Origin of the sequence: Micromonospora chalcea (assembly GCF_002926165.1) — a bacterium.
Classification (GTDB): Bacteria; Actinomycetota; Actinomycetes; order Mycobacteriales; family Micromonosporaceae; genus Micromonospora; species Micromonospora chalcea.
The window spans coordinates 1-46,229 of record NZ_MAGP01000134.1; the positions used below are offsets into that span (position 1 = coordinate 1).

Consider the following 46,229-nt stretch of genomic DNA (forward strand, 5'->3'; position numbering starts at 1 on the left):
ACCCCCAGGCCGACCTCGACGACCCCGAGGCCGACCACGCCCACGCCGGACCCGACGACCTCCAGCCCGACGCCCAGCACACCGCCCAGCCCGCCCGACGAGCCGACGCCGACGCCGAGCGAGAGCAAGAGCGCCGCGCCGAGCACCAGCGCCGCCCCGAGCAGCAGCAGCGTCGCCCCGTCGCGCAGCACGTCCGCCAGCGCTTCCGCCAGCGCGAGCGGCAGCGCCGACTGACCCAACCCGCACTCCGGCTGTGCGCCCGGGCCGGAATATGGCACGGTGAGATCCAGGCACTTTCGGCCGGCGCCACGGTCGGGGGCGAGCGTAGGTGCGGAGGGGCGAGATGGGCGAGCACGAGGTTCCGGCGGAGAAGGTCCACCCCGGACCGACGCCCGACGCCGCCGACCCTGCCGACGACAGCCCGGCAGCGGCCCGCCCCGGGCCGGTGGCCGTCGCGCGGGCACGGGTGACCGTCGCCGGGGCGGCCGTACCGCCTCCCGCCGGCGACGAGCCGCCGGCGGCGCCGTCGAGCCCCACCACGTACCGCGCGGGCACCCCGGCGGACGCCCCGCCGCTGGACCGGCGTCAGCCCGGCGCGACAGTTCCCCCGTCGACCTGGTCCGCCTTCGCCGTGGCCGAACGCCCGGCGACACCCGAGGCCCCCATCAGCACACCCGCTGCGGGTACGCCCTCCCCGGCCACGCCGGACGGCCCGGCGGCCGGTATCCCGGCTCCCCGTGTCTCCGGTTCCGCCCGGGTGCCCGTGCCCACTCCGACGGCCCTCACCGACTCGGCTGCCCCGGCCGTTCCGCCTGCCGTGTCCGCTCCCGCCGTGTCCGCTCCCGCCGACTCGTCCACACCGGCCGCTCCGGCGGGCGTGTCGACTTCGGCGGGCGGCGAGACGCCGGGTGAGGACGCCGCCGGCGCGGATGCGGTCGCGACCGACGATCGACCGGACCGCGACGCCGCGCCGGGCGGGCCGGAGAACGCGGCCGGAAGCACCGCCACCGATCCCCGGGACGGCGCCCCGGCAGCCGGGTCCGCCGACTCCGGCACCGCGTCCCCCGCCCTCGCCGAGCAACCGGCCGGGCCGGGTGCGGCGCCCTCCGCGAAGCCCGCCGACCTCGATGCGGCGCCGTCCGCGAAGCCCGCCGGGCTCAATGCCGCGCTGTCCACGAAGCCGGCCGGGCAAGGCGGGACGGCGCACGCCCGGGCCAGCGCCGCGGTACCCGGCCTGAGCCGGGTGTCCGCCGACGAGATCGCCGCCTCCGTGGTGACCGCTCCCGCCGCCGCGACCGTCTACCGGGCGGGTCCGGTGAACCCGGAGCCGCCCGAGCCCGCCCAGCCGCCGGAGCCCGCGCAGCCCCCGGCCCCGCACGGTCCGGAGCCCGAGCCGGCGCCGACCCCGGTACCGGGTCCGACCCCGCCGTCGCCCGCGCCGCTGTTCCCCGCGCCACCGGCCACCGCAGGCCCGTCGTTCGGCACGCCGTCGGCCACCCCAGGCGCGCCGTCGTTCGTCACGCCACCGGTCACCGCGGGCCCGCCGTCGTTCGCCACGCCGTCGGCCGGCTCGGCGGTGCCGCCCGCGCCGGCCACCACGCCCTTCCCGTCCGCGCCGCCGGCCACGACCGGCACTCCGGCGTCCTCCGCCGAGTCGCCTCCGGCGTGGGCCGCCGCGCCCGTCTCCGCCCCGCCGCCGCCCGCGGTCCCGGCACCGGCGCTGCCGACCTGGCCGCCGCCGGCCACGCCGGCCCGCGACGCCGACGCGACCCGTCCGGTACGTCAACAGTCCGGCAGCACGGACCTCGCCGGCGCCGTCTACGGCGGCGGGACGGACGGACCCGGTTTCGCCACCGTGTCGTTCCCGCAGGGCAATCCGCTGGAGAACTCCGGCTCGCTGACCGGGCACATCCTGGCCCAGGGCTGGTCCGAGGAGAGCCCGGCGGCCCGGGGCGGCAACACCAAGGTGATCATCGTGCTGGCGGTCGCGCTCACCATGCTCATCGCGATCAGTCTGCTCGTGGTCTTCCTGGCCAACGACGCGCTCAGCGGCCTGACCGGAGCCATGCCGATCGAGTGACGGGGGTGAGCCCGCCCACTACCGCCTCGCGCTGCCGTGGCGGAGTGGGCGAAGCGCCGTACACTTGTCTCCGATTACTGACCTGGCGCGCCCCGATTGCGCGCTCATGGGCGATCTTGCGGGCGATTCGGCGGCGTGACAGGCCGCGGCGGGCCATCGCGAAGATGCGCCCCGCTCGAGAGGCATTTCTTGACCACGTTCGCTGAATCCAGCACGTCCCCGTCCGTCGACCCGAACTCCGACGCCGTCGACTTCGCGTCGCTCGGCCTGCCCCGGCAGCTCGTCGAGGCGCTCGCCCACCAGGGCATCACCACCCCGTTCGAGATCCAGCGGGCCACCCTGCCCGACTCGCTCGCGGGCCGCGACGTACTCGGCCGGGGCCAGACCGGCTCGGGCAAGACGCTCGCCTTCGGCCTGCCGGTGATCGCCCGGATCGCCGACCGCAACCGGGCCCGGCCGCTGCACCCCCGCGCGCTCGTCCTGGTCCCCACCCGCGAACTCGCCATGCAGGTGAACGACGCCCTCGTGCCGCTCGGCAAGTCGGTGGGCGTCTTCCTGAAGACCGCTGTCGGCGGCGTGCCGTACGACCGGCAGATCGACGCGCTGCGCCGCGGCGTGGAGATCGTCGTGGCCACCCCGGGCCGGCTCGGCGACCTCATCGAGCGCGGCGTCTGCCGGCTCGACGACGTCGAGATCACCGTGCTGGACGAGGCCGACCAGATGGCCGACATGGGCTTCCTGCCCGAGGTCACCCAGCTTCTGGCGAAGACCCCGGCGGACGCGCAGCGGCTGCTGTTCTCGGCCACTCTGGACAACGACGTCGACACGCTCGTCAAGCGGTTCATGACCGACCCGGTCACCCACTCGACCGCACCGGCCACCGCCGCCGTGTCCACCATGGATCACCACCTGCTGCTGATCCCGCCGCACGACAAGTTCGCGGTCGCCGCGTCCATCGCCGCCCGCGAGGGCCGCACCATGCTGTTCGCCCGTACGCAGCTCGGCGTGGACCGGCTGGTCGAGCAGCTCGCGGCCGTCGGCGTGCGGGCCGGTGGGCTGCACGGCGGCAAGACCCAGCGGATGCGTACCAAGACGCTCGCCGAGTTCCGCGAGGGCCGCACGCCCGTGCTGGTCGCTACCGATGTGGCGGCCCGCGGCATCCACGTCGACGGCGTCTCGCTGGTGCTGCACGTGGACCCGCCGAAGGACCCGAAGGACTACCTGCACCGGGCCGGCCGTACGGCCCGGGCCGGCGAGTCGGGCGCGGTGGCGACGCTCGTGCTGCCCAAGCAGCGCCGCACCACTCTGGCGATGATGGAGAAGGCGGGCGTCGAGCCGGCCGAGACCCGGGTCCGGGCGGGCGACGAGGCGCTGGCCGAGCTGACCGGCGCGCGCGAGCCCAGCGGCGTACCGGTGCGGGACGAGCCGGAGCCGCGGCGCGGCGGCCCGCGCCGCTTCGGCGACCGGGACGGCCGGGGCTTCGACCGGGGTGGCCGGGGCGGCTTCTCCGACCGTGGCGAGCGCCGGTTCGGCGACCGCGACGGCCGGGGCGAGCGCCGCTACGGCGACCGGCCCACGGGCGAGCGGTCCGGCGACCGGTTCGCGGACCGTGGCGGTGACCGCCGGTTCGGCGACCGTCCGGCGGGCGAGCGCTACTCGGGCGAGCGGGCCGGTGGCGGCGAGCGCCGCTTCGGGCGGCCGGAGCGTCGCGACGACCGGAGCTTCGGCGACCGGCGGTCCGACGGCCGGAGCTTCGGCGAGCAGCGGTCCGACGACCGTGGCCAGCGCAGCGACCGCTTCGGCGGCCAGCGCGACGACAGGCGTTTCGGCGAGCGCGCCGACCGCCCGTTCGGGGACCGGCACCGGCCGGCGGCCGGGCGCGGGTACGACCGCGACGAGCGGCGGTACGACGACCGGCCGGGTGGCTTCGGTGACCGTCGCCAGGAGGACCGCCCGCACGCCGAGCGGCGTTTCGGTGACCGGGGCGACGCGCGTCCGGCCGAGCGCCGGAGCGGCGGTTTCCGGGCCGAGGGGCGGGGCCGGGACGACCGGCGCGGCTTCGGCGGGCGACCGCCGGCGCGTACCCACTGATCTGAGCGCACCCACGACGCCGCCGCCGAGCACCCGCTCGGCGGCGGCGTTCGCGCATCCGCTGCCGCCGACGGCCGGGTCGCGTAACGTCCGGACCATGCCGAAGTCGCTCTTCTGGGCCCGGACCGACACCGCCGGCTGCGAGCACGTCGTGCTCGACGGCGGGCAGGGGCTGACCGCGCAGGGCGTGGCACTCGCCGTGGACCCGATCCCGTACACCTGCCGTTACCGCCTGGCGCTCGCGCCCGACTGGTCGACCGACCAGCTGGAGGTCGAGGCAGAGGGCGCGGGCTGGTCGCGGAGCGTACGCCTGGAACGGGGCCGGGACGGGTGGCGCGTGCGTACCGGCGAGGAGGGTGACCTGGACGCGGCGCTGAGCGCGGCGGGCCACCCACCGGCGGGGTTGCCGGGCACCGACGACCCGGGCCGGCTGGACGACGCGCTCGACGTCGACCTGGGCGGGTCCCCGCTGACGAACACGCTGCCGATCCGCCGGATCGGGTTGGGGCGGCTGCCCGCCGACATGGCGACGGCGGTGACGGTGGCCTGGGTGCTGCTGCCCGGCCTGGCCGTGATCCCGGCCGAGCAGGTCTACACCTCGCTCGGCCCGGGCCGGGTCCGGTACGCCAGCGGCACGTTCACGGCCGACCTGGAGGTCGACCCGGAGGGTTTCGTGGTGCGCTATCCGGGGCTGGCCGAGCGGGTCGACCCGCGCTGACAGTCCGGGGGCCGGCTCAGGCCGCCGGCCACGCGCCGTCGGTGAGGAACCGGTCGATGGTGGCCAGGTGCGGGGCGAGGTCGAGGCCCTGCCCGGCCACCCACTCGTCGGAGTAGTAGGTGTCGCCGTACCGGTCGCCCGGGTCGCAGATGAGCGTGACCACCGAGCCGGTACGTCCGTCCGCCAGCATCTGGGCGATCAGCCCGAACGCGCCCCACAGGTTGGTGCCGGTGGAGCCGCCCACGCGGCGGCCGAGCACCGCCGAGCCGGCCCGCATGGCGGCGAGCGACGCGGCGTCCGGCACCTGCACCATCCGGTCCACCACGCTGGGCAGGAAGGACGCCTCGACGGTGGGCCGCCCGATGCCTTCGATCCGGGAGCCTCGGCCGGTGCACACCGACCAGTCGCCGGCCTGCCAGGCGGGGTAGAACGCGGAGTTCTCCGGGTCCACCACGCAGAGCTTGGTGGGCAGCCGCCGGTAGCGGGCGTAGCGGCCGATGGTGGCGCTGGTGCCGCCGGTGCCGGCGCCGACGACGATCCAGGCGGGCACCGGGTGCCGTTCCAGCGCGAGCTGGGCGTAGATCGACTCGGCGATGTTGTTGTTGCCCCGCCAGTCGGTGGCCCGCTCGGCGTACGTGAACTGGTCCATGAACCGGCCGCCGCTGTCCTCGGCGAGCCAGCGCGCCTCCACCACCACCTTCGCCGGGTCCTGGACGAGGTGGCAGCGCCCGCCCTGGAACTCGATCTGGGCGATCTTCTCCGGCGAGGTGGAGGCGGGCATGACCGCGATGAACGGCAGCCCGAGCATCCGCGCGAAGTACGCCTCGGAGACCGCCGTCGAGCCGGACGACGCCTCGACGATCGTGGTGTCCGGGCCGATCCAGCCGTTGCAGAGCCCGTAGAGGAACAGCGAGCGGGCGAGCCGGTGCTTGAGCGAGCCAGTGGGGTGCACCGACTCGTCCTTGAGGTAGAGGTCGATCCCCCACTCGCGGGGCAGCGGGAACGGCAGCAGGTGGGTGTCGGCGGAGCGGTTGGCGTCCGCCTCGACAGCGGCGATCGCCTCGGTCACCCAGCGCCGGCTGGCCTCGTCGCACCGGTCGAGATGAGTCACGTCGGCAACGTTACAAGCGAGGTGGGCTCGGGTTTCCCCGGACCCGGCGGGCCTGCCGCCGTTGACCGGCCCGGCCGGTGGCCCGGATCACCGGCGTGAGCGCCAGGGCGAGCCGGGGGAAGGCGTCGAGCAGCCGTACCTGGGCGCCGCGCCAGCGCGGCAGGCTGACCACCGGCCGGGGCCGCCGGGCCAGCCGGACGGCCCGCGCGGCCACCCGCTCCGGCGTCAGCAGCGAACCGGTGAAGGATGCCAGCGCGCCCGGGTCGTCCAGCTTGTCGTGCAGCATCGGCGTCCAGATCCCGTCCGGGCACAGGCACGACACGTGTACGCCCCGGACGCCGGCCATCCGCAGGTCGCTCAACGTGCCGAGGCTGAACGCGAGCAGGGCGTGCTTGCTGGCCGCGTACACCGTCTCGCCGGGCGCGGCGATCAGCCCGGCCAGCGAGACGACGTTCAGTACGTGGCCGCGGCCCTGCTCGCGCATCACCGCGACGGCGGCGAGCGTGCCGTTCATCGCGCCGAGCGCGTTCACCTCCACCACCGCGCGCCGGGTCGGGGCGTCGTGCGCCCAGGACGGGCCGGTGACCAGGATGCCCGCGTTGTTCACCCAGAGCCCGAGGCCGCCGGGTGCGGCCGCCGCCTCGGCGGCCACGTCCGCGCAGGCGGATTCGTCGCGTACGTCGAGCGGGCGCGACCAGCCACCCAGCGGCGCGGCGGCGGTCGCCACGGCATCGGCGTCGACGTCGGTGAGCAGCACGTTCCAGCCGTCGGCGTGCAGCGCGACGGCGATGGCCCGGCCCAGCCCGCCGACCGCACCGGTGACCACTGCGGCGCCGAGTCCCGAGATCGTCATCGGCGCACGGTAACCGCAATCCCCGCGCCGGGGCCAGAGTGATCAGGCGGTGGGCGGTTCCAGCGGCTGCGGGCGGTTCTCCCACTTGGTCGACAGGGCGATGCTGGTACGGGTGGATGCCACGCCGGCCGTCCGGTTCAGCCGGACGATCAGCTGCTCCAGCTCGGCGATCGTGCCGACCCGCGCCTTGAGCAGGAAGGACTCGACGCCGGCCATGAAGTAGCAGGACTCGATCTCGGGGATGCGCCGGAACGACTCCAGCACGTCGTCGGTGTCCGCGTCGGAGTCCTCGATGATGCCGATGAGCGCGGTGACGCCGAGCCCGATCGACTCCGGCTCGACCTCGGCCCGGTACGCCCGGATCACGCCGCTGGACTCCAGCTTGCCGACCCGCTCGTGCACGGCCGGGGCGGAGAGGCCGACCTGACGGGCCAGCTCGGCGTACGACAGACGGGCGTTGCCTCGCAACAGCTCCACAAGGCTCAGGTCGATCGTGTCCACGGAGAGTGACCCTATCTCGATCGGGGCCCGGCACTGCGGCCACCGGGCGACGATGAGGTCGGGCCGCGCCTATCACAAACGTGCGCTCACGGGGGTTCTCCGCCGGTACCATTTCCTAACTTCCCAGTGTGTGCGTTTTTCGCGTTTGGCGGACACGTCCGGTAGCCGGTGCTGTAATTGCCATACGTCCCTCATGACGGCTCTGGGCTCGCACCGGCCGGGGGCAGTGTGTTCAGCCGGGGGCTTCGTCGACGCGAGGAGGGGGCTGTGGACACTGGAGATCGCCTGCTGACACCGGGTGAGGTCGCTGCGCTGTTTCGGGTTGACCCGAAAACCGTGACCAGATGGGCAGCGGCCGGCCGGATCGGCAGTATCCGGACTCCAGGAGGGCACCGCCGGTTTCGGGAATCCGAGGTGCGGGCCCTGCTCGAGGGGGAGGGCATGCTGGACGAGGCGGAGGACATGGGCAAGGCCCGCAACATGGGCCCGACCGCTTCCACCGGCCCCGGCCCGGCGAACGCCGGCATGTACTGAACGTGCGGGGCGCGGTCCGATCGAGGCCGCGCCCCGCTCGTCGTACGCCGGGTCCGGTCAGGCCGGGCCGGGTTCCCGGCGACCGGAGGCCAGCTCGCCGGCCCACCGGCGGAACAGCGTGTGCGGGACGCCCAGCGCGTCCAGCACCTTGCCGGCCACGAAGTCCACGAGCTGCCCGGCGGAGGCCGCCGCCCCGGCGCCGTAGAAGCCCGGGCTGGCCGGCAGCACCACGGCGCCCGCGTCGTGCAGCGCGATGAGGTGCTCCAGGTGGCTGCGGGTCACCGGGGTCTCCCGGGGCACCACCACTACCGGGCGGCGCTCCTTGAGGTTCACCTCGGCGGCACGCTGGAGCAGATCCTTGGAGAGCCCGATGGCGATGCCGGCGCACGCGGCGGTGCTGGCCGGCACCACCGCCATCCCGCGTACCCGATAGGAGCCGCTGCTCGGGCCGGCGGCCAGGTCACCGGCGGGCCAGTGCCGGATGTCCGCGCCGGTGAGGTCGCGGTCGAGCCAGGCGGCCAGGTCCTCGGCCCAGTGCCCGTCCCGGAAGGGCCGGCCGGTCTCGTCCAGCACCGTCAGCCGGGCCGCCCGGGACACGATCAGGTCCACCGCCTGGCCCGCGTCGAGCAGTGCCCGGACGACCGCCGCCGCGTACGGCGTGCCCGAGGCGCCGGAGACACCCACCACCCATGGTTCGCGCATGCCCTCAAGCGTGCCTGGTCGCCGCGGGCGGCGGACCACGACCCCCGTTCGGGCGGCCCGCCCGGGATGTCCAGAGGGTTCACGGGAGTTCCCTCGGCGTGAAATTCTTCGATCGGCAAATCCACTTCCGTGGGAAGGGCCGGTGATGACTGCGGCGGTGCTGCGGGCGCTGCGCTCCGACTGCCCCATCACGCCCCGCCTCTCCCCGTACGCGGACGACGTGCAGGGCTGGCTGGTGGAACTGGTCGACCGGCTCGGCCTGCCGCCCGACCCGGCCACCCGGCGGCGGCTGGCGCGGGCCGGGTTCGCCCGGTACGCCGGCCGCCTCTACCCGGACGCCACCGAGGCGGACCTGCGGGTGCTGACCGCGCTGTTCACCTGGTTCTTCCTGGTCGACGACGCCTGCGACGGGCGGGACGGGCTGACGCCGGGGCAGATCCGCGCGTTGCGCGACGGCGCGCTCGCGTTGCTGCGCGAGGGTCCGCGAGCCCGCCATCCGGGCTTCTCCGGCCCGCTGCGGCGCCTGCTGGTGCAGGCGTGGCGGGAGCCCCGCCGCCGGATGCCGGCCCGCTGGCGGCTACGTTTCGCCGACGCGGTCGCCGACCACCTCGACGGCGTCCACCGGGAGGCCACCGCCACCGGGTCGGGCCGTCCGCCGGGCGTCGCCGAGTACGTGCGGCTGCGCCGGGCCACCTCGGCGGCGTACGTGTCGTACCCGCTCATCGAGTTCGCGTCCGGACGCCCGCTGCCCGACGCGGTCTACCACCACCCGGCACTGCGGCGGCTCGCGGACCTCGCGAACGACCTGCTGTCCTGGTTCAACGACATCGCCTCGCTGGAGCGCGACCACGCCACCGGCGGCGGGCACAACCTGGTCCTGGCGGTGGCCGCCGAGCGGGGCGTGCCGCTGCCGGCGGCGGTCGACCTGGTGGCCGGGCACTGGCGGGCCGAGATGGCCCGGTTCGCGGCGCCGCGCGCGGCGGCGCCGTCGTTCGGCCCGGCGCTCGACGACGCCGTCGCCATCCACCTCGACGGCCTGGCCGCCGCCGTGCGCGGCACCGTGGACTGGACGCTGGAGAGCGCCCGCTATCCGGTCACCCCGGCGTCCTGACCGCGTTCCGGCGTTGCCGTTACGGCCGCAGGCCGAGCCGGATCACCAGGTCGAGCAGCGCGAGGACGAACAACGCGATGCCGACGAAGCCGTTCGCGGTGAAGAACGCCCGGTTGACCTTGCTCAGGTCGGTCGGGCTGACCACCAGGTGCTGGTAGGCGAAGGCGACAGCGGTCAGCGCCAGCCCGATCCACCACAGCCAGCCGAAACCGACCCAGGCGCCGAACCAGATGAACAGCGCGAACGTCACCACGTGCGCGACGGTGGAGGCGTGCAGCGCGAAGCGCCGGCCGTACCGGGCGGGGACGCTGTGCACGCCGATCTCCCGGTCGATCTCCGAGTCCTGGCAGGCGTAGATCAGGTCGAAACCGCCGATCCAGAGGCCGACCGCCGCGCCGAGCAGCCAGGCCGGGCCGGAGCCGTCGAGCGTGCCGGTGACCGCCAGCCAGGCGCCGACCGGGCCGACCGCCTGCGCCACCGCGAGGATGGCGTGCGGCCAGTTGGTGAACCGCTTGCCGTACGGGTAGACGATCAGCGGCACCACGGCCAGCGGCGCGAGCACCAGGCAGAGCGGGTTGAGCAGGGCGGCGGCGGCCAGGAACACCACGAGCGCGACGGCCGCGCCGGTCCAGGCCGTCCGCACGCTCACCGCGCCGGTGACCAGTTCCCGGTTCGCCGTACGCGGGTTCCGCGCGTCGATCCGCCGGTCGAGGATGCGGTTCGCGGCCATGGCGAACGTCCGCGCGCCGACCATCGCCACGGTGATCAGCAGCAGGTCGCCCCAGCGCACCCGGCCGCCGTTGAGCTGCATGGCGGTCAGCGCCGAAAGGTACGCGAACGGCAGCGCGAAGACCGAGTGCTCGATGGCGACGAGCTTGAGGAAGGACGCGACCCGGCCGGGCCGTTCCTGTACCGCCGCCGTCATCAGATCCCGTATTCCTTCCAGCGCTTGTCCACCAGTGAGACCACCTCGGGCGACATCCGCATCTCCTCCGGCCAGCCCCGGGTGTAGCCCTCCTCGGGCAGCTTGCGGGTCGCGTCGATGCCCGCCTTGCCGCCCCAGAACTGCTGGTACGAGGCGTGGTCGAGGTGGTCCACCGGGCCCTCGGTGAGCAGCAGGTCACGGGCGTAGTCGACGTTGCCGAAGGCGCGGAACGCGACCTCGTTGTAGTCGTGGACATCGCAGTCCTCGTCCACGATCACGATCAGCTTGGTCAGCGACATCATGTGCGCGCCCCAGATCGCGTTCATCACCTTCTGCGCGTGCTTCGGGTAGCGCTTGCGGATCGACACGATCGCGCAGTTGTGGAAGACACCGGCGGCGGGCAGGTCGTAGTCGACGATGTCCGGGATCAGGAAGCGCAGCAGCGGCGCGAAGATCCGCTCGGTGGCCTTGCCGAGACCGTGGTCCTCCTGCGGCGGCTGGGACGTGACGATCGAGTGGTAGACCGGGTCGCGCTGCATGGTCATGCACTCGATGTGCATCACCGGGAACGGCTCGACCGGCGTGTAGAAGCCGGTGTGGTCGCCGAACGGGCCCTCGGGCAGCCGCTCGCCCGGCTCGATGTAGCCCTCCAGCACGATCTGCGCGTGCGCCGGCACCTGGAGCGGGACGGTCAGGCAGTCGACCATCTCGACCCGCTCACCGGCGAGGAACCCGGCGAACAGGTACTCGTCGATGTCGGCGGGCAGCGGCGCGCTGGCCGAGTACGCCACCACCGGGTCCGCGCCGATGGCGATCGCCACCGGCAGCCGCTCGCCGAGGCGCTCCGCGACCGCGTGGTGCGCGGTGGAGTTCTTGTGGATCTGCCAGTGCATGCCGATCGTGTTGTGGCTGTGCTGCTGGAGCCGGTAGAGCCCGAGGTTGCGCTTGCCGGTCTCCGGATGCTTGGTGTGGGTCAGCCCGAAGTTGTGGAAGATCCCACCGTCACCGGGCCACACCTGCAACCCGGGCAGCCGGTTCAGGTCGACGTCGTCGCCCCGGTAGACGACCTGCTGGCAGGGGGCGGTCTTGACCTTCTTCGGCGGCATCGACTTGAGCTGCATGACCTTGCCGAGGCCACCCATCATCCCGGAGAAGCCCTGCGGCAGCTCCGGCTTGAGCATGTCGCCGATCCGCGCGCCGATCTCGTCGAGGTCTTCCACCCCGAGCGCCATCGCCATCCGCTTCTCGGTGCCGAACAGGTTGATCGCCACCGGCATCTCACCCCGGGTGGGGCGCTCGAACAGCAGCGCCGGCCCGCCGGCCCGGACGGTGCGGGTGACGATCTCGCTGATCTCCAGCGTGGGGTCGACCGGCGCGCTCACCCGCCGCAGCTCGCCCGCGCGCTCCAGCGCCGCGAGGAAGTCCTTGAGATCGGTGTACGGGAAGCCACGAGCCGCCATGCCGCCATCCTCCCGCACGTTCCTGGGAGGTAAGGAAGGGCCCCCTGTTAACGCCTCCGGTAGAGGAGGGGCCCCTTCTTAACACCCCGCAGCTCAGGCCGCAGGCGTCCAGGCGTACGCGGCCAGCGGCGCGTCGAGCGGCGCCTCGGTGAGCCGGTTGGCGAACGTGGAGATGGTGTACGTGCCGACGCCGAGCACCACGTCCAGCGCGTGCCGGCGCTGCCACCCGGCGGCGAGCAGCGCGTCGAGGTCGGCGTCGGGGACCGCGTCCCGGTGGTCGAGGACGGCGACGGTGAACCGGCGCAGCGCCTCCAGCCGAGGGTCGGGCAGCGTCGCGCCGGTCCGCAGCGCCTCGATCAGCTCCGGCGCGGCGGCGTGCCGGACGAGCGTAGCGGTGTGCATGGCCACGCAGAGGTGGCAGCCGTTGCGGGTGGCGACGATGAGCACGACCACCTCCCGGGCGACCGGGTCGAGGTCGGTCGCCTCGAACGCGGCGTTGGCGGCGAGGAAGCCCTTGAGCAGCTCGGGTGAGCCGGCCATCAGGCCGACGGCGGCGGGCAGGTGGCCCAGCGAGCGGCGTACCCCGGCCATGACCGGGCGGGCGGCGGCGGGTGCGGTGTCCGGCTCGTACGTGATGAAGCGGGACATGACTGTGCCCCTCTCGTAAGATGGTCAACGTGGTTGACGAAATAGTAAACGTGGTTGTCGAACGTGGCAACGCCTGACCGCCCCGGCTTCGCGCTGCCGCTGCTCCTGCTCGCCGGCTTCCGTACGCTCGTCGACGACCTGCACGCCGAGCTGGCCCGCCAGGGGCACCCCGAGCTGCGCCCGGCCCACGGGTTCGTCCTCCAGGCCGTCGGCCCGGACGGCACCACCGCCTCCGACCTCGGCCAGCGCCTCGGCGTCTCCAAGCAGGCCGCCGGCAAGACGGTGGACCGGCTGGTCGCGCTCGGCTACCTGGAACGCGTGGACGACCCCGCCGACGCCCGACGCAAGCTGGTCCGGACGACCGCGACGGGCCGCGACGGGCTGCACCGCTCGGCGGCGGTCTTCGACGAGCTACGCGACCGCTGGGTGGCCACGCTCGGCGCGGACCGGGTCGCCGCCATCGAGGACGACCTGCGCCGGATGGTTCCCGCCGACGTGTTCCGCCTCGACGTCCCCGGCTGGTTCGGCGGCTGAGGACCGCTCAGCCGCGGTAGAGCCGAGCCGGATCGACAAGTACCACGTCCGGCCGGCCGTCGGCGGTGTCGACGAGTTCGTCATCGAAGCCGTGGCCGCTCGCCAGCAGCAGCCGCGCCCCGGCCGCGTCGAAGCCGGGTCGCCGTACCAGCACGGCGCGGATCCGCTCCAGCCGCTGGAGGTCGGCTCGGCCCAGCCGGCGACCCCACTTCACCTCACCGATCGCCAACAGCGGGCGGGGCCCGTCGCCCGAGGGCGGCTCTCCCATCGCGACCAGGTCGAGTTCGTGACGCGTCCGGGTGTCCGGATCGGTCAGCGTCGCCGCGCTCACCTCGGCGACGTGCCCACCGAGCAACTCCGGTTCGGCGAAGCGCAGCGACCACTGCCGCACGATCTCCTCGAACCGGGGCCCGAGCACCGCGCTGGCGTAGCGACGCTGTGAACGACGCCAGACGTCGGCCCCGCGCCGCTGCTCCAGAGCCGTCCACGCCGGGCGCATCACCGCCTGGTAGAAGGTGATCAACGGCTCGGTGATCCGGTAGCTGCTGCGACCGCTGCGCAGCGGATCGGGCTCCCGCAGCAGCAGCCCGGCGTCCTCCAGCACGGTCAGCGGGTGCTGGAGGTCGGTGGCCTTCCGCCCGATGTAGCCGGCGATGCCGCCACGACTGGCGTTCCCCTCCGCCACGGCGGCCAGCACCGAGTAATACAGCGCCGTGTCCCGCAGGTCCGGATCCTCGGCCAGCAGGTACCGGGCCTCGCGGAACAGCGGCCGGGCCGGGTTCAGGACGGTACGGACGATCCACGCGTCGAAGTCGTCCGGCCCGGCCGGGGCGTCGTCCTGGACGTACTCCCGGCGGTAGGCCGGCGTGCCGCCGACGACGGAGAAGACGCGCACCGCGAGCAGCGGGTCGTCGATCTGCCAGAAGGCCGCCGCGGCGCGGAAGTCCAGTGGTTGCACCGGCAGCTCCAGCCCGGCGCGCCCGCGCAGCGGCGCCGACCCGGCGAGCAGCCCTCCCATGAAGGACAGCGCCGAGCCGCACAACAACAACCGCGCCCGGGACCCGGTCCGCTCCGGACGCCCCGGTGTCAGCGCATGCTGGATGATCGACGGCAGGTCACGCGCCGCCCGCACCAGGTACGGAAACTCGTCGAGGACGACAGTGACGGGACGCTCCCGTCCCAGCGCGAGCAACGCGTCGACCGCCGCACCCCAGTCCGGCAGGTGGACGGGTCCGGGCCCCCCGGAGTACGCGCCGAGCGCCTCGCCCAGCCGGCGCAGCGATTCCGTCGACGTCGCCTCGGTCGCGCCGAAGTAGAAGCCTCCGCTCGCCTGCGCCAGTTGATACAGCAGCAGGGTCTTGCCCTGCCTCCGGCGGCCGCTGACCACGCCGAGGGTCGCGCCGGGCCGGTCGTCGGCCACGAACCGGGCGAGTTCGGCCCACTCGACATCCCGGTCGAAGATCTCTGCGGGCTTTCCGAGCAGCGGCATACAGGCTCACACTTCTTATAACTACAGTTCTAAGAAGTGTAGTTCTACATTCTTCGTCACTGACAGGTTCGCCGACGGCGGTTCATCATCGGCGGATGGATGACGCATACGCGGTGGGTGACCCGGACGGCCTCAGCCCGCTCCAAGCCGAGATCCGCGACGCGGTGGCCCGCGAACTGCACGCCCAGTTCGCGCTCCGGGCCGACCGCCTCGAACTGGCCGACCTGCCGGAGGTGGCCTACCAGGTCACGCGCCGGGTGGACGAGGTGCTGAGCGCGCGCCCGGCCACTACACCCCGGCGTACGAGTGCAGACCGGTGAAGAAGAAGTTCACGCCGAACAGGTTCATCATCACGGTCAGGAAGCCCACGATGGAGATCCAGGTCGCCACGTTGCGCTTCACGCTCGGCGTGGCCCGGGCGTGCAGGTAGCCCGCGTACACCACCCAGGAGATGAACGCCCAGGTCTCCTTGGGGTCCCAGCCCCAGGCGCGGCCCCAGGCCGCCTCGGCCCAGATCGCGCCCGCGATCACCGCGAACGTGAAGATCGGGAACGAGAAGGCGTGCAGCGTGAAGGTCAACCGCTCCAGCCCGGCCGCCGCCGGAAGGCGGCGGGCCAGGGTGTACGGGAAGCTGCGGCGACCCTGCTCCCAGCCGGCCCGCATCAGGTACGCGGCGGCGGGCACCACGCCCAGCAGGAAGAGGCCCGAGGCAAAGATGATCGTCGAGACGTGGATGATGAACCACCACGACTGCAGCGCCGGCATCAGCGGCTCGATCGGCACGTAGAGCTTCAGCTCGGCGAACGCCAGCAGCAGCACCATCACCAGCGTCAGGAACAGCCCGAGCCGGCGCAGCCACGGCTGCTTCCAGAGCACCACGAGCCAGGCCGCCACACCGATCCAGGTGCCGGTCAGCACGAACTCGTACATGTTGCCCCAAGGCATCCGGTCGGCGGCGACGCCCCGCGTGATCACCGCGCCCAGGTGCACGGCGGCGGCGACCGCGGTGAGCCAGCCGGCGATCCGGCCGGCCAGCACGGCCCGGGCGGCGGAGTGGTCCGGGCGCGGCGGCGCGGCCGGCTCGTCGACGGTGCCGCCGGCGCCCGCGCCGACCAGTTCCCGCGCGGGCGCGGCCGCGGGGACCTTCCGCGCGTTGCCCAGCGCGAACTCCACGGCGTGGCTGATCATCGCGATCAGGTACACCAGGATCGCGTACGTGACCAGCTGGTCGGAGAGTGCGGACATCACTCGTCTCCTTCTCGCGCCCGCCGCGCGTCCGGCTCGTCGCCGCTCACCGCGGCGACGAGCTGCGCGAACTCGTCGGCGAACCCTGGGTGCTCGGTGCGCGGCAGCCCACCGGCCTCCACCAAACTACTACCGCCCGTCGGAGATCCACCCTCCGGGGGCGAAACCCGGAACCACACCCGTCGCCGCCGGGCGAACAGCGAGCCCATCAGGCCCAGCAGCAGCGTGCCGCTGGCCACCAGCAGCAGCGTCTGCCCGGGCGCGTGCCGGACCGCGAGCGTGATGTACGGCTTGGTGCCGACGAACTCCAGCGTGCTGCCGTCGTCGAGGGTCCACTTCTCCCCCGGCCGCAGCAGCTTGGTGCCGATCTCCTTGAGCTTGCCGTCGTCGATCTGCCGCCGGTCCAGCGCGTAGACCGAGCCGGGGATGCCGGCGTCCATCCCGAGGTTCCCCCGGTACGCGGTCAGGTTCACCATCGGGTTGCGCTCGGCCGGATACTGCGACGCCACGTACGGCGCGCTCTCCGGCCCGGTGGGCAGGTAGAGCCCGTCGAAGGCGATCTGCTGGTCCGGGGCCCGCGCGCCGGTCTTCGGGTCGACGTTGGCGTCCGGGAAGATCGCCACGCCCTCCTCGGTCGCGTTGGAGTCGCCGGTACGCAGGAACGGCGCCTCGCTGGTCTGGCTGCGGCCGTACTTGTCGGTGTACTTCAGCAGCGGCGCGTAGCCGTTGCCGAGCAGATAGACGTTCGCCGAGCCGAGCCGCAGCGGCGAGTTGACCGAGAAGCCGGCGGTCCGCACCGCGCCGCCCGGCTCGTCCACGGTCACCGTGGCCCAGTAGCGGGACGCCAGCCCGGACGGCAGGTAGTCGGCCTCGAACTTCTCCAGCGTCAGGCAGAACGGCGGCAGGTCGGCGCTGTCCACGCGCGGGCCGAGCGACGCCTCGGCGTACTGCTGACGGGTGTTGCAGAAGGCGTTGTCCTCGCCCGCGACCAGGATGCGGTTGCCGTGCCATCCGTACCAGGAACCGAGCGCGACCCCGAGCAGGACGGCGACCAGCGATACGTGGAAGAGCAGGTTGCCGGTCTCCTTGAGGTAGCCCTTCTCGGCGGAGACCTCGTTGCCGCGCACGGTGACCCGCCATCGGCGGCCGCGCAGCACCGCCGCGATCGCCTCGGGATCGGCGGCGGCCGGGGCCTCCAGCACCGTGTGCTGGGGCAGCCGTTCGAGCCGCTTCGGCGCGGCCGGCGGCTTCATCCGCAGCGCGCGGACGTGGTCCCGGGCGCGGGGCAGGATGCAGCCGATCAGCGAGGTGAACAGCAGCAGGTAGATCGCGGAGAACCAGACCGAGCCGAAGACCTCGAACGCGCCGATCTGGTCCAGCCGGGGTGCGAGGTCGGGGTGGTCCACGAACCACTGGTTGACCCGTTCCGGGTTGACGCCGCGCTGCGGCAGCACCGAGCCGGGGATGGCCGCGACGGCGAGCAGGAACAGCAGGATCAGCGCGGTACGCATGCTGGTGAGCTGCCGCCACGAGTTGCGCAGCAGGGCCAGCACCGGGTTGACCCGCCGTCGGGGCGCCTGCGCCGGAGGGGTCGACGGCCGGTCGTCGACGGTCGTCATCAGATGCTCACCTCGCCCACGCCCACGTTCGTCTGCAGCCAGATCACCACGTTCACCCAGCCGCCGCTGATCAGCGCCAGGCCGATCGCGATCAGCAGGGCCCCGCCGATGCGGGTGACCCAGCGGCTGTTGCGCCGGACGGCGCGGAACACCCCGAGCAGGCGCTGGAAGCCCAGCCCGAAGACGACGAACGGTATCCCCAGCCCGAGGCAGTACGCCACGGCGAGCACCACGGCCCGGTCGGTGCCCCCCTCGGTGGCCGCCATGCCGAGCACCGCGCCGAGCGTCGGGCCGGTGCAGGGCAGCCAGCTGAGCGCGAAGACCGCGCCGAGCACCGGCGCGCCGAGCAGCCCGGCGGAGGGCAGCCAGCGGATGCGGAACTCCCGCTGCATGCCGGGGATCACCCCGAGGTAGCCGAGCCCGAGCACCACCACGAGCGCGCCGATGACGATCTCCAGCGTGCGCTCGTACCGGAAGAAGAGCTTGCCGACGCCGGAGAAGAGGATCGCGGTGGCGACGAACACGACTGTGAAGCCGGCGATGAACAGCAGCGTGCCGGCGAGCACCCGGCCCTTGACGGCCGCGGTGGTCCGGGCCGGCGCCGCCCGCTCGGCGACGCCCACACCGCCCCCGCTCGCGCCGCCGCTGTTAACAAGGGGCCCTTCCTCTACCGGAGGCGTTAACAGGGGGCCCTTCCTTGCACCCTCCAGGTCGGCGCCGGCCAGGCCGGTCACGTACGACAGGTAGCCGGGCATCAGCGGGAGCACGCACGGGGACAGGAAACTCACCAGCCCGGCCAGTGCGGCCGCGCCCACCGCGAACAGCAGCGGGCCGGACTCGGCGAGCTGGCGGAACGTCTCGCCCATCAGCGGGCGCCGTTCGGCGCCGGTGACTCGGCGGCGATCTTCTCGACGATCGGCCGCAGCTCGTCGCGGGTGACGGCCCGGCGGATCACCACGGCGATCCGGCCCTCGCGGTCGAGCACGACGGTGGCCGGCGTGGTGTTCGGCGGGATGTCGAAGTTGAGCGCCTGCCGGCTGGCCGGGTCGAAGATGCTCGGGTACGTGACCCGGCCCTCCTCGAAGGCGAGCGCCTTGTCCTTGCTGTCCTGCACGTTGATGCCGAGGAACGTCACGCCGGAGCCCTTTGTGGCCTGGTAGGTGTCCTCCAGGTCGTCGGCCTCGGCACGGCAGGGCGCGCACCAGGAGCCCCAGAAGTTGACCACGACGACCTGGCCGCGGTCGCGGGAGATGTCGTAGCCGCCGCCGGTGAGCAGCTCGCCGCTGACCTTCGGCGTCTTCGAGCGCTGGTCGGGTGCGCAGGTGACGACGGAGCCGTCGGCCGCGCACCGGCTCTCCTGGCTGCCGGAGGAGCAGCCGACCAGCGCCGTACCGGCGGTGACGGCGGCGAGCAGGGCGGCGGCGAGCCTCCGGGTGAGCATCAGGCCCCCTTGGCCGTCCGGGCGGTCGGCGAGATCGACACCAGGTGGGCGGCCGGCTCGGAGTACCCGATGCCGACGATCTTGGCGCCGTCGAAGTGGAACGAGGTGAGGCTGGCCAGGCCGCACTGGCGGCGGCGCGGGTCGTGCCAGAGGCGCTTGCGCTCGACGTGCCGGCGCAGCGTCCAGATCGGGAGCTGGTGCGACACGAGCACCGCCTCGCGGCCCTCGGCGGCGACGCGGGCGGCGTGCAGCGCGGCGAACATGCGCTCGGCGATGGCCCGGTACGCCTCGCCCCAGGACGGGGTCACCGGGTCGCGCAGCACCCACCAGTTGCGCGGGTCGCGGAACGAGCCGTCACCGGGCGAGACCTTCTTGCCCTCGAACCAGTTCGCGCTCTCGATCAGCCGCTCGTCGACGCCGACGGAGAGGCCGAACTGCGCCGCGATCGGCTCGGCGGTCTGCTGGGCGCGCTCCAGCGGGCTGGCCACCACGTGCACCACGGTCCGGTCGGCGAGCGCCTGCGCGGCCGCCTTCGCCATCTGCACGCCCAGCTCGGAGAGGCGGAACCCGGGCAGGCGGCCGTAGAGGATGCCGTCCGGGTTGTGCACCTCACCGTGCCGCAGCACGTGCACCACGGTCTCCGCCATAGTTACCCCCCGCTTCCCGCCGCTGCCGCCGCCCGCGCCGCCACCGGCAGGGCGGCGGCGATCTGCTCCCACGCCGCGTCGTCGATCGCGGTCGAGACGAACCACGACTCGAACGCGCTCGGCGGCAGGTAGACGCCACCGGCGAGCATCGCGTGGAAGAACGCCTTGAACGCCGGCACCACCTGGGTACGGGCGCTGTCGTAGTCGCGCACGTCCGCGTCGGTGAAGAAGACCGAGAACATGTTGCCGGCGGTGGAGAGGCGGTGCGGCACGCCGGCCGCGGACAGCGCCTCGGTGGTGAGCTTGCCGAGCGCGGCGGAGGTCTCGTCGAGCCGCCGGTAGAGCGCGTCGTCGGCCAGCCGCAGCGTGGCCAGTCCGGCGGCGCAGGCCAGCGGGTTACCGGAGAGCGTCCCGGCCTGGTAGACCGGGCCGGCCGGGGCGAGCTTCGCCATGATCTCCGCGCGCCCGCCGAACGCCGCGGCGGGCAGGCCGCCACCCATGACCTTCCCGTACGTCCACAGGTCCGCGTCCGACGGGTCGAGGCCGTGCCATCCGGCGCGGGACACCCGGAACCCGGTCATCACCTCGTCGACGATGAGCAGCGCGCCGTGCGCGTGCGCGATCCGGGCCAGTTCGGCGTTGAAGCCGTCACGCGGGGCGATCACGCCCATGTTGCCGGCGGCGGCCTCGGTGATGATCGCGGCGATGTGCTGGCCCTGGGCGGCGAACGCCTCCTCGACCGCGCGCAGGTCGTTGTACGGCAGCACGATCGTGTCGCTCGCCGCCGCGCCGGTCACGCCGGGCGAGTCGGGCAGGCCGAACGTGGCCACGCCGGAGCCGGCGGCGGCGAGCAGTGCGTCCGAGTGGCCGTGGTAGCAGCCGGCGAACTTGATGATTTTGGAGCGGCCGGTGAAGCCGCGGGCCAGCCGGATCGCCGACATGGTCGCCTCGGTGCCGGAGTTGACCAGGCGCACCTGCTCGACCGGCGTCCGCGCGATGATCTCCTCGGCGAGGTCCACCTCACCCGGGGTGGGCGTGCCGAAGCTCGTGCCCAGCGTGGCGGCCTCGCGCAGCGCCTCCACCACTGCCGGGTGCGCGTGGCCGAGAATGAGCGGGCCCCAGGAGCAGACCAGGTCGACGTACCGACGACCGTCGGCGTCGAAGAGCCACGGACCCTCCCCCCGGACCATGAAGCGCGGGGTGCCGCCGACGGCACGGAACGCGCGCACGGGAGAGTTCACCCCGCCGGGCACGACGGCCTTGGCGCGGTCGAACAGGGCCTCGGAGGCCGGGGCGTCGGCCGGGTAGCGGCCGGATCCGGCGGAAAGCGTCTCGGTCACGATGGGCCCATTGTGTCAGCGCCGGAGCACTGCCTGGCACGCACCCCGCGACGGGGGTTACCAGGCTCACCCCGGTGAGCGGCGGCAGGCCGCCAGCGATCCGCTCGACAGGCCCGTCGGTCGAGATCGCGATAGGCTGACCGGGTGGATCGTGCCGAACTGTCCATCGCCGTACAGCGGACCGGTGACGAAGCAGTGCTTCGTCTGGCCGGTGAGATCGACATGCTCACGGCCGCCCAGCTCTCGACGGTGGTCAACGAGGTGCTGGCGGATCCGCCCCCGCGCATCGTGCTCGACCTGGCCGGGGTCACGTTCTGCGACTCGCAGGGCCTCGGCACGCTCGTGGTGCTCAGCCGCAAGGCCAGTCACGCGCGCAGCCTGCTGATGCTCAGCAACGTGGGCGACTTCCTGATCCGCGTCCTGGACATCACCGGTCTCCGCAGCGCCCTGATGATCCGCAACGAAGCCACCCCGTAGCCCCGTACTCCTTTCCTCCGCGATCTTGCACTTGCGGCCCTCCACGAGGGTGATTCACCCCTTTCGCCGGGGCCGCAAGCGCAAGATCAACGCTGCTAGAGGACGGGGAGGTCTCGGCGGCGGAAGGTGAGCAGGCCAGCCGTGGCCAGGGTCACCGCCAGGGCCGTGAGCAGGTAGAGCGGGGTGGGGGTCCAGGCGTCGCGGAGCACCTGCGGGGTGTGCGTGAACGGGGACAGGTCCAGCAGCCACTGGTCCAGCTCCAGCCCCGCGCCGAGCTGCCCGAGCAGCACGCAGACCGCCAGCACCGCCCAGGTGACCGGCGCGAGCCGGGGTAGCAGGCCGTAGAGCAGCACGGCGAGTCCGGCCAGCACCCAGGCCGCCGGCACCTGAGCCAGGCCCGCGGCGAGCATCCGGCCCAGCTGGCGGGGCACGTCACCGGTACTCAGCCCGTACGTCAGGCCGGTGGCGAGCCCGGTCACCGCGAGCACCACCACCGGGCCGAGCAGCGCGAACGTCACGTGCGAGAGCAGCCAGGTCGAGCGGCGGGTGCCGGTGGCGAGCACCGGCTCGGCGTGCCCGGCGGACTCCTCGGCGCGCATCCGCAGCGCGGCCTGGATGCCGTACCCGGCGGCGGCCAGCCCGGCCAGGCTCAGCGTCACGCCCAGGTAGGCGTCGGCCATGCCGGACGCCCCGCCGAGCCGGGCCACGATCTCCTCCATCCGCGGGCTGCCCTCGACGGACCGGCCGGCCGCCTCGGCCGCGCCACCGAGGATCAGGCCGAGCAGGCCGAACCCGACCGACCACCAGAGGACCTGCCCCCGGTGCAGCCGCCAGGCCAGGCCGAACGGACCGGACAGGCCACCACCGGCGGTGGCCGGGCCGAGCCGGGACGGCAGCACGCCCGCGCCCAGGTCGCGGCGGACCGAGACCGGGTACGCGAACGCGGCGGTCAGCGCCGTGGCGGCAAGCGGCAGCAGCAGCACCCACCACCGCTCCCCCTCGTACGGGCGGACCCGGGCGGCCCAGCCCAGCGGGGACAGCCAGCTCGGCCAGTCGTTGCCCGCCGTGTCCCCGGCCAGGCGCAGCCCGAACGCGGCGCCGAGACCGGCGAGGCCGATGCCCCGCGCCCCACCCGCGGTCTCGGTCAACTGGGCCGCCAGCCCGCCGAGCGTGGCGAACACGACGCCGGTCAGCACGGTGACCAGGCCGTACGCCAGCGAGCCGCCGGTCGGCAGCCCGGTCGCGACCAGCCCGGCGGCGGTGAGCAGGCCGAGCAGCAGATCCGCCGCGTACGTGACGAGTAGCGCGGCGGTCAGCCCGGCGTGCCGGCCGAGCACGTTGCCGCCGAGCAGTTCCCGCCGGCCGGCCTCCTCCTCGGTGCGGGTGTGCCGGATGACGGTGAGCAGGCTGGCCAGCGCGACGATGAGCAGCAGGAAGCCGCTGCGCTGCGCGGTCAGCCCGCCGATGCTGTCGCCGTAGGCGGGGCCGAGCAGCGCGACGATCGACGGGTTGCGGGCGGTGCCCTCCAGGTACGCGGCCCGCTCGGCGGCGGTCGGGAACAGCTCGAAGTAGCTGGCCGCGTACGTCATCGGCAGCACCGCGAGGATCAGCACCCACAGCGGCAGCAGGAGGCGGTCCCGGCGCAGGATCAGCCGGACCAGGTGGCGGGTGCCGGTGAGCGTGCTCATGCCCGGTCCGCCGTCTCGTAGTGCCGCAGGAACAGTTCCTCCAGCGTGGGCGGCGTGCTGACCAGGCTGCGTACGCCCAGCTCGGTGAGCCGGCGCAGCGCGGCGTCGAGCGCGGCGGTGTCGACGTCGAAGCGCACCCGCCGCCCGTCGACCCGCAGGTCGTGCACACCGGGCAGGTCGGCCAGGCCGTCGAGCGGCGCGGCGACCTCGGCGTCGATCGCGGTGCGGTGCAGGTGGCGCAGGTCGCCGAGCGTGCCGGACTCCACCGTCCGGCCGGCCCGGATGATCGTCACCCGGTCGCAGAGCGCCTCCACCTCGGCGAGGATGTGGCTGGAGAGCAGCACCGTACGTCCGTCGTGGACGGCGCGGCGGACCCAGTGCTGGAAGACCTCCTCCATCAGCGGGTCGAGCCCGGAGGTCGGCTCGTCGAGGATGAGCAGTTCGACGTCGGAGGCGAGCGCGGCGACCAGGCCGACCTTCTGCCGGTTGCCCTTGGAGTAGGTGCGGCCCTTCTTGCGCGGGTCCAGCTCGAAGGAGTCCAGCAGTTCGGCGCGGCGTTTCGGGTCGAGCCCGCCGCGCATCCGGCCGAGCAGGTCGATCACCTCGCCGCCGCTGAGGTTGGGCCAGAGCGTGACGTCGCCGGGCACGTACGCGAGGCGGCGGTGCAGCGCGACCGCGTCCCGCCAGGGGTCGCCGCCCAGCAGCCGGGCGGCCCCCGCGTCCGCCCGCAGCAGGCCGAGCAGCACCCGGATGGTGGTCGATTTGCCGGAGCCGTTCGGGCCGAGGAAGCCGTGCACCTCCCCGGTGCGGACGGTCAGGTCGAGCCCGTCGAGGGCCCGGGTGCGGCCGAAGGTCTTCACCAGGCCGGACACATCGATTGCCGTTTCCATAATTCAGAAGCTACGCTCGTTTCACAAACTTGTGAAGACTGTAGGGTCACGGGGTGAGTGTCGAGGAGCCGACCATGAACAAGCCGTTCCGCCACGACGAGGAGGAGGTCCACCTCTTCGTGGAGCGGATGGCGATGGCCTTCGCCGACGTGGGCTTCCCCCGGATGGCCGCCCGGGTCCTGTTCACAGTCATGAGCGCCGACGACCCGCTCACCGCGGGCGAGATCGCCGAACGGCTCGGCGTCAGCGCGGCGGCGGTCAGCGGCGCGGTCCGCTACCTGACCCAGTTCGCCATGCTGGTCCGCGAGCCGGTCAAGGGGTCCCGGCGCGACCGCTACCGGATGCCGGACAACCCCTGGTACGAGGCGACGATCACCAAGACCACGCTCTACAAGAACTTCATCGACATCGCCGCCGGCGGGGTCGACGCGCTGCACGGCCGCAGCACCCCGGCCGGTGAACGGGTCGCCGAGATGCGCGACTTCTTCCTCTTCGTACAGGAGGAACTGGAATCGCTCGGCGACCGGTGGCGGGCCCGGCGGGCCGCGACCGGGCACGGCGGCCCGGCCGGCGGCTGAACCGTCAGCGGGTGTTGCCCCAGCGCGCCTGCTCCAGCAGCTCGACCGCGCGTTCGCGGGTGGACGGGTCGTCGTCGGCGCGCAGCAGCGCCGTCGCCTCGTCCACCGCGTCGGTCAGGTGCCGCCACTGCAGATCCCGCTCCCGCACCAGGTCCGACTGGGCGGCGAGCTGCCGGGTCTTCACCCACAGGTCGACGAAGACGGTCACCTTCGCCCGCAGCACCCACGGATCGAACGGCTTGGTCAGGTAGTCGACCGCACCCGCCGCGTAGCCGCGCAACGCGAGCTGCGCGTCCTTGTCCGCGGCGGTCAGGAAGATGATCGGTACGTGCCGGGTGCGCTCGCGCCGCTTGATGTGCGTCGCCGTCTCGAAGCCGTCCATGTCGGGCATCTGGGCGTCCAGCAGGATCACCGCGAAGTCGTCCACGAGGAGCTGCTTGAGCGCGGCCTCGCCGCTCTCCACCGCGACCGACTGCACCGGGAGACCCTGGAGGATCGCCTCCAGCGCCATCAGGTTCTCCCGCCGATCGTCCACCAGCAGGGCCTTGGCCGTCTGCGTCACGCGTTCTCCTCGCCTCGGCTGCGGCCGATCCAGGACGCCATCAGCTCGATCAGCTCGTCCAGGTCCACCGGCTTGGTGATGTAGTCGCTGCCGCCGGCGCTGAGCGCCGACTCCCGGTCGCCGGGCATCGCCTTGGCGGTCAGGAAGACGATCGGCAGGTCCGCGAACCGGTGGTTGCGGCGGATCTGCGCGGTCGTCTCGTACCCGTCCTGGTCCGGCATCATGGCGTCCATCAGGACGATGTCCACCTCCGGATGCTCGGCGAGCTGGCGGACGCCGTCCGCCCCGTTGTCCGAGTACAACACGGTCATGCCGTGCAGTTCCAACGCGGACGTCAACGCGAACACGTTCCGCACGTCGTCGTCGATGATCAGCACGGTCACGCCGTCCAGCCGCCGGGTGGCCGGCGTCTCCTGCGGCTGCGGCAGCTCCATCGGCATGAGCAGCGACGACGGCAGGCCCGCGCGGCTCGGCGACGGCGGCGCCGGCGCCACCACCGCGTCCGGCGCCAGCACATCGGGTACGAAGAGAGTGAACGTCGAACCCTGACCGGGCGCGGACGAGACGGTGATCGTGCCGCCGAGCAGGCGGGCCAGATCACGGCTGATGGACAGGCCCAGGCCGGTCCCGCCGTACCGCCGGCTGGTGGTGCCGTCCGCCTGCTGGAACGCCTCGAAGATCAGCGACAGCTTGTCGTCGGAGATGCCGATGCCGGTGTCGATCACGGTGAACGCGATCACCCGCTGCGCGTTCGTCAGCGCCGGCACGTCGAAGACGGCGTTCTCGGCCGCCGGCCCGATCCGCAGCGTCACCGCGCCGTTGTCGGTGAACTTCACCGCGTTGGAGAGCAGGTTGCGCAGGATCTGCTGCAACCGCTGGGCGTCGGTCACCAGCGCCGGCGGCAGATCGCTGCTGACCCGTACCTGGAAGTCCAGGCCCTTCTCCTCGGCCTGCGGCGCGAACGCCTGCTCCACGTAGCTCCGGATCTCGGCGAACTGGATCTCGGTGGGCTCCACGTCCATCCGGCCCGCCTCGATCTTCGACAGGTCGAGGATGTCGTCGATCAGCGAGAGCAGGTCCGAGCCGGCGCCGTGGATGGTCCGCGCGAACTCGATCTGCTTCGCGCTGAGGTTGCGCTCCGGGTTCTCGGCCAGCAACCGGGCCAGCAGGAGCAGCGAGTTCAGCGGCGTACGCAGCTCGTGGCTCATGTTCGCCAGGAACTCCGACTTGTACGCCGACGCCCGGGTGAGCTGCTGCGCCTTCTCCTCCAGGCCGAGGCGGGCCAGCTCGATCTCCCGGTTCTGCGTCTCGATGTTGGCCTTCTGCTCGGACAGCAGCTTCGCCTTGTCCTCCAGCTCGGCGTTGGTGCGCTGCAACTCGGCCGACTGGTCCTGCATCTCGTGCGCCAGCCGCTGCGACTGCGCCAGCAGCTCCTCCGTACGCCGGTTGGCCTGGATGGTGTTGACCGCGACGCCGATGGTGAGCACCAGCCGCTCCAGGAACGCCAGGTGCAGGTCGGAGAACGTGGCCACGCCGGCGAACTCGATCACGGCGAGCAGTTCGCCCTCGAACAGGACCGGGAGCACCACCAGGTCGGCCGGGGGCGTGTCGGCCAGCCCGGAGCGCACCACGAGGCGCCCGTCCGGCTGCGCCTTGACCCGGATGGTCCGGCGGGACAACGCGGCCTGCCCGACCAGCCCCTCACCCGGGCCGAACGTGACGTCGTGCCCCCGGGCCACGTACCCGTAGGAGGCGGTGAGCCGCAGCCGCATGCTGCCCTCGGAGCTGTCCGCCAGGAAGAACGCGCCGAGCTGCGCGTCCACCAGCGGGGTCACCTCCATCATGATCATGCGACAGACCTCGCCCAGGTCGCGCTGGCCCTGCAGCAGACCACCGATCCGGGCCAGGTTCGAGTCGAGCCAGCCCTGCTCGGCGTTCTTCTTCGTCGTCTCCCGGAGGGTGACGATCATCTGGTTGATGTTGTCCTTCAGCTCGGCGACCTCGCCCTGCGCCTTCACGTTGATCCGCTGGGTCAGGTCGCCGCGGGTCACCGACGTGGAGACCTGCGCGATCGCGCGCAACTGCGTGGTGAGCGTGGAGGCGAGCTGGTTGACGTTCTCGGTGAGGTCGCGCCACGTACCGGAGACGCCCTTGACCTGGGCCTGACCGCCCAGCTTGCCCTCGGTGCCCACCTCGCGCGCCACGCGCGTCACCTCGTCGGCGAACGACGAGAGCTGGTCCACCATCGTGTTGACGGTGTTCTTCAGCTCCAGGATCTCGCCCTGCGCGTCCACTGTGATCTTCTGACCCAGGTCACCGTTCGCCACGGCGGTGGTGACCGAGGCGATGTTCCGCACCTGGCTGGTCAGGTTCGACGCCATCGAGTTCACGTTGTCGGTCAGGTCCCGCCACGTACCCGAGACGCCCTTGACCTGGGCCTGACCACCCAGCTTGCCCTCGGTGCCCACCTCACGGGCCACCCGCGTCACCTCGTCCGCGAACGACGAGAGCTGGTCCACCATCGTGTTGACAGTCGACTTCAGCTCCAGGATCTCGCCCTGCGCGTCCACGGTGATCTTCTGCGACAGGTCACCCTTCGCCACCGCAGTGGACACCTGGGCGATGTTGCGCACCTGCGCGGTCAGGTTCGACGCCATCGAGTTCACGTTGTCCGTCAGGTCCCGCCAGGTGCCGGCGACGCCGCGTACCTGCGCCTGGCCGCCCAGCTTGCCCTCGGTGCCCACCTCACGGGCCACCCGGGTGACCTCGTCGGCGAACGACGACAGCTGGTCCACCATCGTGTTGACAGTCGACTTCAGCTCCAGGATCTCGCCCCGGGCGTCCACGGTGATCTTCTGCGACAGGTCGCCCTTCGCCACCGCAGTGGTGACCGAGGCGATGTTCCGCACCTGGCTGGTCAGGTTCGACGCCATCGAGTTCACGTTGTCGGTCAGGTCGCGCCACGTACCCGAGACGCCCTTGACCTGGGCCTGACCACCCAGCTTGCCCTCGGTACCCACCTCACGCGCCACGCGCGTCACCTCGTCGGCGAACGACGAGAGCTGGTCGACCATCGTGTTGACGGTGTTCTTCAGCTCCAGGATCTCGCCCTGCGCGTCCACGGTGATCTTCTGGCCCAGGTCGCCCTTGGCGACGGCCGTGGAGACCTGGGAGATGTTGCGGACCTGGCTGGTCAGGTTGCCGGCGAGCTGGTTCACGTTCTCGGTGAGGTCCCGCCAGGTGCCGGAGACGCCGCGCACCTGCGCCTGGCCGCCCAGCTTGCCCTCGATGCCGACCTCGCGCGCCACCCGCGTGACCTCGTCGGCGAACGACGACAGCTGGTCCACCATCGTGTTGACGGTGTCCTTCAGCTCCAGGATCTCGCCCTGCGCGGCCACCGTGATCTTCTGCGACAGGTCACCCTTGGCGACAGCCGTCGACACCTGGGCGATGTTGCGGACCTGCGCGGTCAGGTTCGACGCCATCGAGTTGACGTTGTCGGTCAGGTCCTTCCAGGTGCCGGCCACGCCCGGCACCTCGGCCTGGCCGCCCAGCTTGCCCTCGGTGCCCACCTCGCGGGCCACCCGGGTCACCTGCTCGGCGAACAGCCGCAGCGTGTCGGTGAGCGAGTTCATCGTGTCGGCCAGCTCGGCCACCTCGCCGCGCGCCCCGACCGTGATCTTCTGCGACAGGTCGCCCTTCGCGACGGCGGTCGCCACCTGCGAGATCGACCGCACCTGACCGGTGAGGTTCGACGCCATGGTGTTGACCGAGTCGGTGAGGTCCTTCCAGGTGCCGGCCACGCCACGCACGTCGGCCTGGCCGCCCAGCTTGCCCTCGGTGCCCACCTCACGGGCCACCCGCGTCACCTCGTCGGCGAACGACGACAGCTGGTCCACCATCGTGTTCACCGTGCGGCCGATGCGCAGATACTCACCCCGGAGCGGACGACCGTCTATCTCCAGCGCCATGTGCTGGGAGAGGTCGCCGTCGGCCACCGCCACGATCACCCGGGCGATCTCCGTGGTGGGCCGGCCCAGGTCGTCGATGAGCGAGTTGACCGCCCGCTGCCCCTCCGCCCAGGAGCCGTCCAGGCCCTCGTCGTCCAGGCGCTCGGTGAGCCGGCCGTCGCGGCCGACGATCCGGCTGATCCGGCGCAGGTCCAGGTGCTGCCGCTCCTGCAACGACACCACGTCGTTGAAGGCGTCGGCGACCTCACCGGGCAGTCCGGCCCGGCGCGGCAGGCGTACCCGCAGGTCACCGTGCGCCACCCGGCGCAACGCGTCGACCAGCTCGCCGAGGAGCACCTCGTGGTCGGGCGCGGACGGGTCCGCGGTCACCGACTGTTTTGCCGTGGTCATGGTTCCTCGCTCCGCTCGGGCTCGTGCCGTCACGCGGCCATCCCATCATTCTGCCGCGCGATCCGTCGAGGTCACGGCGTGCAACCGCGCGTCACGCGCCGTATCCGCCCGACTGGCCGGTTCGCCGGACCCTTGGCACCCGGGGCCGGACCGGTGGAGGATACGGAGGTGTCAGCGGAGGCGGGGGCCACTCGGAGCGGCGGTGCGGACGAGCACGTCCGCCGCGTCCGCCTCCCCGCAGACCGCCGCACCCCGGCGGCGGCCCGCGCGGTGGTACGCACCATGCTGCTCGAAGCGCGGCTGCCCGAACTGCTGAACGAGGCGCTGCTGCTCACCACCGAGCTGACCACGAACGCCGTCGAGCACGCGCGCACCGAACTGGACATCGAGGTCGAAGCCGACCCGAACGGCCTCACCGTCACCGTCACCGACTTCGCCTCCGGACCCGTCGACGAGCTGATCGTCGGGGTGCGCAACACCACCTCCGACATCGCCGAGGTCGCCACGCGGGGACGCGGGCTGCTGCTCGTCGACCACTTCTCCAGCCGATGGGGCACCACGTACCTGCCCACCGGCAAGGGCGTCTGGTTCCGCCTCGACCGGCCCGGCCCCGGCGGCCCCGACCGCTCGTCGGCCGGCCCACCGCCGGTGACCGAGCCGGAACGGACCGGCGACGGTACGCCCAGCGCCGCCGCGATGAGCGAGTTGATGCAGATCACCCCCGACCCGTACGCCGACGAGCCACTGCCCGAGTTCGCGACCGCCCTGCTGAGCCGGGTCGGCGAGATGGTCGGCGCCGCCGGTGGCACGGTCCGGCTGGACCGGGGCGACGGGCTCGGCACCCAGGTGTTCGCCCGGTACGGCCGGCACCCGCGTGAGGGCAACGAACTGCTGCGCGTACCGCTCGCCGTGCACCGCCCGTACACCGGTGAGCTGGAACTGGACGCGGCACCCTCCACGTACGCGCGGCCGCTGGCGGTGCTGGCCGCCGAGCGGCTGTCGCTGCACCTGGAGAACGACCGGCTGCGCCGCGCCGACGTACGCCGGTCCACCTGGCTGACGTTCCTCGCCGAGGCGAGCGAACTGCTCGCCCAGTCGCTGGACGTCGAACTGACCATGGCGCTCATCCCGCAGCTCGTGGTGCCCCGGCTCGGCCAGTGGTGCGCCGTGCACACCACCGACGAGTGGGGGCGGCTGCGTCTCGCCGCCTCCAGCCATGCCGACGAGGCCATGCTGCCGCAGCTGCACCGGATCCTCCAGGAGACCGGCCCGGACTCGATCCAGTCCCGGCTGCGCGAGGCGTCCCGCAACGCCGCCCAGGTGCCGCTCGGCGGACCGATGGAGGGTTTCGCCGTACCGCTGATCGCCCGTGGCCAGCGGCTCGGCACCCTCGCCGTGGGCCGGCACCAGCGGCACCGGCACGACCCGGACGAGGTCTCGGTGCTGGAGGACGTGGCCCGCCGCGCCGCCCTCGCCATCGAGAACGCGCGCATCCACGCCGAACGCCGCCGGGTCGCCCAGACGCTCCAGCAGTCGCTGCTGCCGCCGGTGCTCCCGGTGGTCGAGGGCATCGGCTTCGCCGCCGAGTACGTCCCCACCGGCGACGACGCGGAAGTCGGCGGCGACTTCTACGACGTGGTCCCGCTGCCGGACGGCCGCTGGCTCGTGGTGGTCGGCGACGTATCCGGCAAGGGCGTGCAGGCCGCCGCCGTGACCGGCCTGGTCCGGGACGTGATCCGGGTCCTCGTCGGCGACGGCAAACCGCTGCCCGAGGTGCTCAGCCGGCTCAACGAGACGCTCGTCGAGCGCGGCGGCGGACGCTACTGCACGCTGGCGCTGGCGGCCGTCTCACCCGGCGACGGCGACCAGCTCGACGTCTCGCTGCACCTCGCCGGCCACGACCGCCCGGTGCTGCTGCACGGCGGAGGCGGCGCCACCTTCGTCGGCACCGGGGGCACCGCGCTGGGCCTGCTCGACACGATCACCACCCCGACCGCCGAGCTGGCGCTCAAGCCCGGCGACGCGCTGATCTTCTACACCGACGGGGTCACCGAGCGGCGGCGCGGACGCGAGCTGTTCGGCACCGAACGGCTGCGCGAGTCGGCGGCGCCGCTGGCCGGGTACTCGGCCGATGTGGTCGCGGCACGGCTGCGCGCGGCGACGATCGCCTTCTCGGTGGAGCCACCGCGCGACGACATAGCCGTCCTGGTCCTCCGAAACGACACCCCGTAGCCCTCTTCCCGCGCCCCGCCCCCGGTTCCGACTCCGGTTCCGACCCGGCGGTGATCAAGGAGTTTGTGGCCTGGGGAGGCGCGAAACGTGACACAAACTCCTTGATCACGACAGTGGTGGGGAGTGCGGGTTGTCGGTGGCGGGTGGGCGGCGCCAGCTCGCCGAAGTGGCGGCATCCGACGCACGTGGACACAACCACCACCCCGAACTGGTGCCTGCCGCTGCCGCGCCCGCTGGGACGGGCGTCCTGTGTGGAGGCAGGTCGGGGTGCCGGGTGAGCAGGCCGAGGCGGGCCGGATTCAGAGACCACCGGGGAGGCGGCCGGGGGCCAGCCGGTGGTGCGGGTCCAGGTGGGCCTTGGCGCTGCGCAGGCGCGGCAACGCGGGCAGCTCGCCCCAGAGGTCCACGGCACGGCGCACCGCCGGCGGCGCGGCCACCACCACACACCGGCCTCGCCGGGCGATCAGCACGCTGCGGACGGCGGTGAGGATCGAGGCGACCCGCTCCGGCGGCAGCGCGCCGGGCAGGGCGGCGTGCACCGCGCCGCCGCCGGCCGAGCCGCGTACCGGCACGGGGGTGCCGGCGGCGTCGCGCAGCGCGTAGACGGCGGCGTGCAGGTCGTTGATCGGCACCTCGATGCGCAGCGCGGTGTCTCCGGGCGCGAAGGGATAGCGCCCCCACCACTCCGGCGCGTGGTGGCTGACCATCGCCGGGGCGCCGAGCACGGCGGTGAGCCGTTCGGCCCGCTCGGTCACGTCGGCCGGGCCGCCCTCCAGGAGCACCACCAGGCTGCCCGCCGCGGGCCGGCCGGTCACGGCCGGGTGATCGGGGCGGTTGATCACCGACGGGTGCGTGGCCGGAATCCGGCGACGGGGCAACGGCACCGGCACGGGCAGGTCCAACTCGACGGCGGCCGGGCCGACGCCGGACGCCAGTACGGCACGGACCAGGTCGTGCACCTCCAGCGGGGTCCAGACCGGACGGGACACCCAGACCCGGCTCGCGGGCACGGCCTGCACCCGCATGGTGGCCGAGACCAGCACGCCGAGCCCGCCCTGCGAGCCGCAGAGCAGCCGTGCCACGTCCAGCCCGGGCATCCCACCCCGACCGAGGATCGCATCGCCACCACCGCGACCCGGACCTCCGTCGGCATCGGCCGCCGGAGCGCGTCCGCCCGGACGGCCACCGCCGACATCCGGGGCGGCCCGGCCGAACGCCTCCGTGCCGGACTCGCCGACGCTCACCAACTCGCCGTCGGCGTCGAGATAGCGCACGCCGATGAGCTGGGCGCACGGGCTGCCGTGCCGGTGCCGCAGCGGACCGGACTCGTCGGCGGCGAGCACCCCGCCGAGCGTCGCGCCCGGCGAGGGCGCGTCGACAGGCAGCCGCCGGTTGGTACGCGCCAGCGTCGCCTGGACGGCGCGCAGCGGCGTACCGGCGCCGATCTCGGCCACCGCCGCGGCATGCGGCTCGTGCCAGACGCCGGCGAGGCGGCCGGTGTCGAGCATGATGTCCACCTGCGCCGGAGCGGCGCCCCAGTCGATCTTCGTGCCGGCGCCGCGGGGCACCACTGTCAGGTCGTACGCCGCGGCCAGCCGCAACACCTCGGCGGCGGCGTGCGGGCCGCCCGGCACGGCCACCCAGCGGGCGGTACGCCCGGCCACCTCGTCGGCCGGGCCGGCGAAGCGGGCGAACGGCGAACCACAGATCTCCGCCAGCTTCCGGGTGATGTCGAGGGCTCCGGGTCGGTTGGTGGAACGAGCTGCATCCGCCATGGCGCTTATCGTACACATGTTCGAAAGCCCTGGCGGCGAGTCGCCGGATTCGCGCGGCGGGCGGCCCCGGCGGCGGTCCGGCGCCCGGTAACGTGGCGCCGTGACCGAAACCCCACTGCCCGTCGCCAAGCGCGTCCCGACCGAGCGCGTCCATCACGGTGACACAGTCCTCGACGAGTACGCCTGGCTCGCCGCCAAGGACGACCCGGACACGATCGCCTACCTGGACGCCGAGAACGCGTACACCGAGGCGCGCACCGCCCACCTGGCCGAGTTGCGCGCGGAGCTGTTCGAGGAGACGCGCCGGCGCACCCAGGAGACCGACCTGTCGGTGCCGACCCGCAAGGACGGTCACTGGTACTACACCCGCACCGTCGAGGGGCAGCAGTACGGCGTGCACTGCCGCCGCGCGGTCCGCCCCGGCGAGACCGCGCCCCCGGTCAGCGCCGACGGCGCGCCGCTCGACGGCGAGGAGGTGCTGCTCGACGGCAACCAGCTCGCCGAGGGGCACGACTTCTTCTCGCTCGGCGCGTTCGACGTCAGCCCGGACGGCCGCTGGCTGGCCTACTCCACCGACTTCTCCGGCGACGAGCGCTTCACGCTGCGGATCAAGGACCTGACCACCGGCGAGTCGCTGCCGGACGAGGTGCCGGACACGTTCTACGGCACGGCGTGGTCGAGCGACGCCTCGACTCTGTTCTACGTGACGGTGGACGAGGCGTGGCGGCCCAACCGGGTCTGGCGGCACACCGTCGGCACGTCGTCCACCGAGGACGTGGTGGTCTACCAGGAGGACGACGAGCGGTTCTGGGTCGGCGTCGAGCTGACCCGCTCCGAGCGCTTCGTGGTGATCGACATCCACAGCAAGATCACCAGCGAGGTGCGGGTGATCCCGGCAGCCAACCCGACCGGCGAGCCCGCCGTCGTGGCCCCGCGGCGTCAGGGCATCGAGTACGCGGTGGAGCACCACGGCCACCGCTTCCTGATCCTGCACAACGACGGCGCGGAGGACTTCGCGCTGGCGTACACCTCGGCGGACGCGCCGGGCGAGTGGACGCCGCTGATCCCGCACACGCCGGGCACCCGGCTGGAGGCGGTCGACGCGTTCGAGAACCACCTCGTGGTGTCGCTGCGCGCCAACGGGCTGACCGGTCTGCGGGTGCTGCCGGTCGGCAGCGACGACAGCTGGGACATCGACTTCCCCGAGCCGATCTACAGCGTCGGGCTGGACGCGAACCCGGAGTACCGCACGAACGAGGTACGGCTGCGCTACACCTCGCTCGTCACCCCGGACTCGGTCTACGACTACGACCTGGTGACCCGGGAGCTGACGCTGCGGCGGCAGAAGCCGGTACGCCCCGGGCCGGACGGGCGGCCGTACGACCCGGCCGACTACGAGCAGCACCGGGACTGGGCGCTCGCCGACGACGGCACCCGGGTACCGATCTCGCTGGTCTGCCGCCGGGACACCCCGCGCGACGGCTCGGCGCCCGCCGTCATCTACGGCTACGGGTCGTACGAGGCGAGCATGGACCCGTGGTTCTCGATCGCCCGGCTGAGCCTGCTCGACCGCGGCGTGATCTTCGCGGTGGCGCACATCCGGGGCGGCGGCGAGCTGGGCCGGCGCTGGTACGACGAGGGCAAGCTGCTGGCCAAGAAGAACACGTTCACCGATTTCGTGGCCTGCGCCCGGCACCTGGTGAAGGCGGGCTGGACGGCGAGCGACCGGCTGGTCGCCCGGGGCGCGTCGGCCGGTGGCCTGCTGATGGGCGCGGTGGCGAACCTCGCCCCGGACGCGTTCACCGGGATCGTCGCGCAGGTGCCGTTCGTGGACGCGCTCACCTCGATCCTCGACCCGTCGCTGCCGTTGACGGTCACCGAGTGGGAGGAGTGGGGCAACCCGCTGGACGACCCCGAGGTGTACGCGTACATGAAGTCGTACACGCCGTACGAGAATGTGACCGCCGCCGACTACCCGGCCATCCTGGCGGTGACCAGCCTCAACGACACTCGCGTGCTCTATCACGAGCCGGCCAAGTGGATCGCCCGGCTGCGCGCGCTCGCGCCGGCCGGCGACTACCTGCTCAAGACCGAGATGGGCGCGGGCCACGGCGGGCCGAGCGGCCGGTACGACTCGTGGCGTGAGGAGGCGTTCGTCAACGCCTGGATCCTGGACCGCGTCGGCCGCGCGTGACGGGGGTCAGGCGGCCAGCGCCGCGGTGAGCACCTGCGGGTCGGCGTTGCCGCCGGTCACGACCGCGACGGTACGGCCGGCCGGCAGCTCGCCACTGTGGAAGAGCCGGGCGGCCAGGGCGACCGCGCCGCTCGGCTCGGCCACCAGTCGCGCGTCCCGGATCAGCCGGCCGGTGGCCGCCATGATCTCGTCCTCGGTGACCGTGACGATGCCGTCGAGCCGGTCCCGCAGGTGGGCCAGCGTCAACGCGGACAGGCTGGTCCGCAGCCCGTCGGCGCACGTCCGGTAGGTGCGTTCGACGTCCCAGACGACCACCTCACCGGCGGCGAGTGACTCCTGGGCGTCGGCGGCCAGCGCCGGCTCCACGCCGATCACGACGGCGGACGGGCGCAGCGCCTTGACCGCCGTGGCCACGCCCGAGCCGAGCCCGCCGCCGCCCACCGGCACCAGCACCACGTCCACGTCCGGCAGGTCGGCGACGATCTCCAGCCCGACGGTGCCCTGACCGGCGATGACAGCTGGATGGTCGAACGGCGGCACCAGCGTCGCGCCGGTCCCGGCCACGATCCGCTCCGCCTCGGCGAGCCGCCGGGCCGGCGGTACCAGCCGTACGTCCGCGCCGAGAGCCCGCATCCGGGCCACCTTGACCTCCGGCGCCCCCTCGGGGACCACCACCGTGCAGGGCGCGCCGAGGGCGCGGGCCGCGTACGCCAGGGCTTGCCCGTGGTTTCCCGACGAGTGGGTGACCACCCCCCGGGAGCGGGTCGCCGGATCGAGCCGGGCCACCGCGTGGGTGGCGCCGCGCAGCTTGAACGACCCCACCGGTTGCAGGTTCTCCGGCTTGAGCCACAGCTGGTCGTCCCAGAGCACCGGCATTAACGGGGTCCGCAGCACGGTGCCGGCCACGTCCTCGGCCGCGTCGCGGATGTCGGCGATCGAGATCAGCTCCATCGCACCAACCTAGACTGCCGGCATGAGTGCGGAGGAGCCCTCGGCGGCGCGACGCGGACCGACCTGGCTGATCCTCGTGGTGGTGGCCGCCGCGCTCGTCGTCTGCTGCTGTTCGACGGTGATCGGGCTGGTCGTCGCCGGCTCCGCCGGGCTGCTCGGTCGCTGACCGCCGGGCCGGACGCCGGCCGTCCCGGCCCGGCGGGCGCCGCCGTCCGTGCCGCTCGCCGCCCCGTGCCGGCGAGCAAGCAACGTCAGCGGGTCCAGGCCGGGTTCCGTCCGGCCCGGCCGAGCAGCGCGTCCATGCTGGCCGGCGCCGCCTCGGTGGGCACCGGCGGGCCGAACGCGCCCATCTTCTGCCCCATGTCGCCCATCCGGTCCATGAACTCGTGCCCGGCCGACACCACGGCCGGATCCACTGTCAGCTCCTGGCCGGTGGCCCGAGCCAGGTCCCACCCGTGCACCGTGAGGTCGATCAGCGCCATCGACCCGACGGTCTCCTGTGGTAGCCCCATGCCGGGTGACACGCCCTCCAGCGCGGCCGGGTCGGACCAGGCCTCGGTGAGCCGGGCCGTCTCGGTCGCGAACCGGTCACGCCAGCCCTCGGTCAGGTGATCGGTCTTGCCGGACCAGTCGACCTCTTCCCGGCGGGCCAGCGCCTGGAAGTTGACCACCACGTCGAACAGGTGCCCGAGCAGGTCGCGCACCGTGTAGTCGGGGCACGGGGTGGGCAGGCCGAGTTGCTCGTCGGAGATGCCGCGAACCACAGCGACCGTACGCGGCGCCGCGACGGCGAGCAGCTCACTAGTCTTCGTGCTCATAGGGGCAGCGTATGAGGGCGGTCTTGAAGAAATGCGACACGAACCGCGGCGTGACAACCGGGGCATCCTCGATCCGGGCCGGCTGCGGCAGCAGGTCCGGTTCCGGCGCCGGATGGCCGCCCCGGCGTTGCGCCGGTGGGTGGAGCACTACTGGTTGATCGACTGGGATCTGACCGAGCCGTTCGAGCAGCGGGTGGTGCCGCACCCCACCGTGAACGTGGTGTTCCAGGCGCAGGAGGGCGCGCCCGAACAGGGCGAGATCGCCGGCGTCGACACCGGCCTGTTCGCCGTCACGCTGCACGGCGTCGGCCGGGTCTCCGGCGTCCAGTTCCGCCCGGGCGGCTTCCGGCCGTTCTGGCGGCGCCCGGTCGCCGAACTGACCGGCCGGCGCGTGCCGATCCCCGGCGGGCCGATCTGCCCGGGGACCGACGACGAGCGATGCGCGAGGCTGGACGAGCTGCTGACCTCGTGGCCGCCGGTCGCGGATCCGCTCGCCGCGGAGGCCACCACGCTGGTCGAGGAGATCCGCGCCGACCGGACCGTGCTGCGGGTGACCGACTTCGCCCGGCGGCGCGGCGTCTCCGTCCGCCGGCTCCAGCGCCTCTTCCTCGACCACGTGGGCGTCGGTCCGAAGTGGGTGATCCGCCGCTACCGGCTCCAGGAGGCGATCGAACAGGCCGCCGCCGGGCCGCTGGACTGGTCGCGGGTCGCCGCCGATCTGGGGTACGCCGACCAGGCCCACCTGGTGCGCGAGTTCACCGCCGTCGCCGGGGTCTCGCCCGCGGCGTACGCCCGCTCGCTGGCGGCCCTGCGGCCGTGACGCGGGTCAGGCCTGCCGAGCGCGGGCCAACCCTCACTCCGCGCGGTTACGCAAGGTGACAGTCGGCCCGAGCGGCGGGCCTCGCCTCGCGCCGACTTTGCTCTGCAGCCACTGACGCAACGCACACCGACGGTGACGGTGGCGGTGCGACGCCGCCGACCATGGTCAACAGGAAGCGCCTGTTCAGGCGCCTGCTGCACCGATGGCTGCAGAGCAAAGTCGGCAGCAAGCCCACTCACTCGCCCGGCGGCGGCCGTGACGCAGTGTTACAGGCAGCTTGGCTACGGTACGTGACCGGGAACGCGCGTCAGCGGCGGCGGACCGCCACCACCGCAACGTCGTCCTGGATCTCCGGCGGCGCCAACTCGACCAGCAGCCGCTGGCAGAACTGGTCCAGGTCGTCGTCCACCCGGGCGGCGGCCACGCCGAGCGCCGCCATGCCGTCGTCGATGGTGGCGTCCCGCCGCTCGATCAGCCCGTCGGTGTAGAGCACGAGCGTCGCCCCGGCGGGAAGCACGAACTCCAGGTCGGGCGGGCGCGGCGCGCGTACCCCGAGCAGCGGCGCGGACTGCGCCACGAACTCGACCCGGCCGTCCCGGCTCAGCAACGCCGGCAGGTGCCCAGCGCTGGCCATCCGGACCAGCCCGGTCGACGGCTGGAGCAGCAGCACGCAGATGGTGGCCAGCTCATTCGGCAGCAGGTTGCGCATCAGCTCGTTGACCCGGTCCAGGATCACCCCGGGCTGATGGCCCTCGACCGCGTACGCCCGTACCGCGTGGCGCAGCTCGGCCATCACGGTGGCCGCGTGCAGCGAGTGCCCGGCCACGTCACCGATCGCCACCAGCAGGTGCCCGTCGAGCATCACCAGCTCGTAGAAGTCGCCGCCCACCTCGGTCTGCGCGCTCGCCGGCTCGTACCGCACGGCCAGGTCCAGGCCCACGACGTCGGGCAGCCGCTGCGGCAGCAGGCTGCGCTGCAACGTCACGGCGATCCGGTGCTCCTCGTCGAAGGAGCGCTGCGCCTCCACCGCCGAGGCGACGGCCTGGGCGAGCTGCACCAGCACCGGCGTACGGACGGTCTGGGTGGCGGTCGGCACCACCACGTACAGCGGGGCGCGGTCCTCCCGCAGCCGGGAGGCGGCCACCGTCACCGTGTCCCCGTCCGGCCAGCCCGTCAGCGCCCAGTCGCCCGGGTCGTCGACCCGTACCCGGGTGCCGATCGGCACGCCGGTGTCGTCCACCACCCACGGCACGATCGTGGCCGGCGTGTGCGGGTCGACCGCCACCCCCGCCAGGCAGTCCCCGTCGAACGTCTCGGCGACCACCGCCGCTGGGGCCTTGAAGATCCGCGCCGCGCCGCTCGCTGCCGCCTCCAGCAGCCGGACGAAGTTCGGCGTCGCGTGCATCTCCACCGTGGCGTCGGCGAGCGCGGCGAGCCGCTCGGCGAGCTGCTCGGCACGCAGCCGGGCCTGGTAGTAGCGCAGCACCGCGTGCGCGGTGGCGACCAGTTCCTCCGGCTCGATCGGCTCGGCCAGGTAGGCGTCCGCGCCCCGGGTGAGACCCTGCGCCCGGTCGACCACGTCCACCGCGTGGGCGGAGACGTGGATGACCGGAATGTACGGGTGCGTCTCCTTGATCCGCTCGCACACCTCGAAGCCGCTCATGTCGGGCAGCCGCACGTCGAGCACCACGAGGTCGACGTGCTCACGGGCCACCCGGTCCAGCGCCTCCGTGCCGTTCTCCGCCTCCACGGTGACGAAACCGGCCCGGGTGAGCCAGTTCACCAGCAGGTACCGCTTGGGGCCGCTGTCGTCGACCACCAGCACGGTCACCGGCCCGCTGTCCACCGTCACGCTCCGCCCGCGGGAAGGACCACTGTGAACGTGCTGCCCCGGCCGGTTTCGCTCGTCAGCTCCAGCGTCCCGCCGAGCAGCGTGACCAGCCGCCGCGCGTACGGCAGGCCGAGCCCGGTGCCACCGACCCGCGTCGTGCCGGGCACCTGGTAGAACTCCTCGAAGACCCGCTCGTGCAGTTCGGGCGGGATGCCGACGCCGGTGTCGGTGACCGACAGCGTCCACTGCTCGCCCCGGCGCTCGGCGCGCAGGCGTACCTCGCCGCGCTCGGTGAACTTCAGGCCGTTGTGCAGCAGGTTGCGCAGCACCTGGGCGAGCAGCACCTCGTCCGAGCGGAGCGTCGCCGGGGCCGGCGGCTCCTCGACCACAAGCTCCACATCGGAGCGGACGGTGAGCGCCCGCAGCGTGCCGCGCAGCTGCCCGAACACCGCGCGCAGGTCGACCTCGGACCAGTCCGGCTCGATCCGGCCCGACTCCGCCTTCGCCAGATCGAGCAGCTCGTTGACCAGCCCCAGCAGGTCACCGGCGGAGGACCGGATCAGCCCCACCTGGCGGGCCTGCTCGCCGGTGAGCGGGTCGGAGGCGGAGTCGGCCAGCAGCCGGGCCAGACCGATGATCGCGGTGACCGGCGCGCGCAGCTCGTGGCTGACGTTGGCGAGGAACCGGCTCTTCGACTCGCTCGCGGCCCGCAGCTGTGTGGACTTCTCCTCCAGCTCGGCGTAGAGCGCCACCACGCCCCGGTTGGTCTCCTCCAGCTCCTCGGTGAGCTGGTTGTAGAGCGCCATCACGCCCCGGTTTGTCTCCTGCAGTTCGGAGTTGAGCACCGCCAGCTCGTCGCGCTGGCTGCGTACCTCGTCGAGAGCCGCGATGAGCTGGGAGTTCTGCGCGGCCAGCTCGTCCAGCGCGGAGCCCGGAGCACGCTCGGCCAGCTCGGCCCGGAGCCGGCCGGCGCGTTCCGGCGTCAGCTCCTCGGCGTGGTCGGGCACCCGTCTGGACATCCTCACGACGGTATCGCCCTCGACGGCCACGACCTGCAACGTGTCCACCAGACGCGCGACGGCGCCGGACTTCGGCTCGTACCGGCCGCCTGGCAGTGGACGCAACGGCGACAGGTCGACCTGGAGGATCCGGCGGCCCACGGCGTCCCGGTCGAGAGCGAACGTGACGTCCGCGCCGTCGGCGCCGCTCAACAACTCCCGGGCCACCTCGCTGAGCGCGGTGGCGATCCGCACCTGGTCCTGGTGTTCCAGCCCGACCGCCGCGGCCACCTCGCGGCCGCGCTGCCGGACCAGGAAGATGTCCTGCTCGACCCGGAGTGCCAGGTGCAGAAGGGGTTCGGTCATGCCGCCCCCCGCGCGACCAGGACGCAGGCGTCGTCGCGACGGATGCCGGCGTCACGCAGCAGCGTCGCGGCGGCCAGCAACGGGTTGCGCCCGGCCAGCCCGGGGTAGTCGTCCAGGTCCCAGCGATCCACCACCCCGTCACTGTGCATGACCAGGGTGGAGTCACGCGAGAAGGGGTAGTCGTACCCGCGGATCGCCGGACGCTGGTGCCCGGCGATGCCCGGCAGCGAGACGAGCCCGCGCCGCCGCACGCCCGGCGCGACGATCATCGCGGCGATGTTGCCCAGGCCGGCGAAGCGGAGCAGCCCGGCGGCGGGATCCGGTTCGGCCACCGCGAGCGCCGCGCCCCGGGTGTGCGACATGGCGGCGTGCAGGTGCCGCACCACGACGTCCGGCGGCCCGTCCGGCGCCGAGCGGAACGCGGACACGGCGGCCCCGGTCGCGGCGGCGGCCAGTGGCCCGTGGCCGAGGCCGTCGGAGACCAGCACCTGGCGACGGCCGTCCACCTCGCGCACCGCGTACCCGTCGCCGCTGCTCTGCTCGCCGGTGATCGGCCGGGCCAGCCCGGCCGCCCAGTCCGGCTCCGGCGGCGCTCCGTCCCAGACCTGGACGACCAGGACCGTGCCCCGGCCGGGCGTCGAGTAGCCGTCGAACCGGCTCGACTGCCGGGTGATCGCGCCGAGCCCGATGCCGAGCGTGCCGGCGGTGGAGTGGCCGTCGACCGACGAGAGCGTCAGGTCGGCCATGCCGGGGCCGGAGTCGATGGCCACCAGTTCCACCCCGGCCCGTCCGGCCCGGCGCGCCGGGCGCAGCAGGAGCGTGCCCTCGCGGGCGTGCTTGACCAGGTTGCTGGTGATCTCGGCGGTGACGATGGCCAGGTCCGCGACACGATCGGTGCTCAGTTCGAGCTGCCGGCCGAGACGCTCGGCGGCCCGGCGTACGCCGCCGGCGGTCGCGCCGTTGTCGACCCGGAACCACACCCCGTGGTCGGGGACCACGTCGGCGGTCATCGCGACCACTTGGTGACGGTGATCCTCGTCCCCTCGCCGACAGCCGTCTGGATGTCGAAGTCGTCCACCAGCCGGCGGGCCCCGCTGAGCCCGAGGCCCAGCCCGCCCCCCGTGGTGTAGCCGTCGGTCAGCGCCAGGTCGAGGTCGGGGATGCCCGGCCCTTCGTCGGCGAAGAGGATCCGTACGCCACGCCGTCGACCGTCCTCCACTGTGCTCACCTCGGCGCTGCCCCCGCCGCCGTAGATCAGCGTGTTGCGGGCCAGCTCGCTGGCGGCGGTCACCAGCTTCGTCTGGTCGACCAGGGAGAGCCGGACCGCGACGGCCGTGGTACGCACCAACTGCCGGACCCGCACCACGTCCTCGTCGCTGCGGATCGCCTGCGTCGCCGGCACGCCGAGGTCGACGCCCGTGGTCATGCCGTCGCCGTCGTCTCGGTGTCCTCGTCGTCGGCGCCCTCGTCCGGCTCGTCGGCCCGGCTGGCCGCGATCAGCTCCATGCCGCGCTCGACGTTCAGCGCGGTACGGATGCCGTTGAGCGACAGCCCCAGCTCGACGAGCGTGATGGCGACGGCCGGGCGCATGCCGACCACCACCGTCTCGGCGTCCAGCACCTTCGAGATGGACGCGATGGTGGAGAGCATCCGGCCGACGAAGGAGTCGACGATGTCCAGCGCCGTGATGTCGATGATCACGCCGTGGCAGCTGGTGGCGACGATCCGCTCGGCCAGGTCCTCCTGCAACTGGATCGCCGTCTGGTCGGACATGTCGACCTGGATGGAGACCAGCAGGATGTCGCCGATCTTGAGGATCGGCACCCGTTCCATCAGGACTCCCGCCGCGGGCGGCGAGCGGTGGTCTCGACCCCGGTCAGGCGCAGCACGTGGCGCAGCGCGTCGGCGAGGCTCGCCTTGGTGGCGATGTCGCCGAACTCGATGCCGAGGGCGACGATCGTCTGGGCGATCTGCGGGCGGATGCCGGAGATGATGCAGTCGGCGCCCATCAGCCGGGCGGCCACCACGGTCTTGAGGATGTGCTGCGCGACCTGGGTGTCCACCGCCGGCACGCCGGTGATGTCGATGATCGCGTACGGCGAGCCGGTGTCGACCAGGGTCTGGAGCAGCCGCTCCATCACCACCTGGGCGCGGGCCGAGTCCAGCGTCCCGACCAGCGGGACGGCGACCACGCCCTCCCAGAGCTTGACCACCGGGGTGGACAGCTCCAGCAACTGCTCCGCCTGGTCGGCGATCAGGCTCTCCCGGGCCCGGACGAACGTCTCGAACGTGAACAGGCCCATCTGGTCGACGAGCGCGGAGAAGGCGACGAAGTCGCGCAGGGTGTCGTCACCCTTCTCCTCTTCCATCAGCTCCAGCAGGGCGTCCTTGCACGCGAACACGCTGATCGCGGTCTCGGTGGCGGAGAACCCCTGCCGGGCCCGGTTGGTGGACAGCTCGGACAGCACCGCCCGCAGCTCACCGCCGTGCTCGTCGGCCAGGTCGGAGACGCCCTGGCGCCCGGCGTCGACCAGCGCGCGGTGCAGCTCCTGCACCTGCCGGGCCAGCTCGGCCCGGCTCAGGCGGCCGCGCAGCGAACTGGCGACGATCTCCGTCCAGCGGTTGGTCAGCCGGTCCGCGTGCTGACTGAGCAGGTGGGCGAGCCGACCACCCTGTTCGGCGCTCAACGCCATGCTGACCTCCCTGATTTGGACGGGCGGACTCTATCACCGGGGGCTGACGCGGTACTTGTCACGGAGCAAAGAATGATCGACCGCACCCGTGACCGCTCCCGTTCTGCGCGGCGCGCCCGTCGTGGGATACCGTTTCCCCCGAACACAGGAGGTCGACGAATGTCCTTGACGGTGCACACGGAACAGCGCGGCGACGTGGTCGTCGTGTCGGTCGCGGGCGAGCTGGACATGGCCACGGCACCGCAGCTGCAGGACCAGATCACGGATCTGCTGGACAAGGGGCGCAACCGCCTGGTCTTCGACCTGGCCGAGGTGTCGTTCTGCGACTCCACCGGCCTGTCGGTGTTCGTCCGGGCGAAGAACAACTGCGACGAGGCCGGCGGCGTCGTCCGGCTGGCCGCTCCGCAGCGCGGCGTGCTGCGCATCCTCGAGGTCAGCGGGCTGGTCGAGGTGCTGCACACGTACCCGACCGTGGAACAGGCCGTCGCGGGCGAGCCCACTCCGACCTCCTCCTGACCGGTTCCGCTCAGCGCTCGTCCTCGATGTAGCGGGGACGGGCGATCACCATGCCCGCCGCCGTCTGCACGGCCAGCGCCACCAGCAGGAAGCCGATCGGGGCGGTCCAGCCGCCGGTCGCCTCGTAGAGGATGCCCACCAGCAGCGGCCCGAGCGCCGCGATGACGTACCCGGTGCTCTGCGCGAACGCGGACAGCGCCACGGTGCCCTCGGCGGTCCGGGCGCGCAGCCCGATCGTGGTCAGGATGAGCGGGAACGCGCCCTGGCCGAGCGCCAGCAGCAGCACCCACAGCGGCGCCAGGCCGTGCGGGGCCAGCGCCAGACCGGTGTACGCGGCGGCGGAGAACACGGTGAGCGACAGCACCAGCGGCCGGAGCGTGGCCAGCCGGCCGGCCAGCGCCGGCATCATCAGCGCCACCGGCACGCCCAGCGCGGTCACGCCGGCGAGCAGCAGCCCGGCCGCCTCCGGGCGGTACCCGGCGTCCCGGAAGAGCTGGGCCAACCAGCCCATGATCGCGTACCCGCTGAGCGACTGCGCCCCGAAGTAGACCGCCATGGCCCAGCCGAGCCGGGTCCGGGCGGGTTGCACCCGGGCCGGGGTGGCGACGGCCACCGCCGGGGGCGCGGCCCGTCGCGCCGCGCGGGCCCGCAGCGCCAGCGGCACCCACGGGAGTACGGCCAGCGCGGCCAGCCCGGCCCAGACGCCGAGTCCGGCCCGCCAGGAGCCGAACGCGTGCGCCACCGGCACCGCCGCGGCGGCGGCCACCGTCGTGCCCACCGTCAGGGCCATCGTGTACGCCCCGGTGACCAGCCCGGTGCGGTGCGGGAAGTGCTGCTTGACGAGCATCGGCAGCAGGATGTTCGCCACCGCGATGCCGGCCAGCGCGAGCGCGCTGGTGGCCACGAAGACCGCCGCCGAGCCGGTGAGCGCGCGCAGCACCTGCCCGACGGTGAGCGCCAGCATGGCGAGCACCAGCACCCGGGGCGCGGCCCAGCGGCGGACCAGCCACGGGGTGAGCGCGCCCAGTCCGGCGAACGCGATGGTGGGCAGCGTGGTGACCAGGCCGGCCATCGCCCCGGAGAGGCCGAGACCGACCCGTACCTCGTCGAGCAGCGCGCCGAGGCTGGTCACCGCCGCGCGCAGGTTCAGCGCGACCAGGAGCATCCCGGTCAGCACGAGCAGGCCGCCTCGGACCGCGCGGCGGCACGACGACGGAATCCACGGCGGGTGTCACCGGTTACACCTCGTGCCGAAATTCATCCCATGATTGTAGGTTCGAGGTCATGACTCCGCCACCCGCGCCCGCCGCGCGGTCACCGGGTCCGCCAGACCATCGAGCAGCTCCGGGAGCGCATCCTCGGCGGCGAGTGGCCGGTGGGCGGGCGCATCCCCACCGAGCCGCAACTCGTCGCCGAGCTCGGCGTGGGCC

44 protein-coding genes are annotated in these 46,229 nt (G+C 73.1%); 15 read left to right on the forward strand and 29 right to left on the reverse strand.

Features of this window, described 5'->3' with window-relative positions; genetic code table 11:
• Positions 1 to 278, reverse strand: a 278-nt coding sequence (locus tag BAW75_RS32650) for a hypothetical protein (RefSeq protein WP_208635293.1), incomplete at its 3' end; no start/stop codon positions are given.
• A 65-nt stretch (positions 279 to 343) separates the two neighbouring features.
• Between BAW75_RS32650 and BAW75_RS22340 the strand changes: the two genes are divergently transcribed.
• The 3 genes from BAW75_RS22340 to BAW75_RS22350 all read left to right on the forward strand — a co-directional run bounded on the left by BAW75_RS22340 (position 344) and on the right by BAW75_RS22350 (position 4,889).
• Positions 344 to 2,080, forward strand: coding sequence for a hypothetical protein (locus BAW75_RS22340; RefSeq protein ID WP_104114805.1), 1,737 nt, complete (start codon positions 344 to 346; stop codon positions 2,078 to 2,080).
• Between the two features lie 189 nt (positions 2,081 to 2,269).
• Positions 2,270 to 4,171 carry a DEAD/DEAH box helicase gene (locus tag BAW75_RS22345; protein ID WP_104114806.1) on the forward strand — a complete coding sequence of 634 codons (1,902 nt, stop codon included), beginning with the start codon at positions 2,270 to 2,272 and terminating at the stop codon, positions 4,169 to 4,171.
• Between the two features lie 97 nt (positions 4,172 to 4,268).
• Entirely contained in the window at positions 4,269 to 4,889 is a 621-nt protein-coding gene (locus tag BAW75_RS22350) for a putative glycolipid-binding domain-containing protein (protein ID WP_104114824.1), read from the forward strand.
• A gap of 16 nt (positions 4,890 to 4,905) precedes the next feature.
• Here the strand turns inward: BAW75_RS22350 and cds1 are convergent, their stop codons facing one another.
• From cds1 to BAW75_RS22365, 3 genes are read right to left on the reverse strand one after another with little or no spacing between them, the layout of a single operon-like run.
• A complete protein-coding gene (gene cds1 / locus BAW75_RS22355; RefSeq protein ID WP_104114807.1) occupies positions 4,906 to 6,000 on the reverse strand; it encodes an L-cysteine desulfhydrase Cds1 in 1,095 nt (364 codons plus the stop codon).
• A gap of 10 nt (positions 6,001 to 6,010) precedes the next feature.
• A complete protein-coding gene (locus tag BAW75_RS22360; RefSeq protein ID WP_104114808.1) occupies positions 6,011 to 6,853 on the reverse strand; it encodes an SDR family NAD(P)-dependent oxidoreductase in 843 nt (280 codons plus the stop codon).
• Positions 6,854 to 6,895: 42 nt separating this feature from the next.
• Positions 6,896 to 7,354, reverse strand: coding sequence for an Lrp/AsnC family transcriptional regulator (locus BAW75_RS22365; RefSeq protein WP_018787850.1), 459 nt, complete (start codon positions 7,352 to 7,354; stop codon positions 6,896 to 6,898).
• A 267-nt stretch (positions 7,355 to 7,621) separates the two neighbouring features.
• Between BAW75_RS22365 and BAW75_RS22370 the strand changes: the two genes are divergently transcribed.
• Positions 7,622 to 7,888: a BldC family transcriptional regulator gene (locus tag BAW75_RS22370; RefSeq protein WP_013473529.1), complete on the forward strand. Its 267-nt coding sequence runs from the start codon at positions 7,622 to 7,624 to the stop codon at positions 7,886 to 7,888.
• Between the two features lie 57 nt (positions 7,889 to 7,945).
• On the opposite strand, the gene BAW75_RS22375 is transcribed toward BAW75_RS22370, so the two are convergent.
• The gene (locus tag BAW75_RS22375) at positions 7,946 to 8,590 is read right to left on the reverse strand and encodes a UbiX family flavin prenyltransferase (RefSeq protein ID WP_043327384.1); all 645 of its coding nucleotides are present in this window, start codon (positions 8,588 to 8,590) and stop codon (positions 7,946 to 7,948) included.
• A gap of 145 nt (positions 8,591 to 8,735) precedes the next feature.
• Between BAW75_RS22375 and BAW75_RS22380 the strand changes: the two genes are divergently transcribed.
• Complete coding sequence (locus tag BAW75_RS22380; protein WP_104114809.1) at positions 8,736 to 9,701, forward strand: terpene synthase family protein; 966 nt, start codon at positions 8,736 to 8,738, stop codon at positions 9,699 to 9,701.
• A gap of 19 nt (positions 9,702 to 9,720) precedes the next feature.
• Here BAW75_RS22380 and mqnP read toward each other — a convergent pair whose 3' ends face one another.
• The 3 genes from mqnP to BAW75_RS22395 all read right to left on the reverse strand — a co-directional run bounded on the left by mqnP (position 9,721) and on the right by BAW75_RS22395 (position 12,734).
• Positions 9,721 to 10,626: a menaquinone biosynthesis prenyltransferase MqnP gene (gene mqnP / locus BAW75_RS22385; RefSeq protein ID WP_030500725.1), complete on the reverse strand. Its 906-nt coding sequence runs from the start codon at positions 10,624 to 10,626 to the stop codon at positions 9,721 to 9,723.
• Positions 10,626 to 12,086 (reverse strand): menaquinone biosynthesis decarboxylase, encoded by a 1,461-nt coding sequence (locus BAW75_RS22390; protein WP_043327390.1) that lies wholly within the window; start codon positions 12,084 to 12,086, stop codon positions 10,626 to 10,628. The genes mqnP and BAW75_RS22390 overlap by 1 nt, the downstream gene beginning before the upstream one ends.
• Positions 12,087 to 12,179: 93 nt before the next feature.
• Positions 12,180 to 12,734: a carboxymuconolactone decarboxylase family protein gene (locus BAW75_RS22395; RefSeq protein WP_104114810.1), complete on the reverse strand. Its 555-nt coding sequence runs from the start codon at positions 12,732 to 12,734 to the stop codon at positions 12,180 to 12,182.
• Between the two features lie 63 nt (positions 12,735 to 12,797).
• Between BAW75_RS22395 and BAW75_RS22400 the strand changes: the two genes are divergently transcribed.
• Complete coding sequence (locus tag BAW75_RS22400; RefSeq protein WP_104114811.1) at positions 12,798 to 13,268, forward strand: MarR family winged helix-turn-helix transcriptional regulator; 471 nt, start codon at positions 12,798 to 12,800, stop codon at positions 13,266 to 13,268.
• 7 nt (positions 13,269 to 13,275) lie between these two features.
• Here the strand turns inward: BAW75_RS22400 and BAW75_RS22405 are convergent, their stop codons facing one another.
• Positions 13,276 to 14,757: an ATP-binding protein gene (locus BAW75_RS22405; protein WP_104114812.1), complete on the reverse strand. Its 1,482-nt coding sequence runs from the start codon at positions 14,755 to 14,757 to the stop codon at positions 13,276 to 13,278.
• A gap of 95 nt (positions 14,758 to 14,852) precedes the next feature.
• Between BAW75_RS22405 and BAW75_RS22410 the strand changes: the two genes are divergently transcribed.
• Positions 14,853 to 15,077: a hypothetical protein gene (locus BAW75_RS22410; protein WP_104114813.1), complete on the forward strand. Its 225-nt coding sequence runs from the start codon at positions 14,853 to 14,855 to the stop codon at positions 15,075 to 15,077.
• Here the strand turns inward: BAW75_RS22410 and ccsB are convergent.
• Genes ccsB through hemL form a run of 6 tightly spaced genes read right to left on the reverse strand, consistent with a single transcriptional unit; the run spans position 15,046 to position 21,049 of the window.
• On the reverse strand, positions 15,046 to 16,002 hold the full coding sequence (gene ccsB, locus BAW75_RS22415) for a c-type cytochrome biogenesis protein CcsB (protein ID WP_104114825.1): 957 nt from the start codon (positions 16,000 to 16,002) through the stop codon (positions 15,046 to 15,048). The genes BAW75_RS22410 and ccsB overlap by 32 nt on opposite strands.
• Positions 16,002 to 17,621, reverse strand: coding sequence for a cytochrome c biogenesis protein ResB (gene resB / locus BAW75_RS22420; protein ID WP_104114814.1), 1,620 nt, complete (start codon positions 17,619 to 17,621; stop codon positions 16,002 to 16,004). Before resB ends, ccsB begins: the two co-directional genes overlap by 1 nt.
• Positions 17,621 to 18,487 carry a cytochrome c biogenesis CcdA family protein gene (locus BAW75_RS22425; protein ID WP_064448401.1) on the reverse strand — a complete coding sequence of 289 codons (867 nt, stop codon included), beginning with the start codon at positions 18,485 to 18,487 and terminating at the stop codon, positions 17,621 to 17,623. The genes resB and BAW75_RS22425 overlap by 1 nt, the downstream gene beginning before the upstream one ends.
• Entirely contained in the window at positions 18,487 to 19,062 is a 576-nt protein-coding gene (locus tag BAW75_RS22430) for a TlpA family protein disulfide reductase (protein ID WP_030500717.1), read from the reverse strand. The genes BAW75_RS22425 and BAW75_RS22430 overlap by 1 nt, the downstream gene beginning before the upstream one ends.
• Positions 19,062 to 19,709, reverse strand: coding sequence for a histidine phosphatase family protein (locus BAW75_RS22435; protein WP_013283542.1), 648 nt, complete (start codon positions 19,707 to 19,709; stop codon positions 19,062 to 19,064). The genes BAW75_RS22430 and BAW75_RS22435 overlap by 1 nt, the downstream gene beginning before the upstream one ends.
• Before the next feature lie 2 nt (positions 19,710 to 19,711).
• A complete protein-coding gene (gene hemL / locus BAW75_RS22440) occupies positions 19,712 to 21,049 on the reverse strand; it encodes a glutamate-1-semialdehyde 2,1-aminomutase (protein ID WP_043327407.1) in 1,338 nt (445 codons plus the stop codon).
• A gap of 144 nt (positions 21,050 to 21,193) precedes the next feature.
• On the opposite strand from hemL, the gene BAW75_RS22445 reads away from it, so the two are divergent.
• Positions 21,194 to 21,526, forward strand: a complete 333-nt coding sequence (locus tag BAW75_RS22445) for an STAS domain-containing protein (protein WP_104114815.1) — start codon at positions 21,194 to 21,196, stop codon at positions 21,524 to 21,526.
• A gap of 95 nt (positions 21,527 to 21,621) precedes the next feature.
• Here BAW75_RS22445 and BAW75_RS22450 read toward each other — a convergent pair whose 3' ends face one another.
• Positions 21,622 to 23,214: an ABC transporter permease gene (locus BAW75_RS22450; protein WP_104114816.1), complete on the reverse strand. Its 1,593-nt coding sequence runs from the start codon at positions 23,212 to 23,214 to the stop codon at positions 21,622 to 21,624.
• Positions 23,211 to 24,104 carry an ABC transporter ATP-binding protein gene (locus tag BAW75_RS22455; protein WP_043327413.1) on the reverse strand — a complete coding sequence of 298 codons (894 nt, stop codon included), beginning with the start codon at positions 24,102 to 24,104 and terminating at the stop codon, positions 23,211 to 23,213. The genes BAW75_RS22450 and BAW75_RS22455 overlap by 4 nt, the downstream gene beginning before the upstream one ends.
• 53 nt (positions 24,105 to 24,157) lie before the next feature.
• Here BAW75_RS22455 and BAW75_RS22460 point away from each other — a divergent pair, with 53 nt between their 5' ends.
• Positions 24,158 to 24,682 (forward strand): GbsR/MarR family transcriptional regulator, encoded by a 525-nt coding sequence (locus BAW75_RS22460; protein ID WP_244206219.1) that lies wholly within the window; start codon positions 24,158 to 24,160, stop codon positions 24,680 to 24,682.
• A 4-nt stretch (positions 24,683 to 24,686) separates the two neighbouring features.
• On the opposite strand, the gene BAW75_RS22465 is transcribed toward BAW75_RS22460, so the two are convergent.
• On the reverse strand, positions 24,687 to 25,244 hold the full coding sequence (locus BAW75_RS22465; RefSeq protein ID WP_013283536.1) for a response regulator: 558 nt from the start codon (positions 25,242 to 25,244) through the stop codon (positions 24,687 to 24,689).
• The gene (locus BAW75_RS22470) at positions 25,241 to 29,605 is read right to left on the reverse strand and encodes a HAMP domain-containing protein (protein WP_043327414.1); all 4,365 of its coding nucleotides are present in this window, start codon (positions 29,603 to 29,605) and stop codon (positions 25,241 to 25,243) included. The genes BAW75_RS22465 and BAW75_RS22470 overlap by 4 nt, the downstream gene beginning before the upstream one ends.
• Positions 29,606 to 29,773: 168 nt before the next feature.
• On the opposite strand from BAW75_RS22470, the gene BAW75_RS22475 reads away from it, so the two are divergent.
• Positions 29,774 to 31,837, forward strand: a complete 2,064-nt coding sequence (locus BAW75_RS22475; RefSeq protein WP_104114817.1) for a SpoIIE family protein phosphatase — start codon at positions 29,774 to 29,776, stop codon at positions 31,835 to 31,837.
• Positions 31,838 to 32,136: 299 nt separating this feature from the next.
• Here the strand turns inward: BAW75_RS22475 and BAW75_RS22480 are convergent, their stop codons facing one another.
• Positions 32,137 to 33,612 (reverse strand): FAD-binding oxidoreductase, encoded by a 1,476-nt coding sequence (locus tag BAW75_RS22480; RefSeq protein ID WP_244206220.1) that lies wholly within the window; start codon positions 33,610 to 33,612, stop codon positions 32,137 to 32,139.
• A gap of 100 nt (positions 33,613 to 33,712) precedes the next feature.
• Here BAW75_RS22480 and BAW75_RS22485 point away from each other — a divergent pair, with 100 nt between their 5' ends.
• A complete protein-coding gene (locus tag BAW75_RS22485) occupies positions 33,713 to 35,806 on the forward strand; it encodes a S9 family peptidase (RefSeq protein ID WP_069088716.1) in 2,094 nt (697 codons plus the stop codon).
• A gap of 6 nt (positions 35,807 to 35,812) precedes the next feature.
• Here BAW75_RS22485 and BAW75_RS22490 read toward each other — a convergent pair whose 3' ends face one another.
• Positions 35,813 to 36,757: a threonine ammonia-lyase gene (locus tag BAW75_RS22490; RefSeq protein WP_104114819.1), complete on the reverse strand. Its 945-nt coding sequence runs from the start codon at positions 36,755 to 36,757 to the stop codon at positions 35,813 to 35,815.
• Positions 36,758 to 36,779: 22 nt separating this feature from the next.
• Here BAW75_RS22490 and BAW75_RS32395 point away from each other — a divergent pair, with 22 nt between their 5' ends.
• The gene (locus BAW75_RS32395) at positions 36,780 to 36,923 is read left to right on the forward strand and encodes a hypothetical protein (protein WP_166455678.1); all 144 of its coding nucleotides are present in this window, start codon (positions 36,780 to 36,782) and stop codon (positions 36,921 to 36,923) included.
• 85 nt (positions 36,924 to 37,008) lie between these two features.
• Here BAW75_RS32395 and BAW75_RS22495 read toward each other — a convergent pair whose 3' ends face one another.
• Positions 37,009 to 37,575, reverse strand: coding sequence for a TIGR03086 family metal-binding protein (locus BAW75_RS22495; RefSeq protein ID WP_043327422.1), 567 nt, complete (start codon positions 37,573 to 37,575; stop codon positions 37,009 to 37,011).
• 31 nt (positions 37,576 to 37,606) lie between these two features.
• On the opposite strand from BAW75_RS22495, the gene BAW75_RS22500 reads away from it, so the two are divergent.
• Positions 37,607 to 38,395 carry a helix-turn-helix domain-containing protein gene (locus BAW75_RS22500; RefSeq protein ID WP_104114820.1) on the forward strand — a complete coding sequence of 263 codons (789 nt, stop codon included), beginning with the start codon at positions 37,607 to 37,609 and terminating at the stop codon, positions 38,393 to 38,395.
• 307 nt (positions 38,396 to 38,702) lie between these two features.
• Here the strand turns inward: BAW75_RS22500 and BAW75_RS22505 are convergent, their stop codons facing one another.
• The 6 genes from BAW75_RS22505 to BAW75_RS22530 are packed head-to-tail and all read right to left on the reverse strand — an operon-like array spanning position 38,703 to position 44,283.
• Complete coding sequence (locus tag BAW75_RS22505; RefSeq protein WP_043327426.1) at positions 38,703 to 40,241, reverse strand: SpoIIE family protein phosphatase; 1,539 nt, start codon at positions 40,239 to 40,241, stop codon at positions 38,703 to 38,705.
• A gap of 2 nt (positions 40,242 to 40,243) precedes the next feature.
• Positions 40,244 to 41,590, reverse strand: a complete 1,347-nt coding sequence (locus tag BAW75_RS22510) for a sensor histidine kinase (protein WP_104114821.1) — start codon at positions 41,588 to 41,590, stop codon at positions 40,244 to 40,246.
• Positions 41,587 to 42,600: a SpoIIE family protein phosphatase gene (locus BAW75_RS22515; protein WP_104114827.1), complete on the reverse strand. Its 1,014-nt coding sequence runs from the start codon at positions 42,598 to 42,600 to the stop codon at positions 41,587 to 41,589. The genes BAW75_RS22510 and BAW75_RS22515 overlap by 4 nt, the downstream gene beginning before the upstream one ends.
• The gene (locus tag BAW75_RS22520; RefSeq protein WP_043327430.1) at positions 42,597 to 43,016 is read right to left on the reverse strand and encodes an ATP-binding protein; all 420 of its coding nucleotides are present in this window, start codon (positions 43,014 to 43,016) and stop codon (positions 42,597 to 42,599) included. Before BAW75_RS22520 ends, BAW75_RS22515 begins: the two co-directional genes overlap by 4 nt.
• Positions 43,013 to 43,423, reverse strand: a complete 411-nt coding sequence (locus BAW75_RS22525) for an STAS domain-containing protein (RefSeq protein WP_104114822.1) — start codon at positions 43,421 to 43,423, stop codon at positions 43,013 to 43,015. Before BAW75_RS22525 ends, BAW75_RS22520 begins: the two co-directional genes overlap by 4 nt.
• Complete coding sequence (locus tag BAW75_RS22530) at positions 43,423 to 44,283, reverse strand: STAS domain-containing protein (protein WP_043327435.1); 861 nt, start codon at positions 44,281 to 44,283, stop codon at positions 43,423 to 43,425. Before BAW75_RS22530 ends, BAW75_RS22525 begins: the two co-directional genes overlap by 1 nt.
• Positions 44,284 to 44,442: 159 nt before the next feature.
• Here BAW75_RS22530 and BAW75_RS22535 point away from each other — a divergent pair, with 159 nt between their 5' ends.
• Positions 44,443 to 44,799, forward strand: coding sequence for an STAS domain-containing protein (locus BAW75_RS22535; RefSeq protein WP_030500698.1), 357 nt, complete (start codon positions 44,443 to 44,445; stop codon positions 44,797 to 44,799).
• A gap of 10 nt (positions 44,800 to 44,809) precedes the next feature.
• Here BAW75_RS22535 and BAW75_RS22540 read toward each other — a convergent pair whose 3' ends face one another.
• Positions 44,810 to 46,018: an MFS transporter gene (locus tag BAW75_RS22540; RefSeq protein ID WP_104114823.1), complete on the reverse strand. Its 1,209-nt coding sequence runs from the start codon at positions 46,016 to 46,018 to the stop codon at positions 44,810 to 44,812.
• Between the two features lie 114 nt (positions 46,019 to 46,132).
• Here BAW75_RS22540 and BAW75_RS22545 point away from each other — a divergent pair.
• The coding region (locus tag BAW75_RS22545; RefSeq protein WP_146074796.1) for a GntR family transcriptional regulator at positions 46,133 to 46,229 on the forward strand (97 nt) is incomplete at its 3' end.

What these genes read in the sequence shown, in the direction of transcription:
- BAW75_RS22410 (WP_104114813.1), top strand. Translation starts at nt 14,853, where the DNA reads ATGGATGACGCATACGCGGTGGGTGACCCGGACGGCCTCAGCCCGCTC.
- BAW75_RS32395 (WP_166455678.1), top strand. Translation starts at nt 36,780, where the DNA reads ATGAGTGCGGAGGAGCCCTCGGCGGCGCGACGCGGACCGACCTGGCTG.
- BAW75_RS22450 (WP_104114816.1), bottom strand. Translation starts at nt 23,214, where the DNA reads ATGAGCACGCTCACCGGCACCCGCCACCTGGTCCGGCTGATCCTGCGC.
- BAW75_RS22340 (WP_104114805.1), top strand. Translation starts at nt 344, where the DNA reads ATGGGCGAGCACGAGGTTCCGGCGGAGAAGGTCCACCCCGGACCGACG.
- BAW75_RS22375 (WP_043327384.1), bottom strand. Translation starts at nt 8,590, where the DNA reads ATGCGCGAACCATGGGTGGTGGGTGTCTCCGGCGCCTCGGGCACGCCG.
- BAW75_RS22535 (WP_030500698.1), top strand. Translation starts at nt 44,443, where the DNA reads ATGTCCTTGACGGTGCACACGGAACAGCGCGGCGACGTGGTCGTCGTG.
- BAW75_RS22480 (WP_244206220.1), bottom strand. Translation starts at nt 33,612, where the DNA reads ATGGCGGATGCAGCTCGTTCCACCAACCGACCCGGAGCCCTCGACATC.
- BAW75_RS22395 (WP_104114810.1), bottom strand. Translation starts at nt 12,734, where the DNA reads ATGTCCCGCTTCATCACGTACGAGCCGGACACCGCACCCGCCGCCGCC.
- BAW75_RS22470 (WP_043327414.1), bottom strand. Translation starts at nt 29,605, where the DNA reads ATGACCACGGCAAAACAGTCGGTGACCGCGGACCCGTCCGCGCCCGAC.
- BAW75_RS22500 (WP_104114820.1), top strand. Translation starts at nt 37,607, where the DNA reads ATGCGACACGAACCGCGGCGTGACAACCGGGGCATCCTCGATCCGGGC.
- BAW75_RS22520 (WP_043327430.1), bottom strand. Translation starts at nt 43,016, where the DNA reads ATGACCACGGGCGTCGACCTCGGCGTGCCGGCGACGCAGGCGATCCGC.
- BAW75_RS22515 (WP_104114827.1), bottom strand. Translation starts at nt 42,600, where the DNA reads ATGACCGCCGACGTGGTCCCCGACCACGGGGTGTGGTTCCGGGTCGAC.
- BAW75_RS22525 (WP_104114822.1), bottom strand. Translation starts at nt 43,423, where the DNA reads ATGGAACGGGTGCCGATCCTCAAGATCGGCGACATCCTGCTGGTCTCC.
- BAW75_RS22380 (WP_104114809.1), top strand. Translation starts at nt 8,736, where the DNA reads ATGACTGCGGCGGTGCTGCGGGCGCTGCGCTCCGACTGCCCCATCACG.
- BAW75_RS22490 (WP_104114819.1), bottom strand. Translation starts at nt 36,757, where the DNA reads ATGGAGCTGATCTCGATCGCCGACATCCGCGACGCGGCCGAGGACGTG.
- BAW75_RS22530 (WP_043327435.1), bottom strand. Translation starts at nt 44,283, where the DNA reads ATGGCGTTGAGCGCCGAACAGGGTGGTCGGCTCGCCCACCTGCTCAGT.
- ccsB (WP_104114825.1), bottom strand. Translation starts at nt 16,002, where the DNA reads ATGTCCGCACTCTCCGACCAGCTGGTCACGTACGCGATCCTGGTGTAC.
- BAW75_RS22405 (WP_104114812.1), bottom strand. Translation starts at nt 14,757, where the DNA reads ATGCCGCTGCTCGGAAAGCCCGCAGAGATCTTCGACCGGGATGTCGAG.
- BAW75_RS22390 (WP_043327390.1), bottom strand. Translation starts at nt 12,086, where the DNA reads ATGGCGGCTCGTGGCTTCCCGTACACCGATCTCAAGGACTTCCTCGCG.
- resB (WP_104114814.1), bottom strand. Translation starts at nt 17,621, where the DNA reads ATGACGACCGTCGACGACCGGCCGTCGACCCCTCCGGCGCAGGCGCCC.
- BAW75_RS22425 (WP_064448401.1), bottom strand. Translation starts at nt 18,487, where the DNA reads ATGGGCGAGACGTTCCGCCAGCTCGCCGAGTCCGGCCCGCTGCTGTTC.
- BAW75_RS22455 (WP_043327413.1), bottom strand. Translation starts at nt 24,104, where the DNA reads ATGGAAACGGCAATCGATGTGTCCGGCCTGGTGAAGACCTTCGGCCGC.
- BAW75_RS22430 (WP_030500717.1), bottom strand. Translation starts at nt 19,062, where the DNA reads ATGCTCACCCGGAGGCTCGCCGCCGCCCTGCTCGCCGCCGTCACCGCC.
- BAW75_RS22360 (WP_104114808.1), bottom strand. Translation starts at nt 6,853, where the DNA reads ATGACGATCTCGGGACTCGGCGCCGCAGTGGTCACCGGTGCGGTCGGC.
- BAW75_RS22350 (WP_104114824.1), top strand. Translation starts at nt 4,269, where the DNA reads ATGCCGAAGTCGCTCTTCTGGGCCCGGACCGACACCGCCGGCTGCGAG.
- BAW75_RS22510 (WP_104114821.1), bottom strand. Translation starts at nt 41,590, where the DNA reads ATGACCGAACCCCTTCTGCACCTGGCACTCCGGGTCGAGCAGGACATC.
- BAW75_RS22435 (WP_013283542.1), bottom strand. Translation starts at nt 19,709, where the DNA reads ATGGCGGAGACCGTGGTGCACGTGCTGCGGCACGGTGAGGTGCACAAC.
- mqnP (WP_030500725.1), bottom strand. Translation starts at nt 10,626, where the DNA reads ATGACGGCGGCGGTACAGGAACGGCCCGGCCGGGTCGCGTCCTTCCTC.
- BAW75_RS22495 (WP_043327422.1), bottom strand. Translation starts at nt 37,575, where the DNA reads ATGAGCACGAAGACTAGTGAGCTGCTCGCCGTCGCGGCGCCGCGTACG.